At 61.9% G+C, this 53,167-nt stretch carries 63 protein-coding genes and 1 pseudogene; 15 read left to right on the top strand and 49 right to left on the bottom strand.

Annotated elements, in window-relative coordinates; all coding sequences use genetic code 11:
- Positions 1 to 105 precede the first annotated feature (105 nt).
- Positions 106 to 1,371, bottom strand: a complete 1,266-nt coding sequence (locus tag NKJ58_RS22305; protein WP_023752297.1) for an NAD(P)/FAD-dependent oxidoreductase — start codon at positions 1,369 to 1,371, stop codon at positions 106 to 108.
- Between the two features lie 181 nt (positions 1,372 to 1,552).
- Between NKJ58_RS22305 and NKJ58_RS22300 the strand changes: the two genes are divergently transcribed.
- Positions 1,553 to 2,218 carry a 5-formyltetrahydrofolate cyclo-ligase gene (locus NKJ58_RS22300; RefSeq protein WP_023743031.1) on the top strand — a complete coding sequence of 222 codons (666 nt, stop codon included), beginning with the start codon at positions 1,553 to 1,555 and terminating at the stop codon, positions 2,216 to 2,218.
- Here NKJ58_RS22300 and NKJ58_RS22295 read toward each other — a convergent pair.
- Positions 2,215 to 2,688, bottom strand: a complete 474-nt coding sequence (locus NKJ58_RS22295) for an Lrp/AsnC family transcriptional regulator (RefSeq protein ID WP_023668897.1) — start codon at positions 2,686 to 2,688, stop codon at positions 2,215 to 2,217. The genes NKJ58_RS22300 and NKJ58_RS22295 overlap by 4 nt on opposite strands.
- A gap of 155 nt (positions 2,689 to 2,843) precedes the next feature.
- Between NKJ58_RS22295 and ald the strand changes: the two genes are divergently transcribed.
- Positions 2,844 to 3,959, top strand: a complete 1,116-nt coding sequence (ald, locus tag NKJ58_RS22290) for an alanine dehydrogenase (RefSeq protein ID WP_352853825.1) — start codon at positions 2,844 to 2,846, stop codon at positions 3,957 to 3,959.
- Positions 3,960 to 4,348: 389 nt separating this feature from the next.
- Here the strand turns inward: ald and NKJ58_RS22285 are convergent, their stop codons facing one another.
- The 4 genes and pseudogenes from NKJ58_RS22285 to sseA all read right to left on the bottom strand — a co-directional run bounded on the left by NKJ58_RS22285 (position 4,349) and on the right by sseA (position 6,495).
- Positions 4,349 to 4,816 (bottom strand): DUF1203 domain-containing protein, encoded by a 468-nt coding sequence (locus NKJ58_RS22285; RefSeq protein WP_023682573.1) that lies wholly within the window; start codon positions 4,814 to 4,816, stop codon positions 4,349 to 4,351.
- A 134-nt stretch (positions 4,817 to 4,950) separates the two neighbouring features.
- Positions 4,951 to 5,055, bottom strand: a pseudogene (locus NKJ58_RS22280) (OmpA family protein); the annotation flags it as partial.
- 19 nt (positions 5,056 to 5,074) lie between these two features.
- Complete coding sequence (locus NKJ58_RS22275; RefSeq protein WP_023682574.1) at positions 5,075 to 5,638, bottom strand: GNAT family N-acetyltransferase; 564 nt, start codon at positions 5,636 to 5,638, stop codon at positions 5,075 to 5,077.
- Between the two features lie 5 nt (positions 5,639 to 5,643).
- Positions 5,644 to 6,495, bottom strand: coding sequence for a 3-mercaptopyruvate sulfurtransferase (sseA, locus tag NKJ58_RS22270; protein ID WP_352853822.1), 852 nt, complete (start codon positions 6,493 to 6,495; stop codon positions 5,644 to 5,646).
- A gap of 206 nt (positions 6,496 to 6,701) precedes the next feature.
- Between sseA and NKJ58_RS22265 the strand changes: the two genes are divergently transcribed.
- From NKJ58_RS22265 to NKJ58_RS22255, 3 genes are read left to right on the top strand one after another with little or no spacing between them, the layout of a single operon-like run.
- Positions 6,702 to 7,133, top strand: coding sequence for a hypothetical protein (locus tag NKJ58_RS22265; RefSeq protein WP_023672793.1), 432 nt, complete (start codon positions 6,702 to 6,704; stop codon positions 7,131 to 7,133).
- Positions 7,133 to 7,999: an alpha/beta hydrolase gene (locus NKJ58_RS22260; RefSeq protein ID WP_352853820.1), complete on the top strand. Its 867-nt coding sequence runs from the start codon at positions 7,133 to 7,135 to the stop codon at positions 7,997 to 7,999. Before NKJ58_RS22265 ends, NKJ58_RS22260 begins: the two co-directional genes overlap by 1 nt.
- Positions 8,000 to 8,033: 34 nt before the next feature.
- Complete coding sequence (locus NKJ58_RS22255) at positions 8,034 to 8,822, top strand: Stf0 family sulfotransferase (RefSeq protein ID WP_352853819.1); 789 nt, start codon at positions 8,034 to 8,036, stop codon at positions 8,820 to 8,822.
- A gap of 9 nt (positions 8,823 to 8,831) precedes the next feature.
- Here NKJ58_RS22255 and NKJ58_RS22250 read toward each other — a convergent pair whose 3' ends face one another.
- Entirely contained in the window at positions 8,832 to 10,034 is a 1,203-nt protein-coding gene (locus tag NKJ58_RS22250) for a cytochrome P450 (protein ID WP_352853817.1), read from the bottom strand.
- 219 nt (positions 10,035 to 10,253) lie between these two features.
- Here NKJ58_RS22250 and NKJ58_RS22245 point away from each other — a divergent pair, with 219 nt between their 5' ends.
- Together NKJ58_RS22245 and NKJ58_RS22240 are read left to right on the top strand one after the other, a co-directional pair.
- A complete protein-coding gene (locus NKJ58_RS22245) occupies positions 10,254 to 11,180 on the top strand; it encodes an Lpg1974 family pore-forming outer membrane protein (RefSeq protein ID WP_156931562.1) in 927 nt (308 codons plus the stop codon).
- 51 nt (positions 11,181 to 11,231) lie between these two features.
- Positions 11,232 to 12,089: an alpha/beta fold hydrolase gene (locus NKJ58_RS22240; RefSeq protein WP_352853815.1), complete on the top strand. Its 858-nt coding sequence runs from the start codon at positions 11,232 to 11,234 to the stop codon at positions 12,087 to 12,089.
- 53 nt (positions 12,090 to 12,142) lie between these two features.
- On the opposite strand, the gene NKJ58_RS22235 is transcribed toward NKJ58_RS22240, so the two are convergent.
- Complete coding sequence (locus tag NKJ58_RS22235) at positions 12,143 to 12,886, bottom strand: alanyl-tRNA editing protein (RefSeq protein WP_352853814.1); 744 nt, start codon at positions 12,884 to 12,886, stop codon at positions 12,143 to 12,145.
- Positions 12,886 to 13,920 (bottom strand): cysteine synthase A, encoded by a 1,035-nt coding sequence (locus tag NKJ58_RS22230; RefSeq protein ID WP_352853813.1) that lies wholly within the window; start codon positions 13,918 to 13,920, stop codon positions 12,886 to 12,888. Before NKJ58_RS22230 ends, NKJ58_RS22235 begins: the two co-directional genes overlap by 1 nt.
- Positions 13,921 to 14,244: 324 nt before the next feature.
- Between NKJ58_RS22230 and NKJ58_RS22225 the strand changes: the two genes are divergently transcribed.
- Positions 14,245 to 15,066 carry an SDR family oxidoreductase gene (locus NKJ58_RS22225; RefSeq protein WP_352853811.1) on the top strand — a complete coding sequence of 274 codons (822 nt, stop codon included), beginning with the start codon at positions 14,245 to 14,247 and terminating at the stop codon, positions 15,064 to 15,066.
- Positions 15,067 to 15,136: 70 nt separating this feature from the next.
- The gene (locus tag NKJ58_RS22220; RefSeq protein ID WP_352853809.1) at positions 15,137 to 16,117 is read left to right on the top strand and encodes an alpha/beta hydrolase; all 981 of its coding nucleotides are present in this window, start codon (positions 15,137 to 15,139) and stop codon (positions 16,115 to 16,117) included.
- Positions 16,118 to 16,211: 94 nt separating this feature from the next.
- On the opposite strand, the gene NKJ58_RS22215 is transcribed toward NKJ58_RS22220, so the two are convergent.
- Positions 16,212 to 17,648 carry a DEAD/DEAH box helicase gene (locus NKJ58_RS22215; protein WP_502900538.1) on the bottom strand — a complete coding sequence of 479 codons (1,437 nt, stop codon included), beginning with the start codon at positions 17,646 to 17,648 and terminating at the stop codon, positions 16,212 to 16,214.
- 409 nt (positions 17,649 to 18,057) lie between these two features.
- Here NKJ58_RS22215 and NKJ58_RS22210 point away from each other — a divergent pair, with 409 nt between their 5' ends.
- Together NKJ58_RS22210 and NKJ58_RS22205 are read left to right on the top strand one after the other, a co-directional pair.
- Entirely contained in the window at positions 18,058 to 19,590 is a 1,533-nt protein-coding gene (locus NKJ58_RS22210) for an acyl-CoA carboxylase subunit beta (protein WP_352853807.1), read from the top strand.
- Positions 19,591 to 19,743: 153 nt separating this feature from the next.
- A complete protein-coding gene (locus NKJ58_RS22205) occupies positions 19,744 to 20,667 on the top strand; it encodes a M48 family metallopeptidase (RefSeq protein WP_352853805.1) in 924 nt (307 codons plus the stop codon).
- 25 nt (positions 20,668 to 20,692) lie between these two features.
- Here NKJ58_RS22205 and NKJ58_RS22200 read toward each other — a convergent pair whose 3' ends face one another.
- Both NKJ58_RS22200 and NKJ58_RS22195 read right to left on the bottom strand, forming a co-directional pair.
- Complete coding sequence (locus tag NKJ58_RS22200) at positions 20,693 to 22,684, bottom strand: hypothetical protein (protein ID WP_352853804.1); 1,992 nt, start codon at positions 22,682 to 22,684, stop codon at positions 20,693 to 20,695.
- Positions 22,681 to 24,234, bottom strand: coding sequence for an NAD(P)H-hydrate dehydratase (locus NKJ58_RS22195; RefSeq protein WP_352853803.1), 1,554 nt, complete (start codon positions 24,232 to 24,234; stop codon positions 22,681 to 22,683). Before NKJ58_RS22195 ends, NKJ58_RS22200 begins: the two co-directional genes overlap by 4 nt.
- Before the next feature lie 385 nt (positions 24,235 to 24,619).
- On the opposite strand from NKJ58_RS22195, the gene NKJ58_RS22190 reads away from it, so the two are divergent.
- Together NKJ58_RS22190 and glnA are read left to right on the top strand one after the other, a co-directional pair.
- Positions 24,620 to 24,958 (top strand): P-II family nitrogen regulator, encoded by a 339-nt coding sequence (locus tag NKJ58_RS22190; protein WP_006205430.1) that lies wholly within the window; start codon positions 24,620 to 24,622, stop codon positions 24,956 to 24,958.
- Between the two features lie 58 nt (positions 24,959 to 25,016).
- On the top strand, positions 25,017 to 26,426 hold the full coding sequence (gene glnA, locus NKJ58_RS22185) for a type I glutamate--ammonia ligase (RefSeq protein WP_023672775.1): 1,410 nt from the start codon (positions 25,017 to 25,019) through the stop codon (positions 26,424 to 26,426).
- 136 nt (positions 26,427 to 26,562) lie between these two features.
- On the opposite strand, the gene NKJ58_RS22180 is transcribed toward glnA, so the two are convergent.
- On the bottom strand, positions 26,563 to 27,603 hold the full coding sequence (locus NKJ58_RS22180) for a glutamine synthetase beta-grasp domain-containing protein (protein WP_023688423.1): 1,041 nt from the start codon (positions 27,601 to 27,603) through the stop codon (positions 26,563 to 26,565).
- Positions 27,604 to 27,919: 316 nt separating this feature from the next.
- Here NKJ58_RS22180 and NKJ58_RS22175 point away from each other — a divergent pair, with 316 nt between their 5' ends.
- Positions 27,920 to 28,117, top strand: a complete 198-nt coding sequence (locus NKJ58_RS22175; RefSeq protein WP_023688422.1) for a DUF2735 domain-containing protein — start codon at positions 27,920 to 27,922, stop codon at positions 28,115 to 28,117.
- Between the two features lie 94 nt (positions 28,118 to 28,211).
- Here the strand turns inward: NKJ58_RS22175 and NKJ58_RS22170 are convergent, their stop codons facing one another.
- The 8 genes from NKJ58_RS22170 to NKJ58_RS22135 all read right to left on the bottom strand — a co-directional run bounded on the left by NKJ58_RS22170 (position 28,212) and on the right by NKJ58_RS22135 (position 37,376).
- Positions 28,212 to 30,098: an MFS transporter gene (locus NKJ58_RS22170; protein ID WP_352519452.1), complete on the bottom strand. Its 1,887-nt coding sequence runs from the start codon at positions 30,096 to 30,098 to the stop codon at positions 28,212 to 28,214.
- A gap of 177 nt (positions 30,099 to 30,275) precedes the next feature.
- Positions 30,276 to 31,067 (bottom strand): ATP12 family chaperone protein, encoded by a 792-nt coding sequence (locus NKJ58_RS22165; protein ID WP_023682591.1) that lies wholly within the window; start codon positions 31,065 to 31,067, stop codon positions 30,276 to 30,278.
- Between the two features lie 11 nt (positions 31,068 to 31,078).
- Positions 31,079 to 31,936, bottom strand: coding sequence for a DMT family transporter (locus NKJ58_RS22160; RefSeq protein WP_502902331.1), 858 nt, complete (start codon positions 31,934 to 31,936; stop codon positions 31,079 to 31,081).
- 62 nt (positions 31,937 to 31,998) lie between these two features.
- Positions 31,999 to 32,979, bottom strand: a complete 981-nt coding sequence (locus NKJ58_RS22155) for an RluA family pseudouridine synthase (protein ID WP_023672769.1) — start codon at positions 32,977 to 32,979, stop codon at positions 31,999 to 32,001.
- Between the two features lie 133 nt (positions 32,980 to 33,112).
- Complete coding sequence (crcB, locus tag NKJ58_RS22150) at positions 33,113 to 33,487, bottom strand: fluoride efflux transporter CrcB (protein ID WP_023688419.1); 375 nt, start codon at positions 33,485 to 33,487, stop codon at positions 33,113 to 33,115.
- A gap of 24 nt (positions 33,488 to 33,511) precedes the next feature.
- Complete coding sequence (locus NKJ58_RS22145; protein WP_023682594.1) at positions 33,512 to 34,342, bottom strand: aspartyl/asparaginyl beta-hydroxylase domain-containing protein; 831 nt, start codon at positions 34,340 to 34,342, stop codon at positions 33,512 to 33,514.
- 182 nt (positions 34,343 to 34,524) lie between these two features.
- Positions 34,525 to 35,835 (bottom strand): replication-associated recombination protein A, encoded by a 1,311-nt coding sequence (locus tag NKJ58_RS22140; RefSeq protein ID WP_023714163.1) that lies wholly within the window; start codon positions 35,833 to 35,835, stop codon positions 34,525 to 34,527.
- A gap of 47 nt (positions 35,836 to 35,882) precedes the next feature.
- The gene (locus tag NKJ58_RS22135; RefSeq protein WP_023672765.1) at positions 35,883 to 37,376 is read right to left on the bottom strand and encodes a DegQ family serine endoprotease; all 1,494 of its coding nucleotides are present in this window, start codon (positions 37,374 to 37,376) and stop codon (positions 35,883 to 35,885) included.
- 140 nt (positions 37,377 to 37,516) lie between these two features.
- On the opposite strand from NKJ58_RS22135, the gene NKJ58_RS22130 reads away from it, so the two are divergent.
- Positions 37,517 to 38,143, top strand: coding sequence for a hypothetical protein (locus tag NKJ58_RS22130; protein ID WP_023752307.1), 627 nt, complete (start codon positions 37,517 to 37,519; stop codon positions 38,141 to 38,143).
- An 82-nt stretch (positions 38,144 to 38,225) separates the two neighbouring features.
- Here the strand turns inward: NKJ58_RS22130 and rplQ are convergent, their stop codons facing one another.
- From rplQ to NKJ58_RS21990, 28 genes are all read right to left on the bottom strand, one after another.
- Complete coding sequence (gene rplQ, locus NKJ58_RS22125; protein WP_023691248.1) at positions 38,226 to 38,657, bottom strand: 50S ribosomal protein L17; 432 nt, start codon at positions 38,655 to 38,657, stop codon at positions 38,226 to 38,228.
- A gap of 101 nt (positions 38,658 to 38,758) precedes the next feature.
- Positions 38,759 to 39,769: a DNA-directed RNA polymerase subunit alpha gene (locus tag NKJ58_RS22120; protein WP_023682599.1), complete on the bottom strand. Its 1,011-nt coding sequence runs from the start codon at positions 39,767 to 39,769 to the stop codon at positions 38,759 to 38,761.
- A 102-nt stretch (positions 39,770 to 39,871) separates the two neighbouring features.
- Positions 39,872 to 40,261 carry a 30S ribosomal protein S11 gene (gene rpsK / locus NKJ58_RS22115; RefSeq protein ID WP_006205444.1) on the bottom strand — a complete coding sequence of 130 codons (390 nt, stop codon included), beginning with the start codon at positions 40,259 to 40,261 and terminating at the stop codon, positions 39,872 to 39,874.
- 126 nt (positions 40,262 to 40,387) lie between these two features.
- On the bottom strand, positions 40,388 to 40,756 hold the full coding sequence (gene rpsM / locus NKJ58_RS22110; RefSeq protein WP_006205445.1) for a 30S ribosomal protein S13: 369 nt from the start codon (positions 40,754 to 40,756) through the stop codon (positions 40,388 to 40,390).
- Positions 40,757 to 40,967: 211 nt separating this feature from the next.
- Positions 40,968 to 41,576 carry an adenylate kinase gene (locus tag NKJ58_RS22105; protein ID WP_023701778.1) on the bottom strand — a complete coding sequence of 203 codons (609 nt, stop codon included), beginning with the start codon at positions 41,574 to 41,576 and terminating at the stop codon, positions 40,968 to 40,970.
- Positions 41,573 to 42,913 carry a preprotein translocase subunit SecY gene (gene secY / locus NKJ58_RS22100; protein ID WP_023672761.1) on the bottom strand — a complete coding sequence of 447 codons (1,341 nt, stop codon included), beginning with the start codon at positions 42,911 to 42,913 and terminating at the stop codon, positions 41,573 to 41,575. Before secY ends, NKJ58_RS22105 begins: the two co-directional genes overlap by 4 nt.
- A 257-nt stretch (positions 42,914 to 43,170) precedes the next feature.
- Positions 43,171 to 43,641: a 50S ribosomal protein L15 gene (gene rplO, locus NKJ58_RS22095; RefSeq protein WP_023672760.1), complete on the bottom strand. Its 471-nt coding sequence runs from the start codon at positions 43,639 to 43,641 to the stop codon at positions 43,171 to 43,173.
- Between the two features lie 22 nt (positions 43,642 to 43,663).
- Positions 43,664 to 43,861 carry a 50S ribosomal protein L30 gene (rpmD, locus tag NKJ58_RS22090; RefSeq protein ID WP_006205449.1) on the bottom strand — a complete coding sequence of 66 codons (198 nt, stop codon included), beginning with the start codon at positions 43,859 to 43,861 and terminating at the stop codon, positions 43,664 to 43,666.
- A 24-nt stretch (positions 43,862 to 43,885) separates the two neighbouring features.
- The gene (gene rpsE, locus NKJ58_RS22085; protein WP_006333394.1) at positions 43,886 to 44,449 is read right to left on the bottom strand and encodes a 30S ribosomal protein S5; all 564 of its coding nucleotides are present in this window, start codon (positions 44,447 to 44,449) and stop codon (positions 43,886 to 43,888) included.
- A gap of 154 nt (positions 44,450 to 44,603) precedes the next feature.
- On the bottom strand, positions 44,604 to 44,963 hold the full coding sequence (rplR, locus tag NKJ58_RS22080) for a 50S ribosomal protein L18 (RefSeq protein ID WP_023682602.1): 360 nt from the start codon (positions 44,961 to 44,963) through the stop codon (positions 44,604 to 44,606).
- Between the two features lie 139 nt (positions 44,964 to 45,102).
- Positions 45,103 to 45,636: a 50S ribosomal protein L6 gene (rplF, locus tag NKJ58_RS22075; RefSeq protein ID WP_023682603.1), complete on the bottom strand. Its 534-nt coding sequence runs from the start codon at positions 45,634 to 45,636 to the stop codon at positions 45,103 to 45,105.
- A 41-nt stretch (positions 45,637 to 45,677) separates the two neighbouring features.
- A complete protein-coding gene (gene rpsH / locus NKJ58_RS22070) occupies positions 45,678 to 46,076 on the bottom strand; it encodes a 30S ribosomal protein S8 (RefSeq protein ID WP_006205453.1) in 399 nt (132 codons plus the stop codon).
- Between the two features lie 12 nt (positions 46,077 to 46,088).
- The gene (gene rpsN / locus NKJ58_RS22065; protein WP_010909282.1) at positions 46,089 to 46,394 is read right to left on the bottom strand and encodes a 30S ribosomal protein S14; all 306 of its coding nucleotides are present in this window, start codon (positions 46,392 to 46,394) and stop codon (positions 46,089 to 46,091) included.
- Between the two features lie 27 nt (positions 46,395 to 46,421).
- Positions 46,422 to 47,021 carry a 50S ribosomal protein L5 gene (rplE, locus tag NKJ58_RS22060; protein WP_352497459.1) on the bottom strand — a complete coding sequence of 200 codons (600 nt, stop codon included), beginning with the start codon at positions 47,019 to 47,021 and terminating at the stop codon, positions 46,422 to 46,424.
- Positions 47,014 to 47,328 (bottom strand): 50S ribosomal protein L24, encoded by a 315-nt coding sequence (gene rplX / locus NKJ58_RS22055; RefSeq protein ID WP_013531428.1) that lies wholly within the window; start codon positions 47,326 to 47,328, stop codon positions 47,014 to 47,016. Before rplX ends, rplE begins: the two co-directional genes overlap by 8 nt.
- Positions 47,329 to 47,340: 12 nt before the next feature.
- Positions 47,341 to 47,709 carry a 50S ribosomal protein L14 gene (gene rplN / locus NKJ58_RS22050; protein ID WP_006205457.1) on the bottom strand — a complete coding sequence of 123 codons (369 nt, stop codon included), beginning with the start codon at positions 47,707 to 47,709 and terminating at the stop codon, positions 47,341 to 47,343.
- A gap of 72 nt (positions 47,710 to 47,781) precedes the next feature.
- Positions 47,782 to 48,021: a 30S ribosomal protein S17 gene (gene rpsQ / locus NKJ58_RS22045; protein ID WP_010909280.1), complete on the bottom strand. Its 240-nt coding sequence runs from the start codon at positions 48,019 to 48,021 to the stop codon at positions 47,782 to 47,784.
- A gap of 11 nt (positions 48,022 to 48,032) precedes the next feature.
- On the bottom strand, positions 48,033 to 48,233 hold the full coding sequence (gene rpmC, locus NKJ58_RS22040) for a 50S ribosomal protein L29 (protein WP_006205459.1): 201 nt from the start codon (positions 48,231 to 48,233) through the stop codon (positions 48,033 to 48,035).
- Positions 48,234 to 48,246: 13 nt separating this feature from the next.
- On the bottom strand, positions 48,247 to 48,660 hold the full coding sequence (gene rplP / locus NKJ58_RS22035; RefSeq protein ID WP_006205460.1) for a 50S ribosomal protein L16: 414 nt from the start codon (positions 48,658 to 48,660) through the stop codon (positions 48,247 to 48,249).
- A 26-nt stretch (positions 48,661 to 48,686) separates the two neighbouring features.
- Positions 48,687 to 49,412, bottom strand: coding sequence for a 30S ribosomal protein S3 (gene rpsC / locus NKJ58_RS22030; protein WP_023672753.1), 726 nt, complete (start codon positions 49,410 to 49,412; stop codon positions 48,687 to 48,689).
- Complete coding sequence (rplV, locus tag NKJ58_RS22025) at positions 49,412 to 49,801, bottom strand: 50S ribosomal protein L22 (RefSeq protein WP_006205462.1); 390 nt, start codon at positions 49,799 to 49,801, stop codon at positions 49,412 to 49,414. Before rplV ends, rpsC begins: the two co-directional genes overlap by 1 nt.
- A 2-nt stretch (positions 49,802 to 49,803) precedes the next feature.
- A complete protein-coding gene (rpsS, locus tag NKJ58_RS22020; protein ID WP_006205463.1) occupies positions 49,804 to 50,082 on the bottom strand; it encodes a 30S ribosomal protein S19 in 279 nt (92 codons plus the stop codon).
- Positions 50,083 to 50,098: 16 nt separating this feature from the next.
- Positions 50,099 to 50,932 carry a 50S ribosomal protein L2 gene (gene rplB, locus NKJ58_RS22015; protein WP_023706515.1) on the bottom strand — a complete coding sequence of 278 codons (834 nt, stop codon included), beginning with the start codon at positions 50,930 to 50,932 and terminating at the stop codon, positions 50,099 to 50,101.
- A gap of 22 nt (positions 50,933 to 50,954) precedes the next feature.
- On the bottom strand, positions 50,955 to 51,248 hold the full coding sequence (locus NKJ58_RS22010; protein ID WP_023672751.1) for a 50S ribosomal protein L23: 294 nt from the start codon (positions 51,246 to 51,248) through the stop codon (positions 50,955 to 50,957).
- Entirely contained in the window at positions 51,245 to 51,865 is a 621-nt protein-coding gene (gene rplD, locus NKJ58_RS22005) for a 50S ribosomal protein L4 (RefSeq protein WP_023672750.1), read from the bottom strand. Before rplD ends, NKJ58_RS22010 begins: the two co-directional genes overlap by 4 nt.
- Entirely contained in the window at positions 51,865 to 52,593 is a 729-nt protein-coding gene (gene rplC / locus NKJ58_RS22000) for a 50S ribosomal protein L3 (RefSeq protein WP_023682606.1), read from the bottom strand. Before rplC ends, rplD begins: the two co-directional genes overlap by 1 nt.
- 61 nt (positions 52,594 to 52,654) lie before the next feature.
- Complete coding sequence (rpsJ, locus tag NKJ58_RS21995; protein WP_010909272.1) at positions 52,655 to 52,963, bottom strand: 30S ribosomal protein S10; 309 nt, start codon at positions 52,961 to 52,963, stop codon at positions 52,655 to 52,657.
- 69 nt (positions 52,964 to 53,032) lie between these two features.
- Positions 53,033 to 53,167 (bottom strand): EF-Tu C-terminal domain-related protein (locus tag NKJ58_RS21990; RefSeq protein ID WP_473606819.1); only part of this gene is annotated, 135 nt, incomplete at its 5' end.

Genomic DNA, 53,167 nt, shown 5'->3' with positions numbered 1-53,167 from the left:
CCCGAGCGGAAGCTTCGCGCCGAAAACCGGCCATGTCCATCGGGAAGTCAGTCGATCAGCTAAAGGTGACGGTTGGATGAATATCCTTGGCCGCGGTTGAGAACCTCAGCCCTTGTTATCATCGCCCTGGGTGATCAGCCGCGCGCTGCGCTGGCCGGTGAAATAGATCCATAGCCAGCTAAGCGACACCGAGAGCCGGTTGCGAAAACCGATCAGGAAGTAGATATGCGCCACGCCCCACAGCCACCAGGCAAGCCATCCCGTGAGCTTGATCGAGCCGAAATCGATCGCGGCTGCCCACTTGCCGATCGTCGCCAGGTCGCCGGCATGTTTGTAGCGGAAAGGGCGCGGCGCGCTATCGCCGGCCAGCCGCGCCCTGATCGTCGCGGCAACATGCTTGCCCTCCTGCTTGGCCGAGGGCGCCACGCCGGGCACCGGTTTGCCGTCCGGCCGCAAGACATGCGCGGTGTCTCCGATGACGAAGATTTCAGGACTGTTCGGCACGGTCAGATCGGGCTCGACCATTGCCCTGCCCGCCCGGTCCACCGGCGCGCCCAGCCACTCTCCCGCGGGTGAAGCCGCCACGCCGGCGGCCCACAGGATGGTTCGCGCCGGCAGATGCGTATCGCCAAAGACGACGCCTTCGGCATCGAGGCGCGTGACGGCGCGGCCAAGCTCGACCGTGACGCCCCGCCGCTCCAGCGCCTTGCGCGCATAGTCGGACAGCTTTGGCGCGAAATTGGCTAGGATCCTGTCTCCGGCCTCGACCAGCACCACACGCGCCTCACGCGTGTCGATGTTGCGGAATTCGCCGCGCAGCGTTTCATGCGCGAGTTCGACAATGGTGCCGGCAAGCTCCACGCCGGTCGGGCCGCCGCCGACGATGACCAGTGTCAGCAGTGCCTGGCGCTTGGCCGGATCGGTCTCGCGCTCGGCCTGCTCGAAGGCGAGCAGGATGCGCCGGCGAATGGTGGTTGCATCTTCAAGCGTCTTCAGCCCGGGCGCGAAAGGCTCCCATTCGTCGTGGCCGAAATAAGCATGACGCGCGCCGGTGGCGAGCACCAGCGTGTCGTAGGGAACAGAACTGCCGTCCTCAAGCAGCACGCATTTGCCTGGACGGTCGACGCCGGTGACGTTGCCGAGCAGGGTCGTCACGTCCTTGCGCTTGCGCAGCAGATGACGGATCGGCCAGGCAACTTCCGAGGTCGCCAGCGAGGTGGTCGCCACCTGGTAGAGCAGCGGCTGGAAAAGGTGATGGTTGCGCTTGTCGATCATGGTGATGCGCACGGGTGCGCCGGCCAGCGCCCGGGTGAGTTCGAGACCGCCGAACCCTGCGCCGACGACAACGACATGATGGCTGGTTTCACTCATCGCATTCACCCCTGTTTGTCTCCCTTTATCTAGTGATTTTTGTGCACCGCAACAATGTCGCGGCGCGCTAGACTGCCGCGCGTAAGGCTGCCCAGGACTCGTCGCCGGATGTCGCGAATGCCTATGTCGGCAAGCCTGGACGGGTATAGCCTTGCAGGGGCTGGAACCACGGGAGTGAAGCATGGCCAACGACGATGACAAAGATGGCAAAGGGCGGGCGCAATATTCTTCGCCGCCTTGCTTCATGCACGAACTCGATCCGGAATTTCGCGCGCCATTGACCGACTGGACCGATGTGCGCCGTTGGCGCAAGGCCGAGCGCGAGCGTCTGATCGCGGCACGGTTGGCGGTTTCGGCCGATGCGCGGGTGGCGATGTCGCGGGCTATCACCGAAGGCCTCGACGCGGCAATCGGCGACATTGCCGGCCGCATGGTCAGCCTCTACTGGCCGTTTCGCGGCGAGCCGGACCTGCGGTCGTGGATGGCGTCGATCAACCAGCGCGGCGGCCGCACGGCACTGCCCATCGTGATCGAGAAAGGCCAGCCGCTGATCTTCCGCGCTTATGTGCCTGGCGACCGGCTGGAAAAAGGCGTCTGGAACATCCCTATCCCCGCCGAAGGCGACCCGGTGCTGCCCGACATCGTCATCTCGCCGATCGTCGGCATCGACCCGCGAAACTACCGCCTGGGCTATGGCGGCGGCTTCTTCGACCGCACGCTGGCTGCCATGCCGTTCAAGCCATTGGTCATCGGCGTCGGCTACGAACTGCAGCGCATAGCCACCATCTACCCGCAGCCGCACGATATTCCGATGGATAGGCTGGTGACCGAGGCTGCTCAGGGCTAGGCCAGTTCCGGCTTCATGCCCATCGCCGTGCGATCGACGATCTCGCGCAGGGCAAACGACGAATTGATCTTGGTCACGTGCGGCATCGCCGACAGCCACTCCTTGTGGATGCGCTCATAGTCGACCAGATCCTTGGCGGCGATGCGCAGGATATAGTCGTATTCGCCCGACATCAGGTGGCAGGACAGCACATTGGGGCAGCGCTTGATCGCCGCCTCGAAATCCGACAGCGTCTTTTCGAATTGTCCCGACAGCGATATGTGCACGATCGCCGTCATCTGGTGGCCGAGCGCTGCATTCGAAAGCCGGGCGTGATAGCCGCGGATGGTGCCGGATTTCTCCAGATTGTCGAGCCGGCGCGAACAGGCCGACTGCGACAGGCCGACCCTTTCGGCGAGCGCCGCATTGGGTATGCGGCCATCCTTCTGCAGTGCCTCGAGAATGGCGATATCGATCCTGTCGAGCGGCATTGCTCGTGATTCCTGCGAAACTTCCTTGATTTCGCGCAACGATTATCGAAACGCGTGACCCCGCGCAAGCGCATTCGCAAACACCTGCGCAACGATTCGTGGTTCACTCGCTTGATACAGGGAACGAGCCCGAAGGGCCGGATCAGGAGAAGACTATGCGCGTCGGCTGCCCCAAGGAAATCAAGAACCACGAATACCGAGTCGGCCTGACGCCGGGCTCCGTCCGCGAATATGTCGCGCATGGCCATGAAGTGCTGGTCGAAAGCGGCGCCGGCGCCGGCATCGGCGCCGATGACAATGCCTACCGCGCCGCCGGCGCCACCATCGCCAGGACCGCCGCCGACGTGTTCGCCAAGTCGGACATGATCGTCAAGGTCAAGGAGCCGCAGCCCAACGAATGGGCGCAGCTGCGCGACGGTCAGATCCTCTACACCTATCTGCACCTGGCCCCCGATCCGGAGCAGACCAAGGGCCTGCTCGCGTCCGGCGTCACCGCAATCGCCTATGAGACCGTAACCGACGACCGCGGCGGCCTGCCGCTCTTGGCGCCGATGTCGGAAGTTGCCGGCCGCCTGTCGATCCAGGCCGGCGCGACCGCGCTGCAGAAGGCCAATGGTGGCCGCGGCGTGCTGCTCGGCGGCGTGCCCGGCGTACTGCCCGGCAAGGTCGCCGTGCTCGGCGGCGGCGTCGTCGGCCTGCATGCCGCCCGCATGGGGGTCGGCCTCGGCGCCGACGTCACCATCATCGACCGCTCGATCCCGCGCCTGCGCCAGCTGGACGACCTCTTTACAGGCCGCGTCCACACCCGCTACTCCACAGTCGAGGCGCTTGAGGAAGAATGCTTCTCGGCCGACATCGTCGTCGGCGCCGTGCTCATCCCGGGTGCTGCTGCACCCAAGCTGGTGACCCGCGAAATGCTGTCGGGCATGAAGAAAGGCTCGGTGCTGGTCGACGTCGCTATCGACCAGGGCGGCTGTTTCGAGACCTCGCACGCCACTACCCATGCCGAGCCGACCTATGAGGTCGACGGCGTGATCCACTACTGCGTCGCCAACATGCCGGGCGCCGTGCCGGTGACCTCGGCGCACGCGCTCAACAACGCGACGCTGCATTATGGCCTGCAGCTGGCCGACAGGGGCCTGAAGGCACTGGTCGACGACCACCATTTGCGCAACGGTCTCAATGTCCACAGGGGCAAGATCACCAATCGCGCCGTCGCCGAAGCACTCGGCTACGAGCTGGTCGAACCGAAAGTGGTTCTGGCTGCCTGACCAGACCTAAATCCTGATCTCACCTAAATTGGGAAGACTTGCTCCCGTCAGCCCGCCGGCTCATCCCGGTGGGTTTTTTCTTGCGGGCAAAACGCCGGCAACAAAAAAGCGGAGCCAAAGCCCCGCTTCCTCGATATCGAGATCCCCGCCGGTTCATCCGCGGTCGGCAATCCATCGACACTCACCTTTTAACGTATGAATGCGACGGCAGTACGACAGTTCGCCGCCAGTCGGCGCGCCACCGTGTGCCGGCGATAGTCGCGGGCGCTGTGTGAAGCGTTTCACATCAGCCATCCGAAAAACCTGCACAGACAGGGGTGCCAACTTGACGGATCGAGCCGTCACACGGTTCCCAACTGCCCGCCAGACCACCGGCGGGCATCTTTTTGTCAGAAACGCTCGATGCGGCACTGATAACAATTGTTGCGCGCCGAGCGGACGTGGACATAGGCGATGTTAGCGCGCTCAAACAGCGTCTCTGCCCGCGCCGCAATGCCGCCAGTCGGAATGACGCCGCCGCTGCCATAGACGATGCGGTCATCCGCACCATAGCCGCGCACGATATAATCGCTGCTCTCAAGCATCTCTGGAAGCGCTTCCGTCTCGGCTGCGCGTTCGCATTCCTGCGCATGCAGGAAGATCGGGCCTGTCTCGGCGTAAGGCTGCAACGCCGGAAACGGCCGATAGGCCACGATCAGATAGCCATCGCCTTCGGCGACGTTTCTCAGGCAATGCCGGCACGGCACCCCGTCGCCATCTGAAACCTTCCGCTCCGGCGTTTGCCCGTAAGCGTCCGGCCCGCCGCGCTGCAGCGCTCTCACATCTTCTGTCGGCAAGGCTTTGAACTGGACGGTCATGGCTAAATCTCCGGTGTGGTTGACCGGAAATTATGCCCCCGCCGAGGTGCTTCCCACCCGATTCCTGTCAACTGTCAGCAGCCCGGCCAGTCTCAGGCCGGACTGCTTCGGCATTGGGCAGGTCCCGCGCCGGCTCATCGGATGAAATCGTCGAAGCGGCGCAGCGTCACCCGGCGGCTGCGCCAGTTCTCGTCCTGGGTCCGCACGAGCAGGAATTCCTCGCCGTGAACGGTCGGTTCGGCCTTCAGTCGGAGAAAGTCACGGCCGCATGACGCTGGCCGAGCGCTCGGCGAACGACAGCGGATGCACGGTCTCCTTCTTTTGCGCCACCGGCGCAAAACCGAGCTTCTGGTAGAGCGGCAAGGCAGCCGGATGGTCGAGCGTGCAGGTCTGCACCGTTACCCGTTTCGGCCCATACGACCATGCTGCGGCGATCGCCGCACCGAGGAACCAACGGCCGATGCCTTGCCCGGTCGCATGTTCCATCATGCCGAAATAAGCGAGTTCGACTTCCTCTGGCAAATGCGGCTTGAGGTCGAAGAACCCGGCCGGCGCGCCGTCGAGATAAAGCACCCTGATGTCGCGGTCCTCGCGGTGGATGCCGGCGGCAAGCTCGTCATCGTCCAGCCTCAGCACATTGACCCAGTGCCATTTGCGTCCGACCCGATCCATCAGATAGCGGTAGAAATGCAGCGGAATGTCCTTGGTCCTGAGCAGCGCGATCTGCCTGTTGTAGGGCAACGGCGGCGAATAGGCCGGCGGCACATGCATTTCCAGAAACGTGACCGTAACCTCGATGTCGTCCAGCGCGCCATTTTCCATCGCCATCATTCCTTGCCCGTCACCACGGGCGTGTCTGCCAGCCCGCCCCATTCCGTCCATGAGCCGTCGTAGAGCCGGTTGTCGGTGTGGCCGAGCGTCTCCAGCGCCAGAGTGACGACAGCCGCCGTGATGCCGGAACCGCAAGAGGTGACGACCGGTTTCGACAGATCGATACCGGCATCCTCAACGGCCTTGCGCAACTGGTCCTTCGACAACAGCGCGCCATCCTGTGACAGCGCCGAATAAGGCAAATTGTGCGCGCCGGGCATGTGGCCGGAGCGAACACCCGCGCGGGGCTCTGGCTCGGCGCCGGTGAAGCGGCCCGCGCCTCGGGCGTCCGCAATCTGGCTCTCGCCAGTCTCGACGATGCGGCGCATGTCGGCAAGGCTGGCGACGCGAGCGGCATCGAAATCGGCATGAAACACATTCGGCGCGATCTTGGTCGGCTCCGCCGTCACCGGCCGGCCCGCCGCCTTCCAGCGGTCGAAGCCGCCGTCGAGCACATAGACCTGGAACACGCCCATGACGCGGAACATCCACCAGGCGCGCGGCGCCGAGAAGAAGCCCGGACCGTCATAGACGACGATGGTGTCGTCGGCCGAAATACCCATGGCGCCGACATATTGCGCGAAATGCTGCGGCGAAGGCAGCGTGTGCGGCAGCTTGGCATCTGGGTCCGAGGCCGCATCCTGGTCGAAGAAGCGCGCACCCGGAATATGCGCTGCCTCATATTCGGCGCGTGCATCGCGCTTCTGCGCCGGCAGGTACCAGGACGCATCGACGATCGTCAGGCCGGGCTCGCCAAGACGGCTCTGCAACCAGTCCGCATCGACTGTGAAAGGGCTGTCATCGGCCATCGTTGTTCTCCTGCCTTGTTGGCCGACTACTATATTTTGGCGGCCATTCGGTTCCGGATCCTGTTTGGCCCGACAATCTGAATGCGCAGCGAGCGCACGACGTAGTCAGCCGCAGCAGTGTGTTGATTCTGATTGTTTTCGTGTTTCGTGGCGAGTACGGAGTGATGGTTATGATCTGGGATGGGCGGGGTCAATAAAATCTCGACATGAGCAATCTCTTGTTTTCCCGAACTCCGAGCAATCCGGCTTCGCTCGGGCTTGTTTGCAATTTTCTTGCACACTATCCGCCTTTCGATGGTTACGAGTTCGGCTTGATGGTGAAGACGCTACGCTATCAAATGGATCAGCAGACACATATGATCGGCTCGATCGACGACGTTATCGTGGCCTACGTTGGATGGATCCAGACCAGTCGCGAGATAGCGGAGGCATGGGCGAAGAATGGCGGTCCGCTCAATCCTTTTCCCGGCGGCGACGCTACCGCCGTCACGGTGCTGGCGACGCGGTCTTCGTCCCATATCCTGCCACTTATCAAGAACGCCAAGCTCATAAACCTTGACAAGTCGGTGTTCTGGAAACGCGACTTCATTGACAACCGCGGCTCGGTCAAGCGTGCCGTCCGCAAGCGCGACATCTGATGAGTTCGGCCAAGCCTGCCGAGGCACTGACGCAAGAAATACTTATCCGGCTGGATGACCGGTATGCCGCAATGTTCGTGCGCATCTGGCGGCCAGCCGGCACGCCTCACGCCACAGTTTTCTGCCTTCACGGCTTCACCGGCAATGGTGCCGATTTTAACTACCTCGCCACATTCTTGTGCCGCAATGGTTTCCTGGTTGTCTGCCCAGACCTGTTGGGGCGCGGGCGTAGCGCCTATCTGGGCTCCGGCTACGACATCAACGTCTATTCCAAGTGCCTGCGCGCGCTTGGCGAGTTCGCCGGCACGGAGAACCACTTCATCGGCACTTCGTGGGGCGGCACGATCTTGCTGTTGTTTCTGCACATGACTCGCTCCAAGGCCACGAAAATCGTTCTCAACGACGTTCCAATGCTCGGCGGGCCTAAGGTCGACGCTATGAGAGACGATGTCATGAAGGAAAGTGCGCTTAAATTTGAGAGCCGTGCCGCTGCCAAGGACTATCTGGCCACCACCAGATCCCTCATGGGGCCGGTCGAGGACGCAGTGTTCAATCGCTATGTGGAGAACCGGATCGCAGCCGGTCCCGAGGGCTTCCGGCTCGCCTATGACCCCGCAACGACGGGAAATTTTGGCGCACTGACCGGCCGCCAATACGATCTTTTCCCAATCGCTGCCAAGATCGACGCCCGCGTTCTGTTGATGTACGGCCGCGACAGCCAATTCGTCGACCGGCAGGCCATCGAGCGCACACGGCTCGCACGGCCTGATCTGTGGCTTGTCGACAACATCGATGCTGGCGATCCGCCATCGCTGATGACGCTGGACCAGGCTCTGCTCATCCTGGGGTTCCTGTCTGCGGCCTGAAAATCTGGCGTGTGATTGTGGGTTGGTTCCGGATATGCATTTCGACGGTTTGTACAGTGAATACATCTCGGCGACCTATGATCGCCAAAGCTCAACCGAAAATCCCGCCAAGATCCTGATTTGCACCACTCCGCGAACGGCCGGGCATTCCTATTGCCAAACCTTGCAACAGTTCGGCTTGGGAATCCCAACCGAGTATTTTCAGTGGCAGTATGCCCTGCCGCTGATGATACGCTGGTCGGCCGACAACACAATTGATCTTGAAAAACTCAACGAGCGGGCAATGGCCTATGGTCGCCAGCTCCTGGCGAAAAGGACTGAGAACGGTGTGTTCGCTGCCAAGATCTTTTTTGAAAACCTGCCATTCGCACGCAATTCAATCGGCAACGACGACGGCAACTCGTTCTATGTCTTCCTCTCAAGAAGAAACAAGGTGGATCAAACCATAAGCCTGCTTTCGATGCTCCATACTGGCCAGCCGTTCGACGGTCGGGAGACGCTGCCTGGAATCCCCAAGGTGACAATTTTGACCGAGAGGGTTGCCAGGGATACCGCCCAACATATTTTCGACAGCGAAATCAGGTGGAAAAATTACCTGAACACCCTTGATCAGAGCAGAGTGGCTGAGGTCTGCTACGAGGACTTCATCGCCAACCAGCAGGAAAACGTTTCCGCCACGATGAGCGACTGGTTCCCAGGTTTCGAGTTGAAATCAAAAGCCGTATCGACGGGTGCGCGCTATGCGCATGATGCCGAACTCAAGGCCATGATCAAAAGGCAATTTGGGGACTATGTCGCTCGGTTTTGGCAGGACCATGCCTGACCCTGCGTTTCATCGACGCGAAACACTGACGGAGGCACCCTGCGCCGGGCGCAGTGCCAGCGCATAGTCGAACCGGATGACATCGTCGACCCGGCTAAAAGCAAACTGGCGCACTATGGCAAGGACTGCCTCCCGAACTTCCAGCCGGCCGAGACGTGCGCCACCGCACATGCGCGGTCCGGTGAGGAAAGGAATGAAGGCCCTCCGATCAAAGCTGTTGTCGAGGAACTCCTTCCGGCTGGCATCGAAGACACGCGGGTTTGACCAGAAAGCCGGGTTCTGGTGCACGCCGACGATCGACACCATGATCAATTGCCCGGCGTAGAGACGCCGACCTTCGAGAACCGTATGGGCACCGACTTCCCGGGTCAGGAACGGAATCGGAGGGAAAAAGCGCATCGTTTCGTTGATCATGCAATCGGTATACGGCGTCTGCGCATCGCCCGAGAGAACCTCGGCATGGATACGGTCTTGCACCTGCTGGTTTGCCCCCAGTCGATCGATCACCCAAAGTGCGGTCGTCACCGATGTCTCGACGCCTGCGAAGAAGTTCATGACAAACTCCTCCACCGGCGAGAAGCCTTCGATATCTGTGGCTTCGCTTCTAAAGCGGTCCATCTCCGCAGCGGCGCGGGGATCCGCCATCAGCAGCGATGCGAAATCGGCGACCACCGCGCGAGCGTCCTGGATAGCGTTCCCACGTTCGGCGGTCGTCGGCGTCACCCAGGAATAATATTGGAGACGCCTCAGAACGTCGCGGACCCTGTCGAGCAGCAACAGCGTCGCCGCCATATCGGGAACAAGGCCGAAAGCCCGGTAAAATATGGTCATCGACGCGGCGAACAACGCTTGCTGGATGGCTGGCAGCGTGGCGTCGCTACTGGACAGACAGGTGGCGAAGATTTCCGCAACGGGATGCTGCTGCGCCGGCTTGGCGGCCGCCAAATAGACGTCCTGGGTGATGGTACGCCGGACCGACCAATCCTGATCGTTCGTGTTGAAACGGCTGAAACCGAGCGCCGAGATCAGGGAGAAGTTCTTCCGAAAGAGCTCCGGCGCCTTGACGATTGTGTCGACGGCTTCCGGATTGTCAAAGACAACCATGTTGCCGAAGTCGCTGGGCCGACCACTCGTTTCCGCCTGCCCGCCATGAGCAAAAAGCGCATAGACGAGGTTGTTGAGAACGCTTTCGATTTGTATCCGGTCGTCCATCGATGCCCCCCGCGCAGCCGTAGACACCAGGCGGCCAGCGCCGACATCTCGACCAGAAACTCCTACGCTATCATATTCGATTCGCAGAGATAAAACGGGTTCTGTGGCAAACGCGTAACACTGCCCGATCAAATGATTATGGCAGCTATGACGAAAGGTGCCGCTGCGGTAGTGTGCGAGTGGGCTAATTCAATTCAGTTCGATTCCAGGCGGGGAAAAATGCGAAATCAGGTTTCAAGTAAGCTTCTTGCTACGGTTGCAGCGTCTGCCGCTTCGGTGACATCGGTTGGTGTGGTCGCGGCTCATGCCGCCGATGCACAGGTAACCGATCCTGCAGTGGTCGATTCCCGCATCAAGATTGCCTTCGAAGGCGCGGTCTATCAATCCAACGTCGACAAGCTTGGCGATACCAGCGACAAGCTCGGCAGTGGCAATGATTTCGGCGATCTCTACGGATCAGTGGCGCTCACCAAAGCGATTTCTTCGGATGTGGACTGGAGGCTCGCTGGTACTTTTCACGCCGGCCAGGACAACGACTTTAGTCTGAATGTCCCGCAAAGTGGCGGCGTCATCGGCCTGTCGTTCGGCAACAGCTACAATTTCCAAACGCTCGACTTCGATATCGGCAAGCATGTCGAGGCGCAGGGCGCCGACATCCGATTCTTCGGCGGTCTGCGCTTGCTGCACTCCAAGGAGAAGCTGAATTTCAATGTGAGCGCCACTCCCAATGATCCGGCCGACAAGGGCGGCAACGCTGACAAGCTTGGCTCATCCGAGTTCTACGGCATCGGTCCGCGCCTCGGCGCCGAAGTCTACTATCCGCTGGGTGAGACGTGGGGTCTTACCGGTGCGGTTTCGGGCTCGGCTATGTGGGGCCGACGGACGGACAAGTTTAGCCTCCACGAACATGAGAGCGATCCAAGCGATCCTACTCCTGATCCAGATATCAACGTCAGCGAAAGCCAGCATTCCAACAAGGTTGTTACCAGCATAGACCTTTCCGGTGGCGTGACTTTCAAACCGTGGGAAAATACCACGTTCACCGCAGGCTATCGGGTCGAACAGTGGCACAATCTGCTTGAGATGGCGGACAAGAGCACCCAGACATTCAACGGCCCGTTCCTGCGCCTCGAAGTCAAGATGTAGGCCGGCGGTTCGAGCCTCCCAGCTCGGACTACTGCTTCGAATGGATTGCAATTGACGGAACAGGAAGTGGCGTTTGAATCTAGGGTTGCCGTCAATGGCAACGTCAAACTGCACTACACAGCGGCGGGCTCAGGCCCGCCGATTGTGTTTCTGCATGGCATTCCGGATCACGGAATGGGCTGGCGCCGGCAGATGCAAGCGCTCTGCGACCGATATCGGGTGATCGCGCCGGACCTGAGGGGCTTCGGACAAAGCGATGGACCACAAGGCCATGGCAACTATGCGCTGACCCACCTGGTCAACGACGTGCTGGCTGTTCTTGCAGCGGAAAAGCTGACCCAGGCCGCTATTGTCGGCCATGACTGGGGTGGCATCATCGCATGGTGGCTGGCCATACGCGTGCCGCAGGTCGTGCGCCATCTCATCCTGCTGTCGGCACCGCACCCCCGCAACTATCTGCGTGCGGTCGCCGATCCGGCCAATGCCGAGATCATCGGATATGTACGTGGCTTCCAGGTCCCGGGCGCCACCCAGATGCTGGACATCGACAAACTCGCCACCTGGGTCGCCGATCCGCAGGACAAGCAGGCCCTGACAGATTCGCTCAGGCGATCCGATCCGGAAGCGATGCTGGGCTACTACAGGGCCAACATACCGCTTGGCAGGGTGCCGGATCTGGGCCAGCTGCCTTTGGTCAAGGCGCCGACCCTTGTGCTGTTTGGCTCCGACGATCCCTATGTGCCGTCAAGCGCTTTTGACGGGACCTTCCGAGAAGTCGACAACGTTACCGCCGTGATTGCTTTGCCCGGGGCTGGCCACTTCATCCACCATCAAGCAGCCAAGTTTGTCACCGAGCAGATCGAAGCATGGGTTGAGCGATCACCGTCCAGTTTCCGACACCTTGGTTAAGCCAAGGTGTCTCAGACCGGCTGAGCAATATAGAGGCCACGTGCTATTTGACCCTAATTCGCCGGCAGCGGTCCGAAGCGAATGCGAAAACGCCGGTTTTCGCGGCCCTTCTTCTCGATCTTGCCGATATGGATTTCACCGACTTCGCCGGTGCTTTTGACATGGGTGCCGCCGCAGGGCTGGCTGTCGATCGAAGCGTTGTCGCCGATGCAGACCAGGCGGATCTTGCCGGTGCCCGCGGGCGGCCGGACAGTCTTGGATTTCACCAGGCCAGGATTGGCTGCCAGTTCCTCGTCGGTGATCAGCCTGACGAAGATCGGATGATCGGCTCGCACCAGTTCCATCAGCCCGGCGGTGACGTCTTCCCTGGTGAAGCCGGCATCGGGAGCGTCGAAGTCGACGCGGCTGTCATCTTCGGAAACCGCAGCACCGGTAATCGGAAACGGACAGACGACGGTGAGCAAATGGCAAGCTGCGTGCATGCGCATCAGGAGATGCCGCCGCTCCCAGTCGATGGCGAGTTTCACCCGCTCGCCGACCTCGGGTGCCGGCTGCTCCGGCGCCGGCACCTGGATGATCTCGTCCTTGGTCTCGCCGGTGATGGTGGCGGCAATGACGATGCGGCTGCCGTCCGCGCGCTCTAATGTGCCGGTATCGCCAGGCTGGCCGCCCGATGTGGCATAGAAGATGGTCCGGTCGAGAATGATGCCGCCGCGCTCATTGATGGCGACAACAGTGGCGTCAGCCGCTCTGAGATAGGCGTCGTCGCGAAACAGCGCTTCTGTTCTGTGCGCCATCAGGCGACCTTCTCATACGGCACCGGAATTGTGCTGCGCTCATCCATCCAGCCCGGCACCGGCAGGTTCTTCTCGCGCAGGAATTCCGGGTTGAACAGCTTCGACTGGTAGCGCGTGCCATAGTCGGCAAGGATGGTCACGATGGTGTGGCCGGGGCCAAGCTCGCGCGCCAGCCGTATCGCGCCGGCAATGTTGATGCCGGTCGAACCGCCGACGCACAGGCCTTCTTCCTGGATCAGGTTGAAGACGATCGGCAGCGCTTCCTCGTCCGGCACCTGGAACGAGAAGTCCGGCGTGAACCCATCGAGATTTGCCGTGATGCGCCCCTGCCCTATCCCTTCGGTGATCGAGCTGCCATCGGACTTCAATTCGCCACTGGTGTAGAAGGAATAGAGCGCCGCACCCAGCGGATCGGCGAGCGCGATCTTGACGTTGCTGCTCCTGGCCTTCAGCCCGAATGCGACGCCGGCCAGCGTTCCGCCCGAACCCACCGCCGAGACGAAACCGTCGACCTTGCCGCCGGTCTGCGTCCAGATTTCTTCCGCCGTGGTGCGGATATGGCCGTCGCGATTGGCAACGTTGTCGAACTGGTTGGCCCAGATCGCGCCGTTCGGCTCCGACCTCGCCATCTGCTCGGCCAACCGCCCCGACAGTTTCACGTAATTGTTGGGGTTCTTGTAAGGCACCGCCGGCACTTCGATCAGCTCGGCGCCAAGCAGCTTGATCGTGTCCTTCTTTTCCTGGCTCTGGGTGTCGGGAATGACGATCACTGTGCGATAGCCCAGCGCCTTGGCGACCAGCGTCAGGCCGATGCCGGTATTGCCTGCCGTGCCCTCGACGATGACGCCGCCCGGCTTCAACAGCCCGCGTTGTTCGGCGTCGCGGATTATGAACAGGCCGGCGCGATCCTTGACCGACTGGCCGGGGTTCATGAGCTCGGCCTTGCCCAGGATCTCGCAGCCGGTCTGCTCCGAGGCCTTGTTGAGGCGGATCAGGGGCGTGTTGCCGATCGCTTCGATCACAGAACGGGGCATCCGGGATTCCTTATGTAGCTGCGGCGAGACCCTAGAAACCCGAAGCGTGCGTTTCAAGGCAAGAATTCGCCTGGTCCAGAGCATGATGCCGAAAAGTGTGAGCGGTTTTCGGCCGACATCATGCTCTATTCCCTTGATTCAGAGTCGGATGATGGCAGGTCTGTTCGACCTGCCATCATCCGTCTCTGGGCGCATTTCGGGCACTGCAATCTCCTGCGGCCGGACAACGCGCGATGACGATCATTTCAACCAGTACGGAAAAGCGCTCTTTTCATTCGATTTTTTCACCGCTAGAGCACTAATGACAGATCGGCAGGGCGCAGAATGACACTTTACCGGGCCAACCCGAAGCACGGCGTCGCCTGGATAACCGGCGGCAGCAGCGGCATCGGCCGTGCGCTGGCAAAGGACCTCGCGGCAAAGGGCTTTGTCGTCGCGGTCACCGCACTCGACGGCGACCCACTCGACGCGCTCATCGTCGAGACGGCGCAGATGCCGGGACGTGTCGTCGCCTACCCTTGCGACGTCACCGATGAGCCGCGCATGGCAAGCACGGTGGCGGCGATTGAAAAGGAGCTCGGGCCGATCATGCTCGCCGTCTTCAACGCCGGCAACTACATCGCCACGCCCGGCGAAGACCTCAGGGTCCGCGACTTTCGCCAGACCTTCGAGGTCAACTATTTCGGTATCATCAATGGCCTCGTCCCGCTCATGGAGCGCATGCGCATCCGTGCGCGCGGCCATATCGTGCTTGTCGGGTCGGTCACCGCCTATTTCGGCTGGCCGACCACGGCGGCCTATGGCGGCTCGAAGGCGGCGATCAACATCTTGGCCGAGTCGCTGAAATACGATTTCGACAAGATGAATGTACGCATCCAGGTGATGAATCCGGGCTTCATCGACACGCCGCTGACCGAAAAGAACATGCTGCCGATGCCGGGACTGATGCCGGTCAACCGCGCCTCGCGCCGCATGCTGCGCGGCATCGAGCATGGCGGCTTCGAGGTCACCTTCCCTCACCGGCTGAGCTGGGGGCTGAAGCTGCTGGCACTGCTGCCAAGGCCAGTCTGCCGGTGGTTCATCAGCACGGCGACCCGCTGGACAGGGCGGCCGCTGAATTTCGACCGCAAGCCGCCGAACGAATAGCTGTCCACAGCCCGGCTGTTGCCTGACTGCACCGGCCGCCATAGGCTTTAGAATTGTTGTGGAGTCTGAGATGGGGCGACGGATCGTGCTTGCGGTGCTGGGCGTCGTCATCATCCTTGTCCTGGTCCTCCTGCTTGGTCCGCGCGTTCCCGTCGACACAACAATCAGCTTCGACCCCAAGGTGATCGGCGACGATCCGCAAGCGTATATCGCGCGTGAAGAGGCTGCCGTGCCCAACGTCCGCGACGGGCTCGAGAAAGAAATCATCTGGGCCGATCCGATGGTTCACGCCAGGACGCCATTGGCGATCGTCTATATCCATGGCTTTTCGGCATCGAAGGGCGAGGTTCGCCCGCTGGCCGACGAGGTCGCCGACCAACTCGACGCCAACCTTTTCTACACCCGCCTCACCGGTCATGGGCAGGACGGCGCCGCTATGGCGCAAGGCAGCGTCAATGCCTGGATCAACGACTATGAGGAGGCGCTCGCCATCGGCCGGGCCATCGGCGACAAGGTGATCGTCATCGGCACCTCGACCGGTGGATCGCTGGCGGCATGGGCGGCGACTGAGCCTGGCGCATCGGACGGCGTCGCTGCAATCGCATTCATCTCGCCGAATTTCGGCATCAGGGCTTCAGGCGCCGAGCTGCTGACCATGCCCTGGGGCAGGCAGATCGCAGAGTTCGTCGGCGGCAAAGAGCGCAGCTTTACGACCCGCAACGCGCTGCACGAGAAACTCTGGACGCACACCTATCCAATGGCGGCCGTGCTACCGATGGCGGCGCTGACCAACCTTGCCTACGCAGCGCCTGTGGAGAAGGCAACCATACCGGCGCTGTTCATCTTCTCGGATTCCGACAAGGTGGTGCGCCAGGATCGCACCCGCGAAATCGCCGGCCGCTGGGGCGCACCGCATGAACTGGTGCCCGTCGACGACAATGGCGATCCCGACAACCACGTCATTGCCGGCGACGCGCTGTCGCCCTCGACCACGGCATTCCTGGCGCAGCGGATCGTCGTGTGGGTTCAGGCAATTACCGGTCAGCCCTAAACGAAAAAGGACGGCCGAAGCATTGCCCCGGCCGTCCTCATATTCAATCGTCAGCAATCAAGCCAGGCTCGACGAGCCTGACCGGTTCGTCTGATCAGGCAGCCCGCGCCGCGGGCCGCTTGCCGCCGAAGCGGCGCTTGTTGTTGCCCTTGAAGGCCTTGGCGCCTTCCGGTTTGCGCTCGCTTGCACCCGCAAAGGCCGGCTTGTCACCAAAACGCTTCTTGGCGAAGCCGTTGTTCTGGCCACCGGGCCGCCTGCCGTCGCGACGGCCATTGCGGTCGTTGCGATCATTGGCGGGCTCGAAGCGCTCGTTCTTTTCGGCCGGATTGCGCACCGGATCCGGGCTGCCGAGATGGTCGGCAACGATCGGCAGCTTGCTGCGGATGATGCGCTCGACCTGACGCAGCTTGCTGTTTTCGGAAGGATCGCAAAGCGTGATGGCGATGCCGTCCATGCCGTTACGGCCGGTACGGCCGATGCGGTGGACATAGCTTTCGGCCTCATCCGGCAGGTCGAAATTCACCACATGGCTGATGCCGGGAACGTCGATGCCGCGCGCCGCGATGTCGGTCGCCACGAGAATGCGCACCGAGCCCTCGCGGAAATCGTTGAGCGCCTTCTGGCGGGCGTTCTGCGACTTGTTGCCGTGGATGACGGCGGCCTTGAAGCCGTCGCGTTCGAGGTCCTTGGTCACCCGGTCGGCGCCATGTTTGGTGCGCGAAAAGATGATGACGGACTTCATCGCTTCGTCGGCGAGCATCGTCGACAGCACCTGGCGCTTCTGCTTGGTGCGGGCAAAGACAACGCCCTGCACGATTTCGGCAGCAGCGGTGCTCTGCGGCGCGACTTCGACGCGGATCGGGTTCTTCAACAGGCCCTTCGCCAGTTCGGCGATTTCATTGGGCATGGTGGCCGAGAACAGCACCGTCTGACGGTCGGGCGCGGTCGCCTTGGCGATCCGCTTGACGTCGTTGATGAAGCCCATGTCGAGCATGCGGTCACCCTCGTCGAGCACCAGCCATTTGGTGTCGGAGAGAATGAGGTCGCCCTCGCGCACCAGGTCGGTCAGGCGGCCGGGCGTGGCGATCAGGATGTCGACGCCGGGAGCGACCTTCTTCACCTGGCTGAAGCGCGAGACGCCGCCAAGCACGAGAGCGGTCGAGACATGCGCGCCCTTGGCGAGGATCTTGATGGTGTCCTCGATCTGGACGGCGAGTTCGCGCGTCGGCGCCAGGATCAGCGCACGGGTGGTCTTGGCCCGGCGCTTGGTGCCGAGCGCGATGATCTTCGACAGGATCGGCAGCGCGAAGGCCGCGGTCTTGCCCGAGCCGGTCTGGGCGATGCCGAAGATATCACGGCCTTCCATCTGCGGCGGGATCGCCTGCGTCTGGATCGGCTTCGGCTCGGTGAAGCCGGCGCCATGCGTCGCCTTGAGCAGCGCGCCGGCAATTCCAAGAGCTGCGAAACCGGTGAGCTCCGCAGTGTTGCCGGTCGAGATAGAGTTACCGGCTGAGGTGTTTTCGTTGGTCAAAATAGTCTTCTTTCACGCGGTCTTGGCCGCAAACATCGATGGCGGCAGGGCGCAACCTGCCGTCGAAAAATTTGATATGAAACGACAAGGCGGGCGGACGGTAACGTCCACTCGGCTGCGCTGTCGTGCCCGCAGGCGTCATGCCACGGGGCTCTTTCGCCACTTCATGATGTATCGGAAAGAGAGGCCGATATACCGGAAAGAGGGAAAACAGACGCAACCAGTCTCATTTGTCGAGAAGGCCGGAATCTCCGGCCCAAGCGCCTATGGGCTGCATATGGCTGAGTTCGCTCCGGAATGCAAGGGGCCACATGTTGCAGCGCAGCAAAATCGACTGCGAAAGCGGCGCTTGCGCACGCCTGCAGCCATCATTACCACAAAGGCAGCTGCCATTTCTGGGGACCGAGCGATGAAGGACGTGCTGAAGGAACTTGAGCGCCGCCGCGAGATCGCCCGCATGGGCGGCGGCCAGGCCCGCATCGACGCCCAGCACAAGAAGGGCAAGCTCACCGCGCGCGAGCGCATCGATGTCTTTCTCGACGAAGGCTCGTTCGAGGAGTTCGACATGTATGTCGAGCATCGCTCGACCGACTTCGGCATGGAGAAAACCAAGATCGCCGGCGATGGTGTCGTCACCGGCTGGGGCACCGTCAATGGCCGTCCGGTCTATCTCTTCGCCAAGGATTTTACCGTCTTCGGCGGCTCGCTGTCGGAGGCTCACGCCGAAAAGGTCATCAAGGTGCAGGAGATGGCGCTGCGCAACCGCGCGCCGATCATCGGCATCTACGACGCCGGCGGCGCCCGCATCCAGGAAGGCGTGGCGGCGCTAGGCGGCTATGCCGAGATCTTTCAGCGCAACGTGCTCGCATCCGGCGTCATTCCTCAGATTTCCGTGATCATGGGCCCGTGCGCCGGCGGCGACGTCTATTCGCCTGCGATGACCGATTTCATCTTCATGGTCCGCGACACCTCTTACATGTTCGTCACCGGGCCGGATGTGGTCAAAACGGTCACCAACGAGACGGTGACCGCCGAGAGCCTTGGCGGCGCGTCCGTCCACACGACCAAATCGTCGATTGCCGACGGCGCCTACGACAATGACGTCGAGGCGCTGTTGCAGATGCGCCGGCTGGTAGACCTTTTGCCCGCGTCAAATACGTCGGAGCTTCCTGAGATCGAGTGCTACCAGTCGGTCACCGACCATGATCTGTCGCTCGACCGGCTGATCCCAGACAACGCCAACAAGCCTTACGACATCAAGGAGCTGATCCTCAAAGTTGCCGATGAAGGCGACTTCTTCGAAATCCAGCAGAACTTTGCCAAGAACATCGTCACCGGTTTTGGCCGCGTCGAGGGCCGTACCGTCGGCTTCGTCGCCAACCAGCCGATGGTGCTGGCCGGCGTGCTCGATTCCGACGCAAGCCGCAAGGCGGCGCGCTTCGTGCGCTTCTGCGACTGTTTTTCCATTCCCATCGTCACCTTCGTCGACGTGCCGGGCTTACTGCCCGGCACCGCGCAGGAATATGGCGGCCTGATCAAGCATGGCGCGAAACTCCTGTTTGCCTACGCCGAGGCGACCGTGCCGAAAATCACCGTCATCACCCGCAAAGCCTATGGCGGCGCCTATGACGTGATGGCCTCAAAACATCTGCGCGGCGATATGAACTATGCCTGGCCGACGGCGCAGATCGCGGTGATGGGGGCGAGAGGCGCGGTCGAGATCATCTACCGCAAGGATATCGGCGACGCCGAAAAGATCGCAGCTCACACAAAGGCTTACGAAGACCGCTTCCTGTCGCCCTTCGTCGCCGCCGAACGCGGCTATGTCGACGAGGTGATCATGCCGCATTCGACCCGCCGCCGCATTGCCCGGGCACTGCGCATGCTGCGCAACAAGGACATGCAGAACCCTTGGAAGAAGCACGACAACATCCCGTTGTAACATCCAATGTCGCGACTGATCATCAGCGCCGGTCGGCGGTTTGGCAGGTTCACGGTCCTGTTTTTCGTTGTTCCCGCTCTCATCATCTTCTGCGTCTGGATGTCCCTGCTCGACAACCATCCAATCTGGTTTATCGCCAGCGGCTTCGTCGTCATGCCGATCGCCACCACGGCCTTGGCATTTCTGTTCGGCACATTGTTTGCGGGCTTCCGACGCAGCAAGATCAAAGGCGTCAGTGAAGCAGAAGCGCCCGGCCTGTGGGCGCTGTGGCGGAGCGTCGCCGGACCGCGCCGTGCTGCGCGCACGGTTGTCATACTAGAGGGCAACCTGAACGCCAGCGTGCGCGAAGAGCGCACGCTTCTCGGCCTTCTCGGCAATCGGCTGTTTCTAACCATTGGCATCCCTCTCCTCGCAGTGACCGATGAAAGAGCGCTTGCCGCGATCCTTGCCCATGAGGACGCGCATGTGCGCAACAAGGATACCAATGGCAGCCTCAATCTCGCTGAGTTCGAAAACGGTTTCGGATTTGTCTTCGAGTATGCCCCGCCCGGAACCACGATCACAGGCAGCCTGTTCCACGCCGCTATCGGCTGGCTGTCGCAATCGTTCGAGCGGGAAGAAATCCGGCTTTCGCGCGAAGCGGAGATCAAGGCAGATCGACACGCGGCATCCTCCGGCGACGCCGAGCACGCCGCACGCGCGCTGTTGCTTCTTGCCACGGCAGACGTGCATTTCACGGAGACGGTCTATGACCCTTTGCAGCATGAATTGCGAGGTGCTTTGCGTCCGCCGCGACCGCCGCTCGAGCGCATGCTGGAAGCTGCCGGCCAGCTGCGAGAACCCATTTGCCTCGATGTTTGCGCCCGCAAGGCGTGGGCAAGCCCGGATGACGCAAAGTCCACCCATCCATCATTGGCTCAACGGCTGGCGGCGCTTGGCTACACGGAGCCGCCCGACCTGGACCCGATCGCCGTGACCGCGCTCTCGACGCTGCTGAACTCGAGCGTAGCACAGCGCCACATTTCGGAATTCGACACCAAATGGACTGCGCGGATGGAAGACTATCTCCAGCGCTGAACTGGTGGTCGCCCAACTCGCAGGCTCACTCCTCTTCCGCCGCCCCCAAACCCGCATCCCTGGGGGCGCTGGTCGCGCTCGCCCAGGGCGTCGCGTGATTATCGATGCGCATCTGGAAGATGAAATAGGTCGGCGAGCAGTAGCCGATGCCTTTCACCTTGGCAGCACCCGGCGTGTCCGGCGGCAGCGACTGGCACATATAGTCCTCGCGGCAGAAATGATCAGCCGAGCAGGCTGGACGGTTGCCGCGGTTGACCGCGCCGCCGAGGCACTGGTCGAAATTGTTGGTGGCGACGCAGGTGTCGAATTTCTTGCCGCCGACCATGCCGCAAATTTCCGATGGCATCGGCTTGCCCGTCTTGAATGCGGCGAAGCTGCGGTCCTTGTCGTCGCAGGCGCGATAAGCGATGCCTGCCGGTACGCCGATTTTCGGTGGCCGGCAGGTGTAGGCGGTCCGCGAAAAGGTCGGCGCAAAAGCCGCGAACTGGCCGGTGATCTTGTAGCGGTCGTTGAACGGCTGAGACGGGTTGCTGGCGATCGACCCGGTCAGGCAGGGATGGCCCGAAAACATCTTTGGACTGTCCGTGGGCAACAGACATTGCGCCAACGCGGTATGCACGCCTGAAGCCGTCGCGAGCGGCGTGCAGACGGTGCCGCCACCGCATTGCCAGGTCGCGCCGAAGCGTTTTGCATCATCCGGCATCAGGCACGGCATCGCCATCTCGGCCGGGGCGTAGTCGACATCGCCGGCATCGGTCCATGTCGCTGGCGGCGCGAAGGACAGCGGCCGGTAGCGGTTCGGCTCCTTGCCTTCTTCGGTCGCGCGCAGCCAGGCCTCACGTCGCGCAATCTCGGCATGGAGATGCGGCGAGATGCCGACTTCGATGCGGTTGAGCGGCGACGTCGTTTTGTCGTCGAGGCCGATGAAGTGAAAGCCGGCCGTCGAGCCCGCCTGGTGGCAGCCCTGGCAGGCGCCATTGTCCAGCCGCTCGACCAGCGCCTCCGGTGTCCGCACCAGCTTTAGCGCCGCATAGTCCAGGCCGGCGAAATCCGCTGGCTGGAACAGCGGCGTGAACGGATGGTTGGCCTGTCTCGCGCTGCCGAAGGTCGACCACGAAATGATTTTCTTCGCCAGGAATTCGTCGGGGATTTCGTAGACGCCGAGATCGACATCGGCGATGACGTAGTCGGCGAGCCTTTTCTTGAGTGCAGCATTGTCCGAGAGCTGCGCAACGTCAGGCGTATTCTCCAGCGGCTTCTCGCTGATGGCAGCGCCATCGATGCCGAAGATCCGCATCAGATAGGCCGCCTGCCCGCCGAATTCGGTCTCCTGTCCCGAGGGAAAACGCACCACCTGCGCATTGAGCTCAAGCTGTTTGAAGTTCAGTTCCTCCGGTGCCAGCGGCCCGCCGGCCAGCCAGCCGGCATCAACGTTTTCGTCGATCTGCGGTGTCCAGCGCCCGGCAACGCCGACGCAGCCGCCATCGGCATCCGGCGCCACGCTGTAGACGGCGTTGAAATTGAATGGCAGCCGCGATGCCAGAACCTTGCCGTTCTTGCGGAAACTGTAGGCCAGGCGATAGACAAAGCGCACCTCGCCACAGCTCTTGTCACCTTGCAGCGCGGTGAAGTCACGCCGGTCCAGCCGGTTGACGACGCCGACCAGGCGGAAGCGCGCGGCCTCGGTCTTCAGCCAGCGCATATCCATGATGCGGCCGACATTGCCGTCGGTCACCTCGTAGAGCGTGCGCCCGCCGGCCTTTATCTCGGCCCGCAGCGTGGCAATATCGGCCGCAACCATGTCGACAACGGCACGATAGGCCGGCGCCTCACTGTAGAGCGTCTTCAGATCGTCCGGGCCGTCGACGGCGAAAATGCGGGCGAAGCCAAAACCCTTGACATCGAGGGCGGCGAGCACCGCCGGATCGTCGACGATGGTCACCGGCTGCTCAGCGCGCACGCCATGCGAGGCGAACAGCGCGATGATGGCTGCAATGGCGAGCGCGAAACGCTTCATCCGATCGGCACCTTCTGCCGTGCCTCGACAAGTTCACGCAGCACCGGCACCAGCGCCAGCGGCAGATCCTCGGCGATCAGACCCGGTCCGAAGCGGCTGCCGGCCTCGGCATGGATCCAGACCGCTGCGCAGGCGGCCTCGAATGCCTGCATGCCCTGCGCCAGCAGCGCGGCGACAATGCCCGCCAGCACGTCGCCGGAACCGGCGGTGGCGAGCCATGGTGCACCATTGGCGTTGATCACCGCGCGGCCGTCCGGCGCCGCGATGACGGTGTCGGCGCCCTTGTAGACCATGATGGCGTTGGCTCGTTCAGCGGCTGCGCGCGCCTTGGCGAGTTTCGACTGCTTCTTGTCCTTCGCGATGTCGGGAAAAAGTCTGGCGAATTCGCCTTCATGCGGCGTCAGCACCAATACCGGCGCCAACGGGAGCAGCGCGGCGTCGAACAGGGCCTGAGGCTGATGCGCCAATGACGTGATGGCGTCAGCATCCAAGACAATGGCAGGGCGCTGAATTCCGAATGAACTCGTCGACGTGCGGTTTAGGTCAGCGACCGTCGCGATCAATTGCAACGCGAAATCCCCCACTTTGGGTTTCGGCCCGAGCCCTGGTCCGAACACAAGTACTTCGGGGTGCCTCGCCGACAAAAATTCCTGCACTTCCTCCATCGAACCGGCCTCGCGCAGCATGATCGATGTCAGATGCGCGGCGTTTACCTGCATGGCATTTTCAGGCGAGAGCACGGTCACCGCCCCTGCCCCGGCTCTGGCTGCAGCTATCGCCGACAGCCGCGCCGCACCTGTCGCGCTCGGCCCGCCGGAAAAGACGCTGACGTGGCCGCGCTTATACTTATGTGTATCGACCGCCGTTTTCGGAAAACTGTATAGCCAGAAGTCAGGCGTGTTCTCGAACGTCTTGATCTTGAACTCATCGACGATCGCATCCGGAATGCCGATATCGGCGACGATGATCTCGCCGCAGAGGCTGCGCCCCGGCATCAGCAGATGGCCGGGCTTTTTCCGCACGAACGTCACCGTCACGTCGGCCTTGAAATAAGCGTTGCTCAAGCCGGTCTCGCCCGACACGCCAGAAGGCAGGTCGATTGACACCACAGGCACGCGCTCCGCCGCGGCCAATCCTGAGACGGCAGAGGCATGCAGGGATATCTTCTTCGACAATCCCGCACCATAGAGCGCGTCCACGACGACTTCACCCGGTTCCGGGTAGCAGTGTCCGATGTGCTCGACCGGCAGATTGCAGGCCTCGGAAGCTCGCGCCGCATCACTCCCGGGCTTCTGCTTGCCTTCGGCCCAGAGCGCCACATTCACACCAGCCTCGGCCAGCAACCGCGCTACAACATAGCCGTCGCCACCATTGTTGCCGGGGCCGCACAGCACGTGCACGCGGCTTGCTGCGGGATAGCGTGCCAGGACCACAGCAGCGACCGCTTCGCCGGCGCGCTGCATCAGGCCATAGCCGTCGAGCGGACCGGCCGCGATCGCCAGCCGGTCGGCCTCGCCCATCTCGGCCGGCGACAGGACTTCATTGCTCATGGATTGCCGATCCCGCATTTCGTTCAAGGCCGACCCCTTTGTCCCTATCGAGCATTGTCCAGTTTCGGATTCGAAGCAAACGGCCAGGTGCTGCGTTGGCGTGCGGCCAATCCTTTCGCAGACTGGTGCCACGGATCCGCGCGGGCCTGCAAAATGCGCAATCTGCCTAATTATCGTGCAGACGCCCGAAGCGGCAATGTGTAGGCTTCGGGCAGCTTTGCCGCAGCCGAAGCAGAGGATGACGCGAATGTGCATCCCGGCGCGGCGCGGCATTGGAATTGCGCGAAACCGCTTCGCGTGGGCTGAAATTGGCACGGTTCGTGCTTGATGGAGGCGCAAGCGGGGCGCACAACCCGTTTTTTTGGCAGTGGAGGCCACTTTTTACATGAAAAAGATCGAAGCGATCATCAAGCCGTTCAAGCTAGACGAAGTGAAGGAAGCGCTTCAGGAGGCCGGTCTGCAAGGCATTACCGTCACCGAGGCCAAGGGCTTTGGCCGCCAGAAAGGCCATACCGAACTCTATCGCGGCGCCGAATATGTCGTCGACTTCCTGCCCAAGGTGAAGATCGAAGTCGTGCTGGGCGACGACGCCGTCGAAGGCGCCATCGAAGCCATCCGCAAGGCGGCGCAGACCGGCCGCATCGGCGACGGCAAGATCTTCGTCTCCAATATCGAGGAGGTCGTTCGCATCCGTACCGGCGAAACGGGGATGGACGCCGTCTGAGCTTTCTGATTTCAGATTAACGTCTCCTCGAAACGTCATCACACAGGGAAGAAACGACATGACGACAGCCAAAGACATCATGAAGCAGATCAAGGACAACGACGTGAAATTCGTCGACCTGCGCTTCACCGATCCGAAGGGCAAGCTGCAGCACGTCACGATGGATGTCATCGAGGTCGAGGAAGACATGTTCGCGGACGGCGTCATGTTCGACGGCTCCTCGATCGCCGGCTGGAAGGCGATCAACGAGTCCGACATGGTGCTGATGCCCGATGCGGACACCGTCCATATGGATCCGTTCTTCGCCCAGTCGACCATGGTCATCCTGTGCGACATTCTCGATCCGGTCTCCGGCGAATCCTACAACCGCGACCCGCGCGGCACCGCCAAGAAGGCCGAGGCCTACATGAAGGCCGAAGGCATCGGCGACACCATCTATGTCGGCCCCGAAGCCGAGTTCTTCGTCTTCGACGACGTCAAGTACAAGGCCGATCCCTACAACACCGGGTTCAAGCTGGACTCGACCGAACTGCCGTCCAACGACGACACCGACTACGAGACCGGCAATCTCGGCCACCGCCCGCGCGTCAAGGGCGGCTACTTCCCTGTGCCGCCGATCGACAGCGCGCAGGACATGCGCTCCGAAATGCTGACCGTGCTCGCCGAAATGGGCGTGCGCGTCGAAAAGCACCATCACGAGGTTGCCGCTGCCCAGCACGAGCTCGGCATCAAGTTCGACACGCTGGTCCGCAACGCCGACAAGATGCTGATCTACAAATATGTCGTGCACCAGGTCGCCAACGCCTATGGCAAGACGGCCACCTTCATGCCGAAGCCGATTTTCGGCGACAACGGCTCGGGCATGCACGTCCACCAGTCGATCTGGAAGAACGGCAAGCCGACCTTCGCCGGCAATGAATATGCCGGCCTGTCGGAGTCGTGCCTGTTCTACATCGGCGGCATCATCAAGCACGCTAAGGCGATCAACGCCTTCACCAACCCGCTGACCAACTCCTACAAGCGCCTTGTGCCTGGCTATGAAGCCCCGGTGCTGCTCGCCTACTCCGCGCGCAACCGTTCGGCCTCCTGCCGCATTCCGTTCGGCTCGTCCCCGAAAGCCAAGCGCGTCGAGGTCCGCTTCCCCGATCCAGGCGCGAACCCCTACCTCGCTTTCGCCGCCATGCTGATGGCCGGCCTCGACGGCATCAAGAACAAGATCCACCCGGGACAGCCGATGGACAAGGATCTTTACGATCTGCCGCCGAAGGAACTGAAGAAGATTCCGACCGTCTGCGGTTCGCTGCGCGAAGCGCTGCAAAGCTTGGACAAGGACCGCGGCTTCCTGAAAGCCGGCGGCGTCTTCGACGACGACCAGATCGACAGCTACATCGAGCTCAAGATGGCCGAAGTGATGCGCTTCGAAATGACACCGCATCCGGTCGAATACGACATGTACTATTCGGTCTGAGCGATAAGCCTCAGCGACAAGGAAAAACCCCGGCGTCAGTTCAGACGCCGGGGTTTTTGTTTGACCAATAGCAGACCGTAGACGTGGTAGCAGCAGGCTACGGCGCGGCTTACGAAGCCTGCGCCGCTATAGATGCTTAGGCGGCCGCCGAGACCTGCGCGCTGGTCGAAACCTCCGCGATGGTCTTCAGGATCTGCGAAGCGATCTGGTAGGGGTCACCTTGCGAATTCGGGCGGCGGTCTTCCAGGTAGCCCTTGTAGTCATTGTTGACGAAGGAATGCGGCACGCGGATCGAGGCGCCTCGGTCGGCGATGCCGTAGCTGAAGCGGTTCCACGGAGCGGTCTCATGCTTGCCGGTCAGGCGCTTGTCGTTGTCCGGGCCGTAGACGGCGATGTGGTCCATCAGGTTCTTGTCGAATTGAGCCATCAGCGCTTCAAAATAGGCCTTGCCGCCGACTTCGCGCATATAGGCGGTCGAGAAGTTGGCGTGCATGCCCGAGCCGTTCCAGTCGGTGTCGCCGAGCGGCTTGCAGTGATACTCGATGTCGATCTCGTACTTTTCGGTCAGGCGCTGCAAGAGATAGCGGGCCATCCACATCTGGTCGGCGGCCTTCTTGGAGCCTTTGCCGAAAATCTGGAATTCCCACTGGCCCTTGGCCACTTCGGCGTTGATGCCTTCATGGTTGATGCCTGCTGCGAGGCAAAGGTCGAGATGCTCCTCGACGATCTGGCGCGCGATCGGGCCGACATTCGAATAGCCGACGCCGGTGTAGTACGGGCCCTGCGGCGCCGGATAGCCGCTCTCGGGGAAGCCGAGCGGACGGCCGTCCTTGTAGAAGAAATACTCCTGCTCGAAGCCGAACCAGGCGCCTTCGTCGTCGAGGATGGTGGCGCGCTTGTTGGACACATGCGGCGTCACGCCATCTGGCATCATCACTTCGCACATCACCAGCACGCCATTGCTGCGGGCCGGATCCGGGAACACGGCGACCGGCTTCAGCACGCAGTCGGAGCTGTGGCCTTCGGCCTGCTGCGTCGAAGAACCGTCGAAGCCCCACAGCGGCAGCTGCTCGAGCGTCGGGAACTCGGCGAACTCCTTGACCTGGGTCTTGCCGCGAAGATTGGGGACCGGGGTGTAACCATCGAGCCAGATATACTCGAGCTTGTATTTCGTCATTCTAGAGCCTCTCGTTGCTTGATCACCGAACCTGGATGACGCCGGCGCGCCGAGCCATCCAGCAGCCCAGCTGCCGGTCGATAAAATGCAAATCGTGTGCCACTTCAGTTGGTCAGGGTGCGGCAAAAATGCCCTTTCATCCCGCCGGTGATGGCAAGCCGCCTAAGCAATGCGCCCGGATCAATCAAAGGCGGAATTTGCTTAAATAACAGGCAAAAGCAGATCTTTCTTTAGGCATCTTGCCTAAAAGGATTGCAGGACCTACCTTGATGGAAAGATGAATCGAAGAGCCTCTCCAGAAGAAAGGAGACCGACCATGGAAATCACCTCAGCCCGTCCGTCGGCCAAAATCCTGATATTCCCGGCGGCATCGCGTGTAACTGCCTCAAATTTAGGCGTAAAGGCCAAGTTTGCGGCAGAGCTTGCTTCGCTGCGCGATCACCCGCTTGCCCATGGCGAGGCCTGGTATCATGAGGCCGCCATTGCGGAGGCCGAACAGCCTCGCAAGAGCTAGGCGTCTTCCGCGCTGATAGATCGAACAGGCCCACAAATCAAAAACCCGGCGCGATCGCTCGCGCCGGGTTTTTTGTTTGATACAGAGCCGTCGGCTACTGCTTGGTATGCAGGTCGGTGCCGAGCGTATCCCTGACGAAGATCATGCCGATGATCAGCGTCACCGCCGCGATCACCACCGGATACCAAAGGCCGTAATAGATATCGCCCTTGTAGGCGCTGAACGCGAACACGATCGCGGGCAGCAGGCCGCCGAACCAGCCATTGCCGATGTGATAGGGCAGTGACATGCCGCTGTAGCGGATGCGTGTCGGGAACATCTCGACCAGGATCGCCGCGATCGGCCCGTAGACCATGGTCACGTAGAGGACCAGGATGAACAGGATGCCGATGACCTTTGCCCAGTTGACCTGTGCGGGGTCGGCAAACATCGCGAACGCGCCCGCTGCCGGAACGCTGTACACGGTCACCTCGGTGGCGCCCGCGGCCTCATCCTTGGTCAGCACCTTGTCCTTGATGGCCTGTTCGGTCGGGACCGCGGTCTTTTCGCCGGCGCGGATGGCTGCCGCATCGAGCTTCAGTTCAGGATTGGCCGCGACAAAGGCGTCGAGCTTCTGGTCGGCAACCTTGGCGCCAGCGCGCTTCAACGGGTAACCGCCACCCTGAAGCGCGAGGTTGATACCCTTCTTGAAGGCAGCGTCGCTTGCAGCCTTCTTGTCGCCCGCGGCCTTGGCATCATAAGACGCCACAGTTTCGCTGCCGATCATGACACTCGCCGGGGTCCCCGCCGCCGCGGTAGAGACGATGTCGTAAGGCACCGAGTTCTTGGCAAGGAAGTCGGTCGCGATATCGCACGAACTGACCGGTACGCGCGTGCCGGTCGGGTTGAACTGGAAGTTGCAGTCTCCCGGAGCCGCCGTCACCGTGGCGCGCGTGTTCTGCTGTGCGGTGGCGAGCGCCGGATTGGCGGCCCAGGTCAACGCCTTGAACAGCGGGAAGGTGGTGACGACTGCCAGCGCAAGGCCGGCCATGATGATCGGCTTGCGGCCGATCTTGTCGGACAGCCAGCCGAAGAAGACGAAGAAGCCCGTGCCGAGTGCCAGCGCAATGGCGATCATGATGTTGACCGACTGCGCGTCGACCTTGAGCACATTGGCCAGGAAGAACAGTGCATAGAACTGGCCATTGTACCATACCACGGCCTGACCGGCGGTGAGGCCGAACAGCGCCAGGATGGCGATCTTGGCGTTTTTCCACTGGCCGAAGGCTTCCGACAGCGGCGCCTTGGAACTCTTGCCCTCTTCCTTCATGCGCAGGAAGGTCGGCGATTCCGAAAGCGACAGCCGGATCCAGACCGAAATGCCGAGCAGGATAGCCGAGACCAGGAACGGAATGCGCCATCCCCAGGCGTTGAAGGCGTCCTTGCTTACGGAATTCTGCACCAGCAGGATGACAATCAGCGACAGGAAAAGGCCGAGCGTCGCCGTCGTCTGGATCCATGAGGTGTAGAAGCCGCGACGGTCGTCCGGCGCATGTTCCGCGACATAGGTCGCGGCGCCGCCGTACTCGCCGCCAAGCGCCAGGCCCTGCAGCATGCGCAGCGCGATCAACAGGATCGGCGCCAGAATGCCCAGTGTCTCTGAACCCGGAAGCAGGCCGACAAGGAAAGTCGACAGACCCATGATCATGATGGTGACAAGGAATGTGTATTTGCGGCCGACGAGATCGCCGATGCGGCCGAACACCAGCGCGCCGAACGGGCGCACGATGAAGCCGGCGGCGAAGACCAGCAGCGTGAAGATGTAGCGGGTGCTTTCGGGAAACGAGTTGAAGAAGGTCAAGCCGATCGCGCCGGCCAACGCTCCGTAGAGATAGAAATCATACCATTCGAAAACCGCGCCCAGCGAGGAGGCGAAGATGACCTTCTTCTCCTCTCGTGTCATGCCGCGGCTGGCTCCGCCGGCGGTCGATGCCAATGCCATTGAACTGTCCTCCCGTGAATCGTCTGCCTTCGACGCTGGGCGTCATCGTCGGCGTTCCCTCTGAACGCGACTCGAACCAGCCATCAGCGTAAAAAATGACAGAAAGCGACCGCCGGAGGCAGACAGACCTTGGATTTATGACTTTGGTATTAGGTGCAGTGCGGCAAAGGCCGAGGATCAGGTCTTCAGCGCATCGAGCAGGCCGACGGCCGCCATCATGTCGCGTTTGCGGGCCGAGCGGCGTGCGACAGCCTCGGCGTCCTGGCCCCAGTGCTCGACCTGCCAGTCCTCGTCGACATGGCCGGCGGCCCAGGCCGCGTCGCCGTCGAGCGCGCCGTAATCGACCGCCAGCGCCAGCAGCGCCGACCCGGTCAGCGAAGTCATGACATGGATTGCGGCCAGCCGCAGCGGCTCGGCACGCTGGGCAAGATGGGCGCCGAGGACGGCGAGGCTTTCGCGCGGCTGCTCGACATGGATGATGCCCTCGGCGAGGTTGAACCGAGCCCCTAATGTCGCCCTCGCCCAGTCGATCACCGGATCCCAATGCTGGTTCTGCCGCTCGACCAGCCCCTGCGGCGCGTCGGCGCGGTAGCAGGTCAGATCGGACGAGGCGAAGCGCAAGACGTCCTCCAGCACCGCCTGCGGGTCGCTGGCGACGCCGTCGATGGCGGTGTTGACCAGACGCAGCACCGGCATCGTGACCGGGTCGATGGTCTCGCCCTGTGCAGCGAACTCATTGGCGACCAGGGCGGCGGCCTTTTCGGTCGGCAGCGCCAGCAGCGCCTTGCCCGGCGTGCGCACCGGCTTGCCATCGAGGTGGACGGCAAAACCGTCCTCCACAGCTACGACCGACACGTCCTTGTAGAAGCGCTTCGGCAGGTGCGTCTTCATCTGGATCTGCGCGCGGCGGACCGGATCCGGATCGGACAGATGCTTTCCCGCTTCGAGGTCGTTGAGGATGTCACGCATGGTCGAACTTTCTATCCAGGTACCTGCTTGCGCGCCGGCCGGTTGACGATGATCAGGCCGACAGCGATCAGCCCAAGCGCCACAAAGATCCTGGTCGTAGGCGCCTCGCCCAGAATGATAGCGCCGCAGAGGACGCCGAACACCGGCGACAGGAAAGCGAAGCTCGACAGGGCCGATGCCGGATAGCGCCTGAGCAGCCAGAACCACAGCACATAGGTGAAGGCAACTATATAGAGCGACTGGAACAGCAGCGCCAATGCCGGCAAGGCACTGACCGCGCGGATCGGCGGGCCGGCGAAAGGCATCACCAGGACACCGACAATGGCCGCACCGGCCAACTGATAAAGCAGCAATTTCTCGGCACTGGTCTCGACCAGTTTCGAACGCTTGATGACGATGCTGGTCGCCGCCCACAGGATACCGGAGCCGAGGCTGAGCAGATCGCCCATCAAGGTCATCTCGGTGCCGCCGGCAATCCCGTCGGAAAACACCGCCACCAGGCCGCAGAAGGCGAGAACGAGCCCGCCAAGCTTGCGCGCGTTGATACGCTCACCGAGCAGGAAATGGCCGCCGATCAGGACCCAGAACGGCATGGTGTTGACCAGCAGCGTGTTGCGGGCAACGGTCGTGTATTCCAGCCCGATATAGAGGCACAGGAACTCGACGCCGAACAGCACGCCGACGATGATGCCGGCGACAAGCGACCCGTCGGCCTTAAACAGCCTGATGCCGCGCAGCCAGCACCAGCCGAGCACACAGAGCCCGCCGATGATCGAACGTGCGATCGAGACGAAAACCGGATCGAAGCCGACATAGGAGATCTTGGCGGCGACATAGTTCAGCCCCCAGGAAAAGGTCAGCCCGACCATGATGGAAGCAGCCGCCAGATCGACCGCATCGCGGCGATCCAATGCCGAGGCAACGGCCAATGTCAGTCCTCCGCGCTGGCGTCGTCGAAGCCGATCAGGTTCCAGCTCTGGCGCATATGCGGCGGCATCGGCGCGGTGACGTCGATGACGCCCTTGTCCGGGTGCGGAATGACGATGCGGCGCGCATGCAGATGCAGGCGGTTCTGAATGCCGCCCGGAAAGTCCCAGTTGGTGTCGGCCTCGAAATATTTGGGGTCGCCAAGGATCGGGCAGCCGATATAGGCGGCATGAACGCGCAGCTGGTGGGTGCGGCCAGTGTACGGCTCCATTTCCAGCCAGGTCATCGTCTGAGCCGCCTGCTCGATGATGCGGTAGTAGGACACGGCGTGGTCGGCGCCCTTTTCGCCATGGGCTGCCACGCGCACGCGGTCGCCGTCCTCGGTCGGTTCCTTGATCAGCCAGGTCGAGATCTTGTCCTCACGCTTGGGCGGGACGCCCTTGACCAGCGCCCAATAGGTCTTCTTGGTCTCGCGCGCCCGGAATGACTCGGAAAGCTTCATCGCCGCAAGCCTGGTGCGGGCAACCACCAACACGCCCGACGTGTCGCGGTCGAGCCGGTGCACCAGGCGCGGCTTCTCGCCCTTCTGGCTGCGCCAGGCCTCCAGCATGTCGTCGACATTGCGGGTGACGCCCGAGCCGCCTTGCACCGCCAGGCCCGCCGGCTTGTTGAAGACGAAGACTTTTGGATCTTCGTGGATCAGCATCTTGGCCAGCACATCGGCGTCGCCCTGGTTGCGGATCGAGTAACCCGTAAGCGCACTCTCGCCCTTCTTGTCGACCTCGAGCGGCGGCACACGCACCACCTGGCCGGGCTCGACACGGCTGTCGGCCTTGACCCGGCCGCCATCGACGCGGATCTGGCCCGAGCGCAGCAACTTCTGCAGATGGCCAAAGCCGAGACCGGGGAAATGGGTCTTGAACCAGCGATCGAGCCGCATGCCCGCCTCGCCGGCCTCCACCGTGATCTGTTCTACGCCTGCCATGATTTTCGCTTTATCCGTTTCTAGCGCGTGACCCCGAAAATCTACTCCGGCTTTCGGAAAGGATCATGCGCAAGATCAAAGTTTCTGCAGCGCGTCCAGAGGATGCGGCGTGCTCCAGGTCGGGGCAATAACACTATGAAACGGTTCTTGCGAGCCAAAGTCCCAGAAACAGGGCGATAATGGCGCCAACGACGCTGGCCAGCGCATATCCCAACGCCGGCAGCGTCGCTCCGCGCTCCCACAGGGTCGCGAAATCGAGCGAAAAGGCGGAGAAGGTGGTGAAGCCGCCAAGGATGCCGGTGGCGACGAACAGCCGGAGCTCATTGGAACCGCCGCGCCGCATCAGCGCGGCGATGAACAGCCCCATGGCAAAGGAGCCGACGATGTTGATCGCCATCGTCCCCCAGGGGTAGTTGGGGCCGACGAGGCGCAAGGCGCCGATGTTGGTAAGGTGGCGGATGCCGGCGCCGATGCCGCCGCCGACCACAACGAGAAGCAGATTGAACATGCCCAATCCCTTCAGGCCAACGCCTCAGGTCGTCTCGACCTTCTTTGCCTTGCTCGAGCCGATCATCTTCCAGTTCTTGTAGAACATGGAATTGATGCGCTCGACGGTGACCGAAACGATGGCCAGAAGTCCGGCGATGAAGCCGGGGAACGGCGACGGGCGGATGATGTCCATGAACACGCAGTAGCGGCGTCCGTCATACTCGTTGACCGAGCGGTGCAGCAGCGTGTCGTCGAAAATATAGAGTGGGTTGTCGTGCCAGTAATTCCTGGCGCCGTTGCATTCGACGAAAACCTCTGCCTTCACCGGCAAGAGATTGTAGAGGATGCGCAGGCTGAGCCGCAGCGGTCCGAAATGCCAGGAAGTCGATTCCTTGCCTCTGAAGACAGACACGGCAATGGTCTTGATGTATTTGAAATCCTTGTTGAATTCTGCGACATTGTCGATCCGGTGCTTGCCGTACCACTGATAGACATACATGCCGCGACGACCGGTGCCGAAATTGGCGTCGATATCGGCGATGATCTCGTCCTTGCGCGCCTTGAAGACGTCAAGAACCTCGTTGACCTCGCGCTGATAATCGGCAGGAAACTGCTCCAGCTTCCACACACCCGGGTTGCGGTAGCAAACGAGGTCCACCAGCAGATTGAAGGGCGACAGCAGCCAGGTGAAGATGCCATTGCCGAGGAAATAGCCGCGCAACAGCGACAGATCCTTGCTGGCGTTGCGCAGCACATCGATCAGGCCGCAGACGATCCAGATCGTGGTCAGGATCGGAATGAAATAGAAGCCGAGCGCGAGCAGCGGGACAGCAATCACAGCCTGGCGAAGCGTCTTGCGAAGGGATTTTGTCATTTCTGTTCGCGCGGCGCGCTGTCCCCGTTCCGAATTATCGCCCGTCCTGGCAGCCTCCCGGCCGAGTCATGCGACGTGATAGGGCTTTTTGTCATGCGGTACAATCACACTGCTGTGACTGGCGGGGACAGAATTTCAGTTCATCGCGGGCAGGCCGAGTTCGTCCCGTTTGTCCCGCGCGCCTATTTTTCCCGCTCGCTGCGCAGCTTTGCCCAATAGTCCAGCCGTTTCTTGATATCGCGCTCGAAGCCGCGTTCGGGCGGATCGTAAAAGATCTGCCGGCCCATCTTTTCGGGGAAATAGTCCTGGCCGGAAAAGGCATCGGGCTGGTCGTGATCGTAGCGGTAGCCGGCGCCGTAATCCCCCTCTTTCATCAGCTTGGTCGGCGCGTTGAGGATGTGCTTGGGCGGCAGCAGCGAACCGAACTCCTTCGCCGCCCGCGTGGCTGCCTTGAAGGCGGTATAGACGGCGTTGGATTTGGGCGCGGTGGCGAGATAGACGGTGGCCTCGGCGAAGGCCAGTTCGCCTTCGGGCGAGCCGAGGTAGTCGTATGCGTCCTTGGCGGCGTTGGCGATAACCAGCGCCTGCGGGTCGGCCAGCCCGATATCCTCCATCGCCATGCGCACCAGCCGGCGGCCGAGATAGAGCGGATCCTCGCCGGCGTCGAACATGCGGGCAAGATAATAAAGCGCCGCGTCCGGATCGGACCCGCGCACCGACTTGTGCAGCGCCGAGATCAGATTGTAGTGACCGTCCTGGCCCTTGTCATAGATCGGCGCGCGGCGCTGCACGATGCGCTGCAACCCTTCGGGATCAAAAACCTCGCCGGGTTTGGCGGCGCGCCAGACTTCCTCGGCCAGCGTCAGCGAGGCCCGGCCGTCGCCATCGCTCATGCGGATGAGCATCGCCCGCGCCTCGTCGTCGAGCGGCAGCGCCCTGCCCTCCGTCTCCTCCGCCCGCGTCATCAGTTTGGCGATGCTGTCCTCGCCCAGCGAGTGAAACACCAGCACCCGCGCTCGCGACAGAAGCGCGGCGTTCAGCTCGAACGATGGATTTTCGGTGGTGGCGCCGACCAGAACAACTGTTCCATCCTCCATGACCGGGAGGAAAGAGTCCTGCTGGGCACGGTTGAAGCGATGGATCTCGTCGACGAACAGCAGCGTCTGGCGGCCATTGGTGCGGCGCAGCTTCGCTGCTTCGAACACTTTCTTCAGGTCGGCGACGCCGGAAAACACCGCCGATATCTGCTCGAAAGCAAGACGGGTCTCGCCGGCCAGCAGCCGCGCAACGGTAGTCTTGCCGGTGCCGGGTGGCCCCCAGAAAATCATCGAGCCGAGCGAACCGGAGTTGATGAGCCGCGTCAGTGCGCCGTCGGGGCCGGTCAGATGCTCCTGGCCGACGACCTCGCCAAGGTTTTTCGGGCGCAGCCGATCGGCCAAAGGCCGGCCGGGCGGCGCTCTTTCCGGTTCATCGACGCTGAACAGATCGGCCATCTAGGTCTTCTGGTTGGAGCACGATCCTCAGAAATGGGAAGATCGCCTCAGTAACGCAACACCTGGCGCAGTATCTGCCCGCCGCGCTCGACGGTAAAGCGCCACCAGCGCGTATCCTGCTGGGCAAGCTGCGCCAGTGTCGCCGCCGTATCGACGGTGGTGCCGTTCACCTCGCGCACGATGTCGCCGGGCTGGAAGCCGAAATCGGCAGCCGGCGAATCGCGGTTGATGTCGACCACGGTGACGCCCTTGAGGTCGGTGCGCAGGCCAAGCCGCTGGGCGAGCCTGGGCGACAGTTCCGCGACCTTGGCGCCGGAGAATGGGCTGCGGCCATGCAGCGTCACTTCCGACGCCTTGGCGCCTTCCGGCGCGCGCTCCAGTGCAATCTCCATCGTCGCCTGCTGGCCCTTGCTCAGGATGGCGAAGGTCGCCTTGGTGCCGATCGACAGGGTCGCCATGCGGTAGTCCAGCGCCTCGATGCCTTCGACGGTCGTGCCGTTGAGCTGCAGCACGACGTCGCCGGGCTTCAGCCCTGCCTTGGCCGCCGGTCCGGCTTCCTCGACCGACGACACCAGCGCGCCGGTCGGCTTCTCCATGCCAAGCGATTCGGCGATCTGCGGTGTGACCGCTTCGAACTCGGCGCCTATATAGGGCCGCTCGAAGAAATCGAGCCCGGCCTTGGCCGCGTCGGCGAAGGCGCGCACCATGTTGGCCGGGATGGCAAAGCCGATGCCGATCGAGCCGCCGCTGCGGCTGTAGATGGCGGTGTTGATGCCGACCAGCTGGCCGCCCATGTTGATCAGCGCGCCGCCGGAATTGCCGGGATTGATGGCGGCGTCGGTCTGGATGAAGTAGCCCGAATCCGAAACGCCGATATGGCTGCGGGCAAGCGCCGACACGATGCCGCTGGTGGTGGTCTGGCCGACGCCGAACGGATTGCCGATGGCCAGCACCAGGTCGCCGACCTCGAGCGCGTCGGAATCGCCGATGGCGATCACCGGAAAGGGCTTGTCGGAGTTGATCTTGAGCACGGCGAGGTCAAGCGTCTCGTCCTTGAGCATGACCTTCGAGGTGAATTCGCGCCCGTCGGCGGTCGCGACCTTGACCTCGTCGGCATCCTTGATCACGTGGAAATTGGTGACGACGACGCCGCTTGGATCGACCAGCACGCCCGAGCCGAGCGATGATTGCGCGCGCGGCTGCGCGCGGCCGAAGAATTCCTCGAAGAAAGGATCGCCGTCGAAGGGCGACGTGACCTTGGCCGTCTGCGAAGCATAGACATTGACCACCGCCGGCGCCGTCTGCTTGACCAGGGGCGCAAACGACAGCTGTACCTCTTCGCGGCCGAACGGCACGCGCTTGTCGGGACCGGAGGTGCCGTTCTCGCCTTCGACGCCATGCAGGAGGTCGGTCAGCACATCGGAGAGCCCCGGATCGGCTGGCTTGGCGGCGTCCTCGGCCAGAGCCTGCCTGACTGTCGGCGCGGCTGCGAACGCCATCATGGCGAAGAGCAGAACAAGAGACAGTCGGTTGGCGCGCATTCGCGAATCCTCCAAGGCAAGTTCGGGGGCATTGTCCCGACGATTGTGCAAAATGAAAGGCTAAGCCGCTGAAATACGATTATTTTGGGCATCAAAGCAGCTATAGGTCGACTTGAAACTGAAAACCTTCGTCGGCCCTCATGAAAAAACAACTCCTGTCATTCCGTGACTTTTTGAAGACCGGCACTTTTGGGCCTGTTTTCCCTTCTCTGAAAATGATCGACATCGCCGGTATGCTAGGTCCGCCTGACGGCTGGATCACGGAACATGCAGAGACGATTCCGGTCTATTGGACTTTCGGAAAGCTCGAAATTTCCTTTGATGAAGAAGCACCTCATTGGATGAACTGGTTTCAGATCGAAGAAGCGGGCTATCTCGAAGGTGATTTTGAGGTTCTCACCGATCGCCTTGTGCTCTCATTGGATGGGTTCAGTGGAGAGACGACACCTTCGGAATTCTTGACTGCCGGCCTTTGGGCTCCAGAAGAGGCAGCGGTGTTCTACGCCGCCTTGAGCGACGAAATATTGCTGAACATCTGCGCGGGTCCCGTTCAGATTCATTTCCGAGTCGATACAGACTTCATCGAAGATGGGGACGCCCAAAAATACCTGACCAATTCCAACGTGTCGCGAGTGGTCAGCGATATAGATTCCCGCGCCACCCTCGACAGTATCTATTCCTATCCCCAACCGGCGTTCGAAGAGATCCCCGGCGCCTTCAATTGGAATCTGCTTAGCGGTCGCGACTACCTGATGCTTACTCGCTAAACGTAAGACACGCTAAACGTAGGACGCCGGTAACAAAAAGGGGCCCGAAGGCCCCTTGAAGTCATTCCTGAAAAACCGAGCCTTATGCGGCAGTGGCTTCCTCGTTGGCGCCTTCGGCTTCGAGGCGGGCGCGGTCGCCGGCGCCCTTGGCGTCGGTGTCGCGGTCGACGAACTCGATGACCGCCATGGCGGCATTGTCGCCGTGGCGGAAGCCCGCCTTCATGATGCGCAGATAGCCGCCGTTGCGGTCGGCGTAGCGCGGCGCAATCGTGTCGAACAAACGCTTGACGACGCCTTCATTGCCGATCTGGGCAATGACCTGGCGGCGCGCATGCAAGTCGCCGCGCTTGCCGAGCGTCACCAGCTTCTCGACGATCGGACGCAAATCCTTCGCCTTCGGCAGGGTGGTGACGATCTGCTCATGCTCGAGCAGCGACACGGCGAGGTTGGCGAACATCGACTTGCGATGGCTAATGCTTCGGGCGAAGCGGCGGCCTTTAAAACCGTGGCGCATGGCTCTTTTCCTTCAGTTGTTCAAGAGGCCACGGCCTCTGATGGTTTTCCGCATGACCGTCGGATCGAGCGGCCCACGCCGCCGATCCTTGGACTTCATGCTCAATATTGGTCTTCGTAACGCTTGGCGAGGTCTTCGATGTTTTCCGGCGGCCAGTCCGGCACTTCCATGCCGAGGTGCAGGCCCATCGCCGCGAGCACTTCTTTGATCTCGTTCAGCGACTTGCGGCCGAAGTTCGGGGTGCGCAGCATCTCGGCTTCGGTCTTCTGGATGAGATCGCCGATGTAGACGATGTTGTCGTTCTTCAGGCAGTTGGCCGAACGCACCGAAAGCTCGAGCTCGTCCACTTTCTTGAGCAGCGCCGGGTTGAAGGCGAGCTCGGTGACGGCCTCGGTGGCGACTTCCTTCTGCGGCTCGTCGAAATTGACGAACAGGCCAAGCTGGTCCTGCAGGATGCGGGCAGCGAATGCCACCGCGTCCTCGCCCGAGATCGAACCGTCGGTCTCGATGGTCATGGTCAGCTTGTCATAGTCGAGAACCTGGCCCTCGCGGGTGTTCTCGACCTTGTAGGAGACCTTCTTGACCGGCGAATACAGGCTGTCGACCGGGATCAGGCCGATCGGCGCGTCTTCGGCGCGGTTGCGGTCTGCCGGCACGTAACCCTTGCCGGTGTCGACTGTGAATTCCATACGGATTTCAGCGCCCTCGTCCAGCGTGCAGATGACGTGGTCGGGGTTGAGGATCTCGACGTCGCCAACCGTCTGGATGTCGCCAGCCAGAACCGCACCCGGGCCCTGCTTGCGAACGACCATGCGCTTGGGACCATCGCCTTCCATGCGGATGGCGATTTCCTTGATGTTGAGGACGATGTCGGTCACGTCCTCACGCACGCCGGCAATCGACGAGAATTCATGCAGAACGCCGTCGATCTGCACGGCGGTGACAGCCGCACCGCGCAGCGAAGACAAAAGCACGCGGCGCAGCGCGTTGCCGAGCGTCAGGCCGAAGCCACGCTCGAGCGGCTCGGCGACCAGCGTGGTCAGCGTCTTCTTCTTCGACGAGAACTCGATCTTGTTCGGCTTGATCAGTTCCTGCCAATTTTTCTGGATCATGATGCTTTCCTTCCGTTGACCCGCCACCATCCAATCGTGGCGGGCGACCTGGAGTGCCGTGGAGGAGCGCCTTGAGGCGCTCACGCGGCGTTCGGTAATGTCTTAGACGCGGCGCTTCTTACGCGGGCGGCAGCCATTGTGCGGGATCGGCGTCACATCACGGATCGAAGTGATGGTGAAGCCGGCAGCCTGCAGGGCGCGAAGCGCCGATTCACGACCGGAGCCGGGTCCGCAGACCTCGACTTCGAGCATGCGCATGCCGTGTTCCTGGGCCTTCTTGGCGACGTCTTCGGCAGCCATCTGGGCGGCGAACGGGGTCGACTTGCGCGAACCCTTGAAGCCCTGGGCACCGGCCGACGACCAGGCAATCGAATTGCCCTGCGCGTCGGTGATGGTGATCATCGTGTTGTTGAAGGTCGAATTGACGTGGGCAACGCCCGACGAGATGTTCTTGCGTTCGCGACGGCGAACACGAGCGGCTTCCTTGGCCATGATAGTCCTTTCAGTTGATCTCTACACCGCCGTAATGCCAGCGGCTCCACCTTTGAAAGCGAGTAGTGAGCAGGGACCAGCGAATAGGGAACCCCTACTCGCTAATGGCTACTCGCTATCGCTCACTTACTTCTTCTTGCCGGCGATCGACTTGGCCGGGCCCTTGCGGGTGCGTGCATTGGTGTGCGTGCGCTGGCCGCGAACCGGCAGCGAACGGCGGTGACGCAGACCGCGGTAGCAGCCGAGGTCCATGAGACGCTTGATGTTCATCGACACTTCGCGGCGCAGGTCGCCTTCGACCTGGTAGTCGCGGTCGATGGTCTCGCGGATCTGCAGCACTTCCGCGTCGGTCAGCTGGTTGACGCGGCGCTCGGCCGGGATGCCGACCTTGTCGACGATCTCCTGGGCGAACTTCTTGCCAATGCCGTGAATGTACTGAAGCGCAATGACGACGCGCTTGTTGGTCGGAATGTTGACGCCGGCTATACGAGCCATATTCTTCTCTGCTCCATGTGGGACCGGCCGGCCTTCAAAACAAGGCATGCGCGGCGCTGTTCAAATTACCCCGCGTCCGGTGGAGGCCGGCCCTTGCGGGAGTTCCCTAGTTTCAATGCGGCTGCCTTGCCCTTGCGGACAAGCAAGCCTCATGCCTGATAGGAAGACGGGCCGCCATAACCCAGCGAACCGTTCCAGTCAAGCGCAATCTTTACTTTACCGTAACGGTCTCCCGCGTCACCGCCGCGAGCAGCGCTTCAATCTCCGCCGTCACGGTGTCGACAGGAGCCATGCCGTCGACACTCCTAAGCGAGCGTTTGGCGTAATAATAGCCGATCAGCGGCGCCGTCTTCTTGTAATATTCCCGCAGGCGCTCTTCGAACACCACCGGATTGTCGTCCTTGCGCACCGGCTGTCCGGCGGCCTTGGCGTCGTCGGCGCGCTTGACGATGCGGCCGACCAACGCTTTGTCGTCGACGACGAACTCGATCACGGCATCGAGGCCAATGCCGCGCTCGGCGAGCATCGATTCAACCGCATCAGCCTGCACCAGCGTGCGCGGATATCCGTCGAGGATGAAACCGTTGGTGCAATCGGGCTGGTCGATGCGCTCGGCCACGATCGCGTTGACAATGGCGTCGGAAACCAGCTCGCCGGCATCCATCACCGCCTTGGCGCGCTTGCCGACTTCAGTGCCGGCCTGTACGGCGGCCCGCAGCATGTCGCCCGTCGACAGCTGCGGTATGCCGTATTTTTCTACCAGTCTTTGTGCTTGCGTCCCCTTGCCCGCTCCTGGCGGCCCAAGCAATATCAATCTCATCTGGCCTTCTTCCCCCCGCGCAGCTTCGACTTCTTGATCAGGCCCTCATACTGGTGCGCGATCAGGTGACCCTGGATCTGCGCCACCGTATCGAGGGTTACACTGACCACGATCAGAAGCGATGTGCCACCGAGGTAGAATGGTACGCCAGTCGCCGAAATCAGGAACTCGGGCAGCAGGCACACCAGCACCAGATAGATGGCGCCGACGACGGTGATGCGCGTCAGGACATAGTCGATGTAATCGGCGGTGCGCTCACCCGGACGGTAGCCCGGAATGAAGCCGGAATGCTTCTTGAGCTGGTCGGCGGTGTCCTTCGGATTGAACACGATGGCCGTGTAGAAGAAGGCGAAGAACACGATCATTGCCGCATAGAACAGCATGTAGAGCGGCTGGCCGTGGCCGAGCGAGGCGAGCACGGTGCTTGCCCAGGCCGGCAGGTTTGTCGTCTGCGAGAAGCCGGCGACCGTTGCCGGCAGCAAAAGCAGCGACGACGCGAAGATCGGCGGAATGACGCCCGACGTGTTGAGCTTCAGCGGCAGATGCGAGGTATCGCCCTGGAACATGCGGTTGCCGACCTGGCGCTTCGGATACTGGATCAGCAGGCGGCGCTGCGCGCGCTCGAAGAACACGATCAGCGCGATGACGATGATAGCCAGCACGATGATCGCGAGTATCAGCCCGGTCGATAGGGCGCCGGTGCGGCCGAGCTCCAGCGTGCCGGAGATGGCGCGCGGCAGGCCGGCGACGATGCCGGAAAAGATGATCAGCGAAATGCCGTTGCCGATGCCGCGGGCGGTGATCTGCTCGCCCAGCCACATCAGGAACATGGTTCCGCCAACCAGCGTGACGACGGTCGAGATGCGGAAGAACATGCCGGGATCATTGACGATGCCGTTGCCGCCTTCCAGGCCCACCGAAATGCCGTAGGCCTGCACCAGCGCCAGGAGTACCGTGCCGTAGCGCGTGTACTGGTTGATGACCTTGCGGCCCTGCTCGCCTTCCTTTTTCAGCGCCTCCAGCGACGGAATGACCGAGGTCATCAGCTGCATGATGATGGAGGCTGAGATGTAAGGCATGATGCCGAGCGCGAAGATCGCCATGCGCTGCACGGCGCCGCCGGCGAACATGTTGAACATGCCGAGCACGCCCTTGGCCTGCGAAGAGAAGGCCTGCGCGAATGCATCCGGATTGATGCCGGGCAGCGGGATATAGGTGCCGAGGCGATAGACGAGCAGCGCGCCGACGGTGAACCAGATTCGCTTCTTCAGGTCCTCCGCCTTGGCGAAAGCCGCAAAATTCAGATTCGAGGCTAGTTGTTCAGCAGCCGAAGCCATGCCTGATTCTCCGCTAGAGCATGATGCCGAAAAGTGTGAAGCGGTTTTCGGACAACGTCATGCGCTATTTCTTTGATTTGTATGTCACGCTCGATGCCCGCAGCTCAGGCGGCGCGTGGCACCGAAGCTCACGAGATAAGCTCCGGGCTCTAAACATGCAAGCGGCCGCGTTGACGCGGCCGCCTAATTGATTGGATCAAAGCGCAATCGTGAACAAAAACGGATACCGTTCCTGCCGACCGCGCTTCAAATTGCCGTTACTCCGCTGCCGCTTCCGGCAGCTTGACCGAACCGCCGGCCTTTTCGATCTTCTCGATCGCGGCCTTGGAGGCGCCCGCGACGTCGAAGGCAAGCTTTGCCTTGAGCTCGCCGTCCGAGAGGATGCGCACGCCGTCCTTGACGCGGCGGATGACGCCGGCGGCAACGAGCGCCTCGGCCGTCACGGTCGCCTTGGCGTCAAGCTTCTTGGCATCGAGCGCCGTCTGGATACGAGCCAGCGACACGACGACAAAGCTCTTGGCGAAGATGTTATTGAAGCCACGCTTCGGCAGGCGCCGATAGAGCGGCATCTGGCCGCCCTCGAAGCCGTTGATGGCAACGCCGGAGCGCGCCTTCTGGCCCTTGACGCCGCGACCGCCGGTCTTGCCCGAGCCGGAGCCGATGCCACGGCCGAGACGCTTCTTGGAGTGCGTCGCGCCGTCCTTGTCACGCAGATCGTTGAGTTTCATCTGGGTTCTCCTGCGCTTTTGCTCAGCCCTCGTCCACGACGCGGACGAGATGCTGGACGGCAGCGATCATGCCGCGCACCGAGGGAGTGTCCTCCAGAGTGCGCTGCTTGTGCATCTTGTTGAGGCCGAGGCCGACCAGCGTCGCGCGCTGTTCCTTCGGGCGGCGGATCGGCGAACCGATCTGCTCAACGGTGATGGTCTTGGTTGCTTTCTTGGCCATGGTCAAAATCCCTGGTCAGATCGACTATTCTTCAGCCGCAACGGCGGTGCCGCGGCGGGCCTGAAGGGTCGAATACTTGATGCCGCGTGCAGCAGCCACATCCTTGGGATGCATCTGGCTCTTCAGCGCGTCGAATGTGGCACGAACCATGTTGTAGGGGTTCGACGAACCCATCGACTTGGCGACCACGTCATGCATGCCGAGCGTCTCGAAGACAGCGCGCATCGGGCCGCCGGCGATGATGCCGGTACCCTGCTTGGCAGCGCGCAGCAGCACGCGTCCGGCGCCCCAGCGTCCTTCGACGTCGTGGTGCAGCGTGCGGCCCGAGCGCAGCGGCACGAAAATCATGTCGCGCTTGGCCGACTCAGTTGCCTTGCGGATCGCTTCCGGCACTTCGCGCGCCTTGCCGTGACCGAAGCCGACGCGGCCCTTCTGGTCGCCGACGACGACGAGTGCTGCAAAACCGAAGCGACGGCCGCCCTTGACGACCTTGGCGACACGGTTGATGTGGACGAGCTTGTCCACCATGCCGTCATCGCGTTCTTCACGATCGCGGCCGCGGCCGCCATCCCTACGTTCCTGTGCCATATCCTGTTCCTTGTTTTTTTCCGGAAGCACGGTTGCTGATAAGATCCGGTGCGCCTCTTTGGGTCACCGGGGGCGAATTATTTTTCCTTGCATGATCTTGTCCGAAAAGTCTGCAACTTTTTGCTGCGCTGACCTTCGGTTCGGGATCAGGCAATTAGAAGCTCAGACCGCCTTCACGGGCAGCCTCGGCCAGCGCCTTGACGCGGCCGTGATAGATATAGGCGCCGCGGTCAAAGACGACTTCCTTGACGCCGGCCTTCGAAGCACGCTCGGCGATCAGCTTGCCAACAGCGGCTGCTGCCTCGGTGTCGGCGCCGGTCTTGAGCGAACCCTTGAGGTCCTTCTCGAGTGTCGATGCAGCCGCGATGGTATGGCCCTTGGCATCGTCGATGACCTGCACGTAGATGTTCTTCGACGTGCGGTGAACCGAGAGACGCGGACGTTCGCCGGCGACCTTCTTGATCTGGCGGCGGACGCGCTGCGCGCGGCGCTGGATGGATTCCTTGGTAGCCATGATAGTCTTCCTTGCCTTCAAAAAACGGGGGCCGCCATGTGCGGTAGGCGAAAGCGCCTCCCGCGACCGCTCCCCGCGGCGTTGCACTTCTTTGGCTTGGCCTTTTCCGAAAAGTCTGCAACTTTCGGGGCCAGGCCTACTACTTCTTCTTGCCTTCCTTGCGGACGATCTTCTCGCCGGCATAGCGGACACCCTTGCCCTTGTAGGGCTCGGGACCGCGATACTCGCGGATCTCGGCTGCAACCTGGCCGACCTGCTGCTTGTCGATGCCGGTCACGGTGATTTCCGTCGGCTTCGGCACGGTGATCGTGATGCCGGCCGGCGTCTCGTAAACGACGTCGTGGCTGAAGCCAAGCGCCAGCTGCAGGTTCTTGCCCTGGAGTGCCGCGCGATAGCCGACGCCGGTGATCTCGAGCTTCTTCTCGAAACCGTCCTTGACGCCCTGCAGGATGTTGACGATCTGCGTGCGCGACATGCCCCACTTGGAGCGGGCGGTCTTGGTCTGGTCACGCGGCTGGACAGCGATTTCGCTGCCTTCCATCTTGACCAGCACTTCGTCGTTCACCACGAACTTCAGCTCGCCCTTGGGGCCCTTCGCCGTCACGGTCTGGCCGTTGACGGTCGCGGTCACGCCCTGCGGCAGCGAAACGGGTTTCTTTCCAATACGAGACATTTGGTTGTCCTCGTCACTTCTCTTGTTTCAGGTCTGCCGAATTAGAAAATCTGGCAGAGGATTTCGCCGCCGACATTCTGTTCGCGTGCTTCGTGATCGGCCATCACGCCCTTCGGCGTCGAAAGGATGGCGATGCCGAGGCCGTTGGCGACGTGCGGGATCGACTTGGCCGAGACGTAAACGCGGCGGCCAGGCTTCGAGACGCGGGCGATTTCGCGCACGACCGGAGCACCGTCGAAATACTTCAGCTCGATTTCGATTTCGGACTTGCCGTTGTCGAAGTCGGTCTGGCTGTAGTCGCGGATATAGCCTTCAGCCTTCAGCACGTCGAGGACGCGGGTACGCAGGCGCGAGGCCGGCGTCGAAACGCTCGACTTCTTGCGGCCATACGCGTTGCGGATGCGGGTCAGCATATCGCCGAGAGGATCGCTCAATGACATGTTATGTCCTCCTTACCAGCTCGACTTGACCAGGCCCGGGATCTGGCCGTTATTGCCGAGATCACGAAGCGCGATGCGCGATACTTTGAGCTTGCGATAATAGGCGCGCGGACGGCCGGTAACTTCGCAGCGGTTGCGGATGCGGATCTTGGCCGAGTTGCGCGGCAGGGCAGCAAGCTTCAGCTGAGCGCGGAAACGCTCTTCCATCGGCTTGGACTGGTCCATGATGATCGCCTTGAGCGCTGCGCGCTTGGGACCGTACTGGTCGGCAAGCTTGCGGCGCCTGTTGTTCTTCTCGACTGAGCTGGTCTTTGCCATTTCAGATTTTTCCTTTTCTCGCTGCCGTTACTGGCGGAAGGGGAAGTTGAAGGCCTTGAGCAATGCCCTGGCTTCGTCGTCCGTCTTCGCAGTCGTACAAACGATGACGTCCATGCCCCAGATCTGATCAACCTTGTCGTAGTTGATCTCCGGGAACACGATGTGTTCCTTGATGCCCATGGCGTAGTTGCCACGGCCATCGAAGCTCTTCGGATTCAGTCCGCGAAAGTCGCGGACGCGCGGCAGTGCGATGTTCACGAGACGGTCGAGGAACTCGTACATGCGTTCCTTGCGCAGCGTGACCTTGGCGCCGATCGGCATCTTCTCGCGGACCTTGAAGCCGGCGATGGAGTTGCGAGCGCGGGTGACGACGGCCTTCTGGCCGGCAATCATCGCCAGGTCTTCGGCCGCGATCGAAGGCTTCTTCGAATCCGCGGTCGCTTCGCCGACGCCCATGTTCAGCACGATCTTGTCGATGCGCGGAACCTGCATCTCGTTCTCGTAGCCGAACTGCTCCTGCAGCGCCTTGCGGATGGTCTCGTTGTAGACCTGCTTGAGACGCGGCGTGTTCTGGGCCTTGGACTGTTTGCTTTCAGCCTTGGCCTTCGTGGTTTGAGCCTTAGCCATTGATGACTTCTCCCGAGCGCTTGGCGACGCGCACCTTCTTGCCGTCCTTCTGGAAGATGAAGCCGACGCGGGTCGGCTTGCCATCCTTGGGGTCGGCCAGCGCGATGTTCGACAGCTGGATCGGCGCTTCCTTGGTGATGATCCCGCCCTCTTGGGACTGGGACTGCTTCTGGTGACGACGGATCATGTTGACGCCGCGAACCAGCGCGGTGTCTTCCTTCGGCTGAACCGAGAGGACTTCGCCCGAACGGCCCTTGTCCTTGCCGGCCAGCACGACGACCTTGTCGCCTTTTCTAATCTTTTGCATTGGTCCGGCTCCTTACAGCACTTCAGGCGCGAGCGAGATGATCTTCATGTGGTTCTTGGCGCGGAGTTCGCGCGGAACCGGTCCGAAGATACGCGTGCCGATCGGCTCTTTCTTGTTGTCGACGAGAACGGCCGCGTTCTTGTCGAAACGGATCACGCTGCCGTCCGGGCGGCGGATGTCCTTGGCCGTGCGAACCACGACCGCCTTCATCACATCGCCCTTCTTAACGCGGCCGCGCGGAATGGCTTCCTTGATCGACACCACGATGATGTCGCCTACGGAAGCGTATTTCCGCTTCGAGCCGCCCAGCACCTTGATGCACATGACACGACGGGCGCCGGAATTATCCGCGACGTCGAGGTTTGTTTGCATCTGAATCATGACTGGCCGCCTTCTTCTCTTCTAACGGGACGGGCTCAAAGCCCCTCCCCGGTCTGTCCTAAATTCGGTTTGTTACGCCTGGTCCGAAGACACGACGATCCAGCGCTTGTCCTTGGAAATCGGCTTCGATTCCTGGATGAACACCTGATCGCCGACCTTGTGGGCGTTGTTCTCGTCGTGCGCCTTGTACTTCTTGGTCATGCGCACGGTCTTCTTCATCACGGGATGCGTGAAGCGCCGTTCGACCTTGACGACTACCGTCTTCTCGTTCTTGTCGCTGACGACAGTGCCCTGCAGAATGCGCTTTGGCATGATTTTCGTCCTTAAGCCTTCTTGGCCGCGGACTTTTCCGCAGCGATGGTCTTGATACGCGCAATGTCCTTGCGAACCTGCCGCACGCGCGCGGTCTTCTCGAGCTGGCCGGTGGCCTTCTGGAAGCGCAGGTTGAACTGCTCCTTCTTCAGGCTGGCCAGATCGTCGGTCAGCTGGTCCTGGGTCTTCGTCCGGATGTCTTCGGCTTTCATGATCAGCCCGTCCTTATTCTGCGATGCGCTGTACGAAGCGCGTCCTGACCGAGAGCTTGGCCGCGCCGAGACGCAGCGCCTCACGGGCGGTTTCTTCGTTGACGCCGTCGATCTCGAACATGATGCGGCCCGGCTTGACGCGCGCCGCCCAGTAATCGACAGCGCCCTTGCCCTTGCCCATGCGCACTTCGGTCGGCTTCGACGTCACCGGCACATCAGGGAAAATACGGATCCACACGCGGCCGGCACGCTTCATCTCACGAGTGATCGCGCGGCGGGCCGCCTCGATCTCACGCGCGGTGACGCGGTTCGGCTCAAGCGCCTTCAGCCCGAAACCACCAAAATCCAGGTTGGTGCCGCCCTTTGCGGTACCATGGATACGGCCCTTGAACTGCTTGCGGAACTTTGTGCGCTTTGGCTGCAGCATCGTTCTAACTCCAAATTCCTAAATAATCAGGCGTTTTCGCGACGACGACCGCGTTCGCGATCACCACCACCGCCATGCGCAGCATCACCCTCGGTCGCGCGACGCTCCGAAGCCATCGGATCGTGCTCGAGGATTTCGCCCTTGAACACCCAGACCTTGACGCCGCAGATGCCGTAAGCCGTATGCGCTTCGGCCGTGCCATAGTCGACATCGGCGCGCAGCGTATGCAGCGGCACGCGGCCTTCGCGGTACCATTCCATGCGTGCAATCTCGGCGCCGCCGAGACGGCCGGCGCAGTTGATGCGGATGCCTTCGGCGCCCAGGCGCATGGCCGACTGAACGGCGCGCTTCATGGCGCGGCGGAACGCGATACGACGCTCGAGCTGCTGGGCGATCGACTGGGCGACCAGGGTCGCGTCGATTTCCGGCTTGCGCACTTCAACGATGTTCAAGTGCGTCTCGGACTTCGTCATCTCCATCAGCTTCTTGCGAAGCTTCTCGATGTCGGCGCCCTTCTTGCCGATGATCAGGCCCGGACGCGCCGCATGGATGGTGACGCGGCACTTCTTGTGCGGACGCTCGATCACGACCTTGGAGATCGCAGCCTGCTTGAGTTCCTTCTCAAGATACTTGCGGATCTTGATGTCCTCATGCAGCAGCTTGCCGTACTCGCCGGTGTTCGCGAACCAGCGCGAATCCCAGGTGCGGTTGATGCCGAGGCGCAGACCGATCGGATTGACTTTCTGACCCATTATGCGGCCTCCCCTTTTTCTTCGACTTCACGAACGACGATCGTGAGGTGCGAGAACGGCTTCTCGATACGGCTGGCGCGACCGCGGCCACGAGCATGGAACCGCTTCATGACGATCGACTTGCCGACATAGGCTTCCGCCACGATCAGCGCATCGACGTCGAGGTCGTGGTTGTTTTCCGCGTTGGCGATCGCCGATTCCAGCGTCTTCTTGACCGTGCCGGAAATCCGCTTGGCCGAGAATTCGAGGTCGGAAAGCGCTGTCGCGACCTTCTTGCCGCGGATCAGCGCGGCAACCAGGTTCAGCTTCTGCGGGCTGATACGGATCGTGCGCAGAACGGCGCGCGCTTCGTTGTCAGCAAGCCTGCGCGGAGCTTTGGCCTTGCCCATGATTATTTCCTCTTCGCCTTCTTATCCGCGCCGTGACCGTAATAGGTCCGGGTCGGAGCGAATTCACCGAACTTGTGACCGACCATGTCCTCGTTCACCGAGACGGGAACATGCTTCTGGCCGTTATAGACACCGAAGGTGAAGCCGACGAACTGCGGCAGGATGGTGGAGCGACGGCTCCACATCTTGATCACCTCATTGCGACCACCTTCACGAACCTTGTCCACCTTCTTGAGAAGGTAGCCGTCGATGAAGGGGCCTTTCCAAATAGAACGAGTCACTTGGCGTTACCTCTTCTTAGCTCTTGCGCTGATGGCGCGAGCGCAGGATGAACTTGTCGGTCGCCTTGTTGGACCGCGTCTTCTTGCCCTTGGTCGGCTTGCCCCACGGGCTGACCGGATGACGGCCACCGGAGGTGCGGCCTTCACCACCGCCATGCGGATGGTCGACCGGGTTCATGGTCACGCCGCGATTGTGCGGGCGCTTGCCGCGCCAGACCGTGCGGCCGGCCTTGCCGTCGTTGATGTTGCCGTGGTCGGGGTTCGACACGGCGCCGACGGTGGCCATGCAGGAGCCGTGAACGACACGCTGCTCGCCCGAGTTGAGGCGCAGGATCGCCATGCCCTGATCGCGACCGACCAGCTGGCCGTAGCCACCTGCCGAGCGGGCAACCTGGGCGCCCTTGCCCGGCTTCAGCTCGATGTTGTGGACGATCGTGCCGACCGGCATCGAGGCCAGCGGCATCGCATTGCCCGGCTTCACGTCGACCGATTCACCGGCCACGATCTTGTCGCCGGCGGCAAGGCGCTGCGGAGCGATGATGTAGGACAGCTCGCCATCGTCATACTTGATCAGCGCGATGAAGGCGGTGCGGTTCGGATCGTATTCAATGCGCTCGACCGTGCCGACGACGTCGAACTTGCGGCGCTTGAAGTCGATGATGCGGTACGAACGCTTGTGACCGCCGCCGATGAAGCGGGCCGTGATGCGGCCGTGATTGTTGCGGCCGCCCGACTTCGTCAGGCCTTCGGTCAGGCCCTTGACGGGCTTGCCCTTGTAGAGGCCCGAGCGGTCGACGATGACCAACTGGCGGGTGCTCGGCGTTACCGGGTTGAATTTTTTAAGTGCCATTGTCCTGTCCTCGCGGCCTAGCTCAGAGACCCGTCGCGACGTCGATCGACTGGCCGTCGGCCAGCGTCACGATCGCCTTCTTGACGTCGCTCTGGCGGCCGATCGTGCCGCGGAAGCGCTTGATCTTGCCCTTGCGGACAAGCGTGTTCACGGCCGTAACCTTGACGCCAAACAGCGCTTCGACAGCGGCCTTGATTTCCGGCTTCGACGCCTTCTTGGCGACGTTGAAAACAACCTGGTTGTTCTCGGAAGCCATGGTCGACTTTTCGGTGATCGCCGGCGAGACGATCACGTCGTAATGACGGAGGTCGGTCATTTAAAGCGCTCCTCGAGAGCCTCGACGGCGGCCTTCGAAAGGACCAGCGTGCCGCGGCGCAGAATGTCGTAGACGTTGATGCCCTGGATGGGCAGCACATCGATGTTCGGGATGTTGGTCGCCGCCAGCTTGAAGTTCTGGTCAAGCTCGGCACCGCCAATCACCAAGGCATTGGTCAGGCCCAGCGTCGCGAAATTCGCGATCAGCGCCTTCGTCTTGGCCTCGGTCAGCTTCAGCTCGTCGATGATGATGATCGACGCGCTCTTGGCCTTGGCCGAGAGAGCATGCCGCAAGCCCAGAGCGCGCACCTTCTTCGGCAGATCGTGCTCGTGGCTGCGAACGACCGGGCCGTGGGCCTTGCCGCCGCCGCGGAACTGCGGAGCGCGTGCCGAATGGTGACGGGCGCGGCCCGTACCCTTCTGCTTGTACATCTTGGCGCCGGTGCGCGCGATTTCGGCGCGGCCCTTGGCCTTGTGCGTGCCCTGCTGCCGTTTGGCCAGCTGCCAGCGCACGACGCGCTGCAGGATGTCCTCGCGCGGATCAAGGCCGAAAATCTCCTCGGAGAGTTTCACCTTGCCGGCGTCCTTGCCGCCAAGCGTTGTGATCTTGAGATCCATTATTCTGCTCCCTCTGCGGCCGGAGCCTCGTTCTTGGCGCCACTCTCGGCGGCAACGGCGCGGATCGCGGCAGGCTTCGGCGCATTGGCCGGCAGTGCCACCTTGGCCGCATCGCGGACCAGGATCCAGGCGCCCTTCGATCCGGGAACCGCACCGCGGATCAGGATCAGGCCGCGATCGGCGTCGGTCGAAACGATCTCGACATTCTGTGTGGTGACGCGGGTGTCGCCCATGTGGCCAGCCATATGCTTGCCCTTGAACACTTTGCCCGGATCCTGACGCTGGCCGGTCGAACCGTGCGTACGGTGCGAAACCGAGTTACCGTGCGTCGCGCGGCCACCACCCATGTGGTGGCGCTTGATGACGCCCTGGAAACCCTTGCCGATCGTCGTGCCCGTCACATCGACCTTCTGGCCGGCGACGAAGTGCTCGACGGTGATCTCGGCGCCGACATCGATCATGTTGTCGGCGGAGACGCGAAACTCGGCGACCTTCGCCTTCGGCTCGACGGAAGCGGTCGCGAAATGGCCGCGCATCGCCTTCGACGTGTTCTTCACCTTGGCAAGGCCAACGCCGAGCTGGACGGCCGTATAGCCGTTCTTCTCCTGCGTGCGCTGAGCCACGACCTGGCAGTTCTCCATCTGGAGAACGGTGACGGGAACATGTTCCCCGGCATCATTATAGATGCGGGTCATTCCCACCTTCTTTGCAATCACACCTGAACGCATCGGTTCAATTCCTTTAGAGTTCCGGGCCAGGGGCACCGCCCCTTACCGCGCTCTCATTCCCTTAGAGCTTGATCTCGACGTCGACACCGGCGGCCAGATCGAGCTTCATCAAAGCATCGACCGTCTGCGGGGTCGGATCGACGATGTCGAGCAGACGCTTGTGCGTGCGCATCTCGAACTGCTCGCGGCTCTTCTTGTCGACGTGAGGCGACCGGTTGACCGTGAACTTTTCGATCCGCGTCGGCAGCGGAATGGGGCCGCGGACGTTTGCTCCGGTGCGCTTGGCCGTCGACACGATTTCTTTCGTCGAGGCGTCAAGCACGCGGTGATCAAACGCCTTCAGGCGGATGCGGATATTCTGTCCGTTCATGCGTCACTTCCTTGTTCTGGCGCGGCGCGGGCAAATCCTGCGCCCGCGACAGATCGGTTTAAGTCTAAATTACTCTTTGATGGTGACGACGATGCCGGCACCGACGGTACGGCCGCCTTCACGGATGGCGAAGCGCAGCTTCTCTTCCATGGCGATCGGCACGATCAGCTCGACATCGACCGTGATGTTGTCGCCGGGCATAAC

The sequence above is a fragment of the Mesorhizobium sp. M0139 genome (assembly GCF_040322455.1).
Taxonomy (GTDB): domain Bacteria; phylum Pseudomonadota; class Alphaproteobacteria; order Rhizobiales; family Rhizobiaceae; genus Mesorhizobium.
The sequence above is the reverse complement of the archived record's forward strand: the minus strand, read 5'-3'. Positions and strand labels throughout refer to the sequence as shown.

Bases quoted from the DNA above. Each gene is read 5' to 3' on its own strand.
- NKJ58_RS22305 (WP_023752297.1), bottom strand. From the start codon at position 1,371: ATGAGTGAAACCAGCCATCATGTCGTTGTCGTCGGCGCAGGGTTCGGC.
- NKJ58_RS22300 (WP_023743031.1), top strand. From the start codon at position 1,553: ATGGCCAACGACGATGACAAAGATGGCAAAGGGCGGGCGCAATATTCT.
- NKJ58_RS22295 (WP_023668897.1), bottom strand. From the start codon at position 2,688: ATGCCGCTCGACAGGATCGATATCGCCATTCTCGAGGCACTGCAGAAG.
- ald (WP_352853825.1), top strand. From the start codon at position 2,844: ATGCGCGTCGGCTGCCCCAAGGAAATCAAGAACCACGAATACCGAGTC.
- NKJ58_RS22285 (WP_023682573.1), bottom strand. From the start codon at position 4,816: ATGACCGTCCAGTTCAAAGCCTTGCCGACAGAAGATGTGAGAGCGCTG.
- NKJ58_RS22275 (WP_023682574.1), bottom strand. From the start codon at position 5,638: ATGGAAAATGGCGCGCTGGACGACATCGAGGTTACGGTCACGTTTCTG.
- sseA (WP_352853822.1), bottom strand. From the start codon at position 6,495: ATGGCCGATGACAGCCCTTTCACAGTCGATGCGGACTGGTTGCAGAGC.
- NKJ58_RS22265 (WP_023672793.1), top strand. From the start codon at position 6,702: ATGAGCAATCTCTTGTTTTCCCGAACTCCGAGCAATCCGGCTTCGCTC.
- NKJ58_RS22260 (WP_352853820.1), top strand. From the start codon at position 7,133: ATGAGTTCGGCCAAGCCTGCCGAGGCACTGACGCAAGAAATACTTATC.
- NKJ58_RS22255 (WP_352853819.1), top strand. From the start codon at position 8,034: ATGCATTTCGACGGTTTGTACAGTGAATACATCTCGGCGACCTATGAT.
- NKJ58_RS22250 (WP_352853817.1), bottom strand. From the start codon at position 10,034: ATGGACGACCGGATACAAATCGAAAGCGTTCTCAACAACCTCGTCTAT.
- NKJ58_RS22245 (WP_156931562.1), top strand. From the start codon at position 10,254: ATGCGAAATCAGGTTTCAAGTAAGCTTCTTGCTACGGTTGCAGCGTCT.
- NKJ58_RS22235 (WP_352853814.1), bottom strand. From the start codon at position 12,886: ATGGCGCACAGAACAGAAGCGCTGTTTCGCGACGACGCCTATCTCAGA.
- NKJ58_RS22230 (WP_352853813.1), bottom strand. From the start codon at position 13,920: ATGCCCCGTTCTGTGATCGAAGCGATCGGCAACACGCCCCTGATCCGC.
- NKJ58_RS22225 (WP_352853811.1), top strand. From the start codon at position 14,245: ATGACACTTTACCGGGCCAACCCGAAGCACGGCGTCGCCTGGATAACC.
- NKJ58_RS22220 (WP_352853809.1), top strand. From the start codon at position 15,137: ATGGGGCGACGGATCGTGCTTGCGGTGCTGGGCGTCGTCATCATCCTT.
- NKJ58_RS22210 (WP_352853807.1), top strand. From the start codon at position 18,058: ATGAAGGACGTGCTGAAGGAACTTGAGCGCCGCCGCGAGATCGCCCGC.
- NKJ58_RS22205 (WP_352853805.1), top strand. From the start codon at position 19,744: ATGCCGATCGCCACCACGGCCTTGGCATTTCTGTTCGGCACATTGTTT.
- NKJ58_RS22200 (WP_352853804.1), bottom strand. From the start codon at position 22,684: ATGAAGCGTTTCGCGCTCGCCATTGCAGCCATCATCGCGCTGTTCGCC.
- NKJ58_RS22195 (WP_352853803.1), bottom strand. From the start codon at position 24,234: ATGAGCAATGAAGTCCTGTCGCCGGCCGAGATGGGCGAGGCCGACCGG.
- NKJ58_RS22190 (WP_006205430.1), top strand. From the start codon at position 24,620: ATGAAAAAGATCGAAGCGATCATCAAGCCGTTCAAGCTAGACGAAGTG.
- glnA (WP_023672775.1), top strand. From the start codon at position 25,017: ATGACGACAGCCAAAGACATCATGAAGCAGATCAAGGACAACGACGTG.
- NKJ58_RS22180 (WP_023688423.1), bottom strand. From the start codon at position 27,603: ATGACGAAATACAAGCTCGAGTATATCTGGCTCGATGGTTACACCCCG.
- NKJ58_RS22175 (WP_023688422.1), top strand. From the start codon at position 27,920: ATGGAAATCACCTCAGCCCGTCCGTCGGCCAAAATCCTGATATTCCCG.
- NKJ58_RS22170 (WP_352519452.1), bottom strand. From the start codon at position 30,098: ATGGCATTGGCATCGACCGCCGGCGGAGCCAGCCGCGGCATGACACGA.
- NKJ58_RS22165 (WP_023682591.1), bottom strand. From the start codon at position 31,067: ATGCGTGACATCCTCAACGACCTCGAAGCGGGAAAGCATCTGTCCGAT.
- NKJ58_RS22160 (WP_502902331.1), bottom strand. From the start codon at position 31,936: ATGGTCGGGCTGACCTTTTCCTGGGGGCTGAACTATGTCGCCGCCAAG.
- NKJ58_RS22155 (WP_023672769.1), bottom strand. From the start codon at position 32,979: ATGGCAGGCGTAGAACAGATCACGGTGGAGGCCGGCGAGGCGGGCATG.
- crcB (WP_023688419.1), bottom strand. From the start codon at position 33,487: ATGTTCAATCTGCTTCTCGTTGTGGTCGGCGGCGGCATCGGCGCCGGC.
- NKJ58_RS22145 (WP_023682594.1), bottom strand. From the start codon at position 34,342: ATGACAAAATCCCTTCGCAAGACGCTTCGCCAGGCTGTGATTGCTGTC.
- NKJ58_RS22140 (WP_023714163.1), bottom strand. From the start codon at position 35,835: ATGGCCGATCTGTTCAGCGTCGATGAACCGGAAAGAGCGCCGCCCGGC.
- NKJ58_RS22135 (WP_023672765.1), bottom strand. From the start codon at position 37,376: ATGCGCGCCAACCGACTGTCTCTTGTTCTGCTCTTCGCCATGATGGCG.
- NKJ58_RS22130 (WP_023752307.1), top strand. From the start codon at position 37,517: ATGAAAAAACAACTCCTGTCATTCCGTGACTTTTTGAAGACCGGCACT.
- rplQ (WP_023691248.1), bottom strand. From the start codon at position 38,657: ATGCGCCACGGTTTTAAAGGCCGCCGCTTCGCCCGAAGCATTAGCCAT.
- NKJ58_RS22120 (WP_023682599.1), bottom strand. From the start codon at position 39,769: ATGATCCAGAAAAATTGGCAGGAACTGATCAAGCCGAACAAGATCGAG.
- rpsK (WP_006205444.1), bottom strand. From the start codon at position 40,261: ATGGCCAAGGAAGCCGCTCGTGTTCGCCGTCGCGAACGCAAGAACATC.
- rpsM (WP_006205445.1), bottom strand. From the start codon at position 40,756: ATGGCTCGTATAGCCGGCGTCAACATTCCGACCAACAAGCGCGTCGTC.
- NKJ58_RS22105 (WP_023701778.1), bottom strand. From the start codon at position 41,576: ATGAGATTGATATTGCTTGGGCCGCCAGGAGCGGGCAAGGGGACGCAA.
- secY (WP_023672761.1), bottom strand. From the start codon at position 42,913: ATGGCTTCGGCTGCTGAACAACTAGCCTCGAATCTGAATTTTGCGGCT.
- rplO (WP_023672760.1), bottom strand. From the start codon at position 43,641: ATGAAACTCAACGATCTGCGTGACAAGGACGGCGCGACGCACTCCAAG.
- rpmD (WP_006205449.1), bottom strand. From the start codon at position 43,861: ATGGCCAAGAAAGCAACCAAGACCATCACCGTTGAGCAGATCGGTTCG.
- rpsE (WP_006333394.1), bottom strand. From the start codon at position 44,449: ATGGCACAGGAACGTAGGGATGGCGGCCGCGGCCGCGATCGTGAAGAA.
- rplR (WP_023682602.1), bottom strand. From the start codon at position 44,963: ATGGCTACCAAGGAATCCATCCAGCGCCGCGCGCAGCGCGTCCGCCGC.
- rplF (WP_023682603.1), bottom strand. From the start codon at position 45,636: ATGTCTCGTATTGGAAAGAAACCCGTTTCGCTGCCGCAGGGCGTGACC.
- rpsH (WP_006205453.1), bottom strand. From the start codon at position 46,076: ATGTCATTGAGCGATCCTCTCGGCGATATGCTGACCCGCATCCGCAAC.
- rpsN (WP_010909282.1), bottom strand. From the start codon at position 46,394: ATGGCAAAGACCAGCTCAGTCGAGAAGAACAACAGGCGCCGCAAGCTT.
- rplE (WP_352497459.1), bottom strand. From the start codon at position 47,021: ATGGCTAAGGCTCAAACCACGAAGGCCAAGGCTGAAAGCAAACAGTCC.
- rplX (WP_013531428.1), bottom strand. From the start codon at position 47,328: ATGCAAAAGATTAGAAAAGGCGACAAGGTCGTCGTGCTGGCCGGCAAG.
- rplN (WP_006205457.1), bottom strand. From the start codon at position 47,709: ATGATTCAGATGCAAACAAACCTCGACGTCGCGGATAATTCCGGCGCC.
- rpsQ (WP_010909280.1), bottom strand. From the start codon at position 48,021: ATGCCAAAGCGCATTCTGCAGGGCACTGTCGTCAGCGACAAGAACGAG.
- rpmC (WP_006205459.1), bottom strand. From the start codon at position 48,233: ATGAAAGCCGAAGACATCCGGACGAAGACCCAGGACCAGCTGACCGAC.
- rplP (WP_006205460.1), bottom strand. From the start codon at position 48,660: ATGCTGCAGCCAAAGCGCACAAAGTTCCGCAAGCAGTTCAAGGGCCGT.
- rpsC (WP_023672753.1), bottom strand. From the start codon at position 49,412: ATGGGTCAGAAAGTCAATCCGATCGGTCTGCGCCTCGGCATCAACCGC.
- rplV (WP_006205462.1), bottom strand. From the start codon at position 49,801: ATGGGCAAGGCCAAAGCTCCGCGCAGGCTTGCTGACAACGAAGCGCGC.
- rplB (WP_023706515.1), bottom strand. From the start codon at position 50,932: ATGGCACTTAAAAAATTCAACCCGGTAACGCCGAGCACCCGCCAGTTG.
- NKJ58_RS22010 (WP_023672751.1), bottom strand. From the start codon at position 51,248: ATGACCGACCTCCGTCATTACGACGTGATCGTCTCGCCGGCGATCACC.
- rplD (WP_023672750.1), bottom strand. From the start codon at position 51,865: ATGGATCTCAAGATCACAACGCTTGGCGGCAAGGACGCCGGCAAGGTG.
- rplC (WP_023682606.1), bottom strand. From the start codon at position 52,593: ATGCGTTCAGGTGTGATTGCAAAGAAGGTGGGAATGACCCGCATCTAT.
- rpsJ (WP_010909272.1), bottom strand. From the start codon at position 52,963: ATGAACGGACAGAATATCCGCATCCGCCTGAAGGCGTTTGATCACCGC.